Origin of the sequence: Paraburkholderia sp. J67 (assembly GCF_905220265.1) — a bacterium.
GTDB lineage: Bacteria > Pseudomonadota > Gammaproteobacteria > Burkholderiales > Burkholderiaceae > Paraburkholderia.
Window position 1 is genome coordinate 516,129 of record NZ_CAJMZK010000003.1, and the last position, 57,671, is coordinate 573,799.

43 protein-coding genes and 3 tRNA genes are annotated in these 57,671 nt (G+C 64.9%); 21 read left to right on the plus strand and 25 right to left on the minus strand.

What is annotated here, in order from left to right:
• The first annotated feature begins 87 nt into the window (after positions 1–87).
• Positions 88–501 (plus strand): hypothetical protein, encoded by a 414-nt coding sequence (locus U5782_RS09250; RefSeq protein ID WP_322043499.1) that lies wholly within the window; start codon positions 88–90, stop codon positions 499–501.
• A gap of 16 nt (positions 502–517) precedes the next feature.
• On the opposite strand, the gene U5782_RS09255 is transcribed toward U5782_RS09250, so the two are convergent.
• From U5782_RS09255 to U5782_RS09270, 4 genes are all read right to left on the minus strand, one after another.
• Positions 518–1,696 (minus strand): acetyl-CoA C-acyltransferase, encoded by a 1,179-nt coding sequence (locus U5782_RS09255; protein WP_322043500.1) that lies wholly within the window; start codon positions 1,694–1,696, stop codon positions 518–520.
• Positions 1,697–1,759: 63 nt separating this feature from the next.
• Positions 1,760–2,395 (minus strand): bifunctional nicotinamidase/pyrazinamidase, encoded by a 636-nt coding sequence (gene pncA, locus U5782_RS09260; protein WP_322043501.1) that lies wholly within the window; start codon positions 2,393–2,395, stop codon positions 1,760–1,762.
• 29 nt (positions 2,396–2,424) lie between these two features.
• A complete protein-coding gene (locus U5782_RS09265; protein WP_322043502.1) occupies positions 2,425–4,521 on the minus strand; it encodes a 3-hydroxyacyl-CoA dehydrogenase NAD-binding domain-containing protein in 2,097 nt (698 codons plus the stop codon).
• 217 nt (positions 4,522–4,738) lie between these two features.
• Entirely contained in the window at positions 4,739–6,487 is a 1,749-nt protein-coding gene (locus U5782_RS09270) for a 3-(methylthio)propionyl-CoA ligase (protein WP_322043503.1), read from the minus strand.
• A gap of 234 nt (positions 6,488–6,721) precedes the next feature.
• Here U5782_RS09270 and U5782_RS09275 point away from each other — a divergent pair, with 234 nt between their 5' ends.
• From U5782_RS09275 to U5782_RS09295, 5 genes are all read left to right on the plus strand, one after another.
• A complete protein-coding gene (locus U5782_RS09275) occupies positions 6,722–8,266 on the plus strand; it encodes a protein adenylyltransferase SelO (protein WP_322043584.1) in 1,545 nt (514 codons plus the stop codon).
• Positions 8,267–8,323: 57 nt separating this feature from the next.
• Positions 8,324–8,743, plus strand: coding sequence for a peptide-methionine (R)-S-oxide reductase MsrB (msrB, locus tag U5782_RS09280; protein ID WP_322043504.1), 420 nt, complete (start codon positions 8,324–8,326; stop codon positions 8,741–8,743).
• Positions 8,744–8,835: 92 nt separating this feature from the next.
• Positions 8,836–9,369, plus strand: a complete 534-nt coding sequence (locus U5782_RS09285) for a septation protein A (RefSeq protein ID WP_322043505.1) — start codon at positions 8,836–8,838, stop codon at positions 9,367–9,369.
• The gene (locus U5782_RS09290; protein WP_322043506.1) at positions 9,366–9,677 is read left to right on the plus strand and encodes a BolA family protein; all 312 of its coding nucleotides are present in this window, start codon (positions 9,366–9,368) and stop codon (positions 9,675–9,677) included. The genes U5782_RS09285 and U5782_RS09290 overlap by 4 nt, the downstream gene beginning before the upstream one ends.
• A 70-nt stretch (positions 9,678–9,747) precedes the next feature.
• On the plus strand, positions 9,748–10,530 hold the full coding sequence (locus U5782_RS09295; RefSeq protein ID WP_322043507.1) for a peptidylprolyl isomerase: 783 nt from the start codon (positions 9,748–9,750) through the stop codon (positions 10,528–10,530).
• Between the two features lie 70 nt (positions 10,531–10,600).
• Here U5782_RS09295 and U5782_RS09300 read toward each other — a convergent pair whose 3' ends face one another.
• Both U5782_RS09300 and purL read right to left on the minus strand, forming a co-directional pair.
• Positions 10,601–11,722 (minus strand): Fic family protein, encoded by a 1,122-nt coding sequence (locus U5782_RS09300; RefSeq protein WP_322043508.1) that lies wholly within the window; start codon positions 11,720–11,722, stop codon positions 10,601–10,603.
• A gap of 187 nt (positions 11,723–11,909) precedes the next feature.
• Entirely contained in the window at positions 11,910–15,986 is a 4,077-nt protein-coding gene (gene purL / locus U5782_RS09305; RefSeq protein WP_322043509.1) for a phosphoribosylformylglycinamidine synthase, read from the minus strand.
• Positions 15,987–16,455: 469 nt separating this feature from the next.
• Here purL and U5782_RS09310 point away from each other — a divergent pair, with 469 nt between their 5' ends.
• The 3 genes from U5782_RS09310 to pgi all read left to right on the plus strand — a co-directional run bounded on the left by U5782_RS09310 (position 16,456) and on the right by pgi (position 21,289).
• On the plus strand, positions 16,456–17,751 hold the full coding sequence (locus U5782_RS09310; RefSeq protein ID WP_322043510.1) for an FAD-dependent oxidoreductase: 1,296 nt from the start codon (positions 16,456–16,458) through the stop codon (positions 17,749–17,751).
• A 98-nt stretch (positions 17,752–17,849) separates the two neighbouring features.
• Entirely contained in the window at positions 17,850–19,433 is a 1,584-nt protein-coding gene (locus tag U5782_RS09315) for an NAD(P)H-hydrate dehydratase (RefSeq protein WP_322043511.1), read from the plus strand.
• A gap of 236 nt (positions 19,434–19,669) precedes the next feature.
• Positions 19,670–21,289: a glucose-6-phosphate isomerase gene (gene pgi / locus U5782_RS09320; RefSeq protein ID WP_322043512.1), complete on the plus strand. Its 1,620-nt coding sequence runs from the start codon at positions 19,670–19,672 to the stop codon at positions 21,287–21,289.
• 78 nt (positions 21,290–21,367) lie between these two features.
• Here the strand turns inward: pgi and U5782_RS09325 are convergent, their stop codons facing one another.
• Positions 21,368–22,108: an ABC transporter ATP-binding protein gene (locus tag U5782_RS09325; protein WP_322043513.1), complete on the minus strand. Its 741-nt coding sequence runs from the start codon at positions 22,106–22,108 to the stop codon at positions 21,368–21,370.
• 12 nt (positions 22,109–22,120) lie between these two features.
• Here U5782_RS09325 and U5782_RS09330 point away from each other — a divergent pair, with 12 nt between their 5' ends.
• Complete coding sequence (locus U5782_RS09330; protein WP_415914278.1) at positions 22,121–22,864, plus strand: arylesterase; 744 nt, start codon at positions 22,121–22,123, stop codon at positions 22,862–22,864.
• 166 nt (positions 22,865–23,030) lie between these two features.
• Positions 23,031–23,378, plus strand: a complete 348-nt coding sequence (locus tag U5782_RS09335; RefSeq protein WP_322043514.1) for a hypothetical protein — start codon at positions 23,031–23,033, stop codon at positions 23,376–23,378.
• A gap of 106 nt (positions 23,379–23,484) precedes the next feature.
• On the opposite strand, the gene U5782_RS09340 is transcribed toward U5782_RS09335, so the two are convergent.
• From U5782_RS09340 to tig, 8 genes are all read right to left on the minus strand, one after another.
• Complete coding sequence (locus tag U5782_RS09340) at positions 23,485–25,431, minus strand: SurA N-terminal domain-containing protein (RefSeq protein WP_322043515.1); 1,947 nt, start codon at positions 25,429–25,431, stop codon at positions 23,485–23,487.
• 112 nt (positions 25,432–25,543) lie between these two features.
• Positions 25,544–25,620: transfer RNA gene (locus U5782_RS09345), tRNA-Asp, on the minus strand.
• A 78-nt stretch (positions 25,621–25,698) separates the two neighbouring features.
• A tRNA-Val gene (locus tag U5782_RS09350) sits at positions 25,699–25,774 on the minus strand.
• A 43-nt stretch (positions 25,775–25,817) separates the two neighbouring features.
• A complete protein-coding gene (locus U5782_RS09355) occupies positions 25,818–26,144 on the minus strand; it encodes an HU family DNA-binding protein (protein ID WP_322043516.1) in 327 nt (108 codons plus the stop codon).
• A 323-nt stretch (positions 26,145–26,467) separates the two neighbouring features.
• The gene (gene lon, locus U5782_RS09360; RefSeq protein WP_322043517.1) at positions 26,468–28,894 is read right to left on the minus strand and encodes an endopeptidase La; all 2,427 of its coding nucleotides are present in this window, start codon (positions 28,892–28,894) and stop codon (positions 26,468–26,470) included.
• A 191-nt stretch (positions 28,895–29,085) separates the two neighbouring features.
• Complete coding sequence (gene clpX, locus U5782_RS09365) at positions 29,086–30,357, minus strand: ATP-dependent Clp protease ATP-binding subunit ClpX (RefSeq protein WP_035533250.1); 1,272 nt, start codon at positions 30,355–30,357, stop codon at positions 29,086–29,088.
• A 230-nt stretch (positions 30,358–30,587) separates the two neighbouring features.
• The gene (gene clpP / locus U5782_RS09370; protein WP_322043518.1) at positions 30,588–31,241 is read right to left on the minus strand and encodes an ATP-dependent Clp endopeptidase proteolytic subunit ClpP; all 654 of its coding nucleotides are present in this window, start codon (positions 31,239–31,241) and stop codon (positions 30,588–30,590) included.
• 188 nt (positions 31,242–31,429) lie between these two features.
• Positions 31,430–32,776: a trigger factor gene (gene tig, locus U5782_RS09375; protein ID WP_322043519.1), complete on the minus strand. Its 1,347-nt coding sequence runs from the start codon at positions 32,774–32,776 to the stop codon at positions 31,430–31,432.
• Positions 32,777–33,397: 621 nt separating this feature from the next.
• On the opposite strand from tig, the gene U5782_RS09380 reads away from it, so the two are divergent.
• Both U5782_RS09380 and U5782_RS09385 read left to right on the plus strand, forming a co-directional pair.
• Positions 33,398–34,555, plus strand: a complete 1,158-nt coding sequence (locus U5782_RS09380; RefSeq protein WP_322043520.1) for a glycerate kinase — start codon at positions 33,398–33,400, stop codon at positions 34,553–34,555.
• Between the two features lie 236 nt (positions 34,556–34,791).
• The gene (locus U5782_RS09385; protein ID WP_322043521.1) at positions 34,792–35,238 is read left to right on the plus strand and encodes a MarR family winged helix-turn-helix transcriptional regulator; all 447 of its coding nucleotides are present in this window, start codon (positions 34,792–34,794) and stop codon (positions 35,236–35,238) included.
• A 138-nt stretch (positions 35,239–35,376) separates the two neighbouring features.
• On the opposite strand, the gene U5782_RS09390 is transcribed toward U5782_RS09385, so the two are convergent.
• Positions 35,377–35,463 (minus strand) — tRNA-Leu (locus U5782_RS09390).
• Between the two features lie 244 nt (positions 35,464–35,707).
• Here U5782_RS09390 and U5782_RS09395 point away from each other — a divergent pair.
• Positions 35,708–36,550 carry a squalene/phytoene synthase family protein gene (locus U5782_RS09395; protein WP_322043522.1) on the plus strand — a complete coding sequence of 281 codons (843 nt, stop codon included), beginning with the start codon at positions 35,708–35,710 and terminating at the stop codon, positions 36,548–36,550.
• A 26-nt stretch (positions 36,551–36,576) separates the two neighbouring features.
• Here the strand turns inward: U5782_RS09395 and U5782_RS09400 are convergent, their stop codons facing one another.
• The 3 genes from U5782_RS09400 to U5782_RS09410 form a co-directional block, all read right to left on the minus strand.
• Entirely contained in the window at positions 36,577–37,815 is a 1,239-nt protein-coding gene (locus U5782_RS09400) for a DUF1501 domain-containing protein (RefSeq protein ID WP_322043523.1), read from the minus strand.
• Positions 37,816–37,898: 83 nt separating this feature from the next.
• On the minus strand, positions 37,899–39,518 hold the full coding sequence (locus U5782_RS09405) for a DUF1800 domain-containing protein (RefSeq protein WP_322043524.1): 1,620 nt from the start codon (positions 39,516–39,518) through the stop codon (positions 37,899–37,901).
• A gap of 292 nt (positions 39,519–39,810) precedes the next feature.
• Positions 39,811–40,113 carry a hypothetical protein gene (locus tag U5782_RS09410; RefSeq protein ID WP_322043525.1) on the minus strand — a complete coding sequence of 101 codons (303 nt, stop codon included), beginning with the start codon at positions 40,111–40,113 and terminating at the stop codon, positions 39,811–39,813.
• Positions 40,114–40,363: 250 nt separating this feature from the next.
• Here U5782_RS09410 and ompR point away from each other — a divergent pair, with 250 nt between their 5' ends.
• From ompR to U5782_RS09425, 3 genes are all read left to right on the plus strand, one after another.
• Positions 40,364–41,098 carry a two-component system response regulator OmpR gene (ompR, locus tag U5782_RS09415; RefSeq protein ID WP_027814652.1) on the plus strand — a complete coding sequence of 245 codons (735 nt, stop codon included), beginning with the start codon at positions 40,364–40,366 and terminating at the stop codon, positions 41,096–41,098.
• 79 nt (positions 41,099–41,177) lie between these two features.
• A complete protein-coding gene (locus U5782_RS09420; RefSeq protein WP_322043526.1) occupies positions 41,178–42,527 on the plus strand; it encodes an ATP-binding protein in 1,350 nt (449 codons plus the stop codon).
• A gap of 169 nt (positions 42,528–42,696) precedes the next feature.
• Entirely contained in the window at positions 42,697–43,245 is a 549-nt protein-coding gene (locus U5782_RS09425; protein WP_322043527.1) for a peroxiredoxin, read from the plus strand.
• 20 nt (positions 43,246–43,265) lie between these two features.
• Here the strand turns inward: U5782_RS09425 and U5782_RS09430 are convergent, their stop codons facing one another.
• The 3 genes from U5782_RS09430 to ispD form a co-directional block, all read right to left on the minus strand.
• The gene (locus U5782_RS09430; RefSeq protein WP_415914279.1) at positions 43,266–44,405 is read right to left on the minus strand and encodes an acyltransferase family protein; all 1,140 of its coding nucleotides are present in this window, start codon (positions 44,403–44,405) and stop codon (positions 43,266–43,268) included.
• Positions 44,406–44,636: 231 nt separating this feature from the next.
• Complete coding sequence (ispF, locus tag U5782_RS09435; protein ID WP_322043529.1) at positions 44,637–45,116, minus strand: 2-C-methyl-D-erythritol 2,4-cyclodiphosphate synthase; 480 nt, start codon at positions 45,114–45,116, stop codon at positions 44,637–44,639.
• Between the two features lie 36 nt (positions 45,117–45,152).
• Positions 45,153–45,893, minus strand: coding sequence for a 2-C-methyl-D-erythritol 4-phosphate cytidylyltransferase (gene ispD / locus U5782_RS09440; RefSeq protein WP_322043530.1), 741 nt, complete (start codon positions 45,891–45,893; stop codon positions 45,153–45,155).
• A 308-nt stretch (positions 45,894–46,201) separates the two neighbouring features.
• On the opposite strand from ispD, the gene mfd reads away from it, so the two are divergent.
• The 4 genes from mfd (at position 46,202) to mscL (ending at position 52,833) form a co-directional block, all read left to right on the plus strand.
• Positions 46,202–49,681 carry a transcription-repair coupling factor gene (gene mfd / locus U5782_RS09445; RefSeq protein WP_322043531.1) on the plus strand — a complete coding sequence of 1,160 codons (3,480 nt, stop codon included), beginning with the start codon at positions 46,202–46,204 and terminating at the stop codon, positions 49,679–49,681.
• A gap of 171 nt (positions 49,682–49,852) precedes the next feature.
• Positions 49,853–51,112, plus strand: coding sequence for an acetylornithine deacetylase (gene argE / locus U5782_RS09450; RefSeq protein ID WP_322043532.1), 1,260 nt, complete (start codon positions 49,853–49,855; stop codon positions 51,110–51,112).
• 31 nt (positions 51,113–51,143) lie between these two features.
• Positions 51,144–52,214 (plus strand): threonine/serine dehydratase, encoded by a 1,071-nt coding sequence (locus tag U5782_RS09455; protein ID WP_322043533.1) that lies wholly within the window; start codon positions 51,144–51,146, stop codon positions 52,212–52,214.
• 169 nt (positions 52,215–52,383) lie between these two features.
• The gene (gene mscL, locus U5782_RS09460) at positions 52,384–52,833 is read left to right on the plus strand and encodes a large conductance mechanosensitive channel protein MscL (protein ID WP_322043534.1); all 450 of its coding nucleotides are present in this window, start codon (positions 52,384–52,386) and stop codon (positions 52,831–52,833) included.
• A gap of 85 nt (positions 52,834–52,918) precedes the next feature.
• Here the strand turns inward: mscL and U5782_RS09465 are convergent, their stop codons facing one another.
• The 3 genes from U5782_RS09465 to U5782_RS09475 all read right to left on the minus strand — a co-directional run bounded on the left by U5782_RS09465 (position 52,919) and on the right by U5782_RS09475 (position 57,362).
• The gene (locus U5782_RS09465) at positions 52,919–54,907 is read right to left on the minus strand and encodes a response regulator (RefSeq protein WP_322043535.1); all 1,989 of its coding nucleotides are present in this window, start codon (positions 54,905–54,907) and stop codon (positions 52,919–52,921) included.
• A 142-nt stretch (positions 54,908–55,049) separates the two neighbouring features.
• Positions 55,050–55,604, minus strand: coding sequence for a response regulator (locus U5782_RS09470; protein WP_322043536.1), 555 nt, complete (start codon positions 55,602–55,604; stop codon positions 55,050–55,052).
• Between the two features lie 45 nt (positions 55,605–55,649).
• A complete protein-coding gene (locus tag U5782_RS09475; RefSeq protein WP_322043586.1) occupies positions 55,650–57,362 on the minus strand; it encodes a sensor histidine kinase in 1,713 nt (570 codons plus the stop codon).
• Between the last annotated feature and the right edge of the window lie 309 nt (positions 57,363–57,671).

Sequence of the window (57,671 nt, forward strand, 5' to 3'; positions counted from 1 at the left end):
CGATTGGCGCGCTCCTGCGGCTGTTACGGGCATGCGCGCCTCCGTAAGCTGGGAGCCTGACTTCGCCTCACCGACCGGATTTCGACCATGCACGACTCGTCACGCTCCGAAAATGGCGCCCTGCCCGTCTATGCGGACAGGGACAGAGAAACGATCGCGCTTGCGCGCGGCGCGCTCCACCTCGTCGAGTTGCGCCGTGGCGCGGCCATCGTCGCGGTGGAAGGCGACCTGCTCCTGAGATATCGCGACCCGGGGCTCGCCGCGCTCGGCCAGATCGCGCCCGAACAGACGCTCCATCTGCATGAAGGCGAGCGGCACATCGCCCGCGAACGCACCGGCTATGCCGTCAGCGCCGCGCATGCAGCCGGCGCACGCTTGCTGGTGCAGGCGAGCCAACCGCCCGGGTTGATCGCGTGGATCGCGTTTGCGGCGCGCAGGCTGTCACGGGCGGGCGCGTGGCTGCACGCCCGCCCGCAGCGAAGCGAGGCCCGCCGCTTCTAGCCTCGGCTAGCGTCGTTTAGACGACTTCGAACAGACCTGCCGCGCCCTGACCGCCGCCGATACACATCGTGACGACGACGAACTTCGCGCCGCGACGCTTGCCTTCGATGAGCGCATGGCCCGTGAGACGCGCACCCGACACACCGTACGGGTGGCCCACTGCGATCGCGCCGCCGTTCACGTTGAGGCGGTCGGCGGGAATGCCGAGCTTGTCGCGGCAATACAGCACCTGCACGGCGAACGCTTCGTTCAGCTCCCACAGGTCGATGTCCTGGACCTTGAGGCCCGCCTGCTTGAGCAGCTTCGGCACGGCGAACACCGGGCCGATGCCCATTTCGTCCGGCTCACAACCGGCCACCGCAAAGCCGCGGAAGATGCCCAGCGGTTGCAGGCCTTCGCGCTCCGCGACCTTCGCGTTCATCACGACGCAGGCGCTCGCGCCGTCCGAGAACTGGCTCGCGTTGCCCGCCGTAATGACGCCGCCCGGCAGCGCCGTGCGGATCTTCGACACGCCTTCGAGCGTGGTGTCACCGCGGATGCCTTCGTCGGCGGAAATCGTCACTTCCTTCGTGATGAGCTGGCCCGTTGCCTTGTCGCCGACACCGGCGAGCACCGTCATGGGCACGATTTCGTCGTTGAAGAGGCCTGCGGCCTGGGCTGCCGCCGCGCGCAGTTGCGACTGCACGCCGTACTCGTCCTGGCGCTCCCGCGAAATCTCATAGCGCTTCGCGACGGTCTCGGCGGTCTGGAGCATGCTCCAGTAGACTTCCGGCTTGTGCTGGCTGAGCCAGCCTTCGGCCATCATGTGGCGGTTCATCTCGTTCTGCACGCACGAGATGGATTCCACGCCGCCCGCCACGAACACCTCGCCTTCACCGGCGATCACGCGTTGCGCGGCCAGTGCGATCGTCTGCAGTCCCGACGAACAGAAACGGTTCACAGTCATGCCCGGCACCGAAACCGGCAGGCCCGCGCGCAGTGCGATCTGGCGCGCGATGTTGGCGCCCGTCGCGCCTTCGGGGTTCGCGCAGCCCATGATCACGTCCTCGACGCGCGCGGGGTCGATCTTCGCGCGTTCGACGGCGGCCTGCGTGACATGGCCGCCGAGCGTGGCGCCATGCGTCATGTTGAAGGCGCCCTTCCACGATTTGGCGAGGCCCGTGCGGGCGGTCGAAACGATTACGGCGTCAGTCATGCGTGTCTCCAGCGAAATATTGGATGCTGCGAATGTAGGCGTATCCGGGACATCAGGAGGGAATCAGACGCGGCCCGCGAGCACGTCGGCCGACTGCGCGCGCTTCACGCCCGCGGCCAGCAACTGCTCCCACGCGGCGGCGAGCGAACCGTTCAGGTCGATGGCGCGCGAGGCGTCTTCGATCAACACGGTCTCGAACCCGGCGGCGCGCGCATCGAGCGCGGACCACGCAACGCAATAGTCGGTCGCGAGCCCGCAGCAGTAGACGCGCTTCGCACCGATCTCGCGCAGATAACCCGCGAGGCCCGTAGGCGTCGTGCGGTCGGCTTCGAGAAACGCGGAGTAGCTGTCGACCTGGGCGTGATGGCCCTTGCGGATCAGCGCGCGCGCCTGCGGCACGTCGAGATCGCGATGCAGTTGCGCGCCCTGCGTGCCCTGCATGCAGTGAGTGGGCCACAGCACCTGCTCGCCATACGGCAGCGCGATCGTCTCGAAAGGCTTACGCCCTGCGTGATTAGCCGCAAACGAGACGTGCTCCGCCGGGTGCCAGTCCTGCGTGAGCACCACCTGCCGGAAGTCCTGCGCGAGCCGGTTGGCGACCGGCACGACTTCATCGCCCTGCGCGACCGCGAGGGCCCCGCCCGGCATGAAGTCGTATTGCAGGTCGATCAACAGGAGCACGTCGTCTGCACTTCTCATGATGTCCGTCCGGTATTGACTCAGTCGACTCAGTTGAACGTGCCGCCGTTTTCAGCTTTCCCGGCCAGCGACGCGGCGATTTCCCACGCGTCGCCGTTGGGCTGTGCGGCGTAGCGGCGGATCGCGCGCGCCACGTTGTACAAACCGACGGTATCCGCGTAGAGCATCGGGCCGCCGCGCCACAGCGGGAAGCCGTAGCCCGTCAGGTAGACCATGTCGATGTCCGACGCCTTCGAGGCGATGCCTTCTTCGAGAATCTTCGCGCCTTCGTTGACGAGTGCGAACACGAGACGCTCGACGATTTCCTCATCGCTGATCTTGCGGCGCTCGACGCCGGCTTCCTTCGAGTACGCGACGATCATGTCGTCGACGAGCTTCGAGGGCAGCGCGTTGCGCTCGCCGGCCTTGTAGTCGTACCAGCCCGCACCGGTCTTCTGGCCAAAGCGGCCCAGTTCGCAGAGGCGGTCGGCGATCTTCGAATACTTGATTTCCGGCTTTTCCTGATAGCGACGCTTGCGGATCGCCCAGCCGATGTCGTTGCCGGCGAGGTCGCCCATGCGGAACGGACCCATCGCGAAGCCGAACTTCTCGGCGGCACGATCGACCTGCGCGGGCAGCGCGCCTTCTTCGAGCATGTAGAGGCCCTGGCGCACGTACTGCTCGACCATGCGGTTGCCGATGAAACCGTCGCACACGCCCGACACCACTGCCGTCTTGCGGATCTTCTTCGCAACCTGCATGACCGTGGCCAGCACGTCCTTGGCCGTGTCCTTGCCGCGCACGACTTCGAGCAGCTTCATGACGTTGGCCGGGCTGAAGAAGTGCAGGCCGACCACATCCTGCGGACGCTTCGTGAAGGCTGCAATCTTGTCGACGTCGAGCGTCGACGTGTTCGAGGCGAGAATCGCGCCTTGTTTCGCGACTTCGTCGAGACGCTTGAACACCTGCTCCTTCACGCCGAGTTCTTCGAACACCGCTTCGATGATGAGATCGGCTTGCTTGAGGTCGTCGTAGGAAAGCGTCGGGCTGATCAGCGCCATGCGCGCTTCGAGCTTCTCCTGCGTGAGCTTGCCCTTCTTGACCTGCGCTTCGTAGTTCTTGCGGATCGTCGCGAGACCGCGATCGAGTGCTTCCTGCTTCGTTTCGAGCAGCGTGACCGGCAGGCCCGCGTTCAGGAAGTTCATCGTGATGCCGCCGCCCATCGTGCCCGCGCCGATCACCGCGATCTTCTGGATATCGCGCAGCGGCGTGGAGGACGGCACATCGGGAATCTTGCTCGCGGCGCGCTCGCCGAAGAAGGCGTGGCGCAGCGCGTGGGACTCCGGCGTTTGCACGAGTTCGATGAAGCACTCGCGCTCATAGGCGAGACCCTTGTCGAAGCCCTGCTTCACGCCTGCGGCGATCGCATCGACGCACTTCACCGGCGCCGGGTAGTTCTTCGACATCGCGCCCACGGTGTTGCGCGAGAACTGCAGGAAGCCTTCAGCGTTCGGATGCTCGATCTTGCGGTTGCGCACGAGCGGATGCGGGCCTTGCTTGTCGGCGGCCTTGCGGGCGAACGCGACAGCCTCGGTGAGCAGATCGCCTTCGATCATGGCGTCGAACAAGCCGGACTTCGCGAGCTTCTCCGAGAGCACCGGCGCGCCACTGACGATCATGTTGAGCGCGGGTTCGAGACCGATCGCGCGCGGCAGGCGTTGCGTGCCGCCCGCGCCCGGCAGGATGCCGAGCTTGACTTCGGGCAGCGCGATCTGCGCGCCCGGCGCGGCGACGCGGTAATGCGCGCCGAGCGCCAGTTCCAGACCGCCGCCCATCGCGACGCTGTGGATCGCGGCCACGACTGGCTTGGCGCTCTTCTCGACTTCCTTGATGACGGTGTGGAGCGTGGGCTCCTGGGTCGCGCGGGGCGTGTTGAATTCGGTGATGTCCGCGCCGCCCGAGAAGGCCTTGCCGGCGCCCGTGATGACGATGGCCGTCACAGCCGCATCGCTGTTGGCGCGCGCGAGGCCTTCGACGATGCCGGTGCGGGTCGACAGCCCGAGGCCATTGACGGGCGGATTGTTGAGCGTGATGACGGCGACGCCGTCGCGAGTCGTGTAATTCACTGCCGCGTTGTCCACTACCATTTGCCTGCCTCCATGCTTGCGGGCCGCGTTGTGCGTCGCCGGCTTCATTGTCCGACATTCCCGGTCAGCAGGCAGAATACCGAAAAAAGTACGCTCGTTCCATTTTTTTCGGTCGATGAGGCGTCGGGGTTTATACCGATCCCGAAAAAAGGGCAAAAAAAACGCAGCCCGAAGGCCGCGCCGGAGAAAAGTTTGCGCCTCCCGGGAGGCGCTCTATTCAGTCGCGCAAGGCCGCCGATCGGACCGGGTCCGCGCCGCCTGCGCCCTTGCCGGCGTTCGCGTCCCCATCCAGCGGCTCCAGCGGGCATTGTTCGCTCGCGGCAAGCGCACTCGGCAACACGTGGCTGCGGAACTGCTCGCGCAGCTTGAGCTTTTGCAGCTTGCCGGTGGCCGTATGCGGCAGTTCGTCGACGAACACCACGTCGTCGGGCAGCCACCACTTCACGACTTTGCCGTCGAAGAAGGCCAGCAGCGCTTCACGTGTCACCTCCGCGCCGGGCTTTTTCACCGCGACGATCAACGGCCGCTCGGTCCAGCGCGGATGCGCGCAGGCGATGCAGGCCGCCTCGGCGACAGCGGGATGCGCAACAGCGATGTTTTCGAGTTCGATCGAGCTGATCCACTCGCCGCCCGACTTGATCACGTCCTTGCTGCGATCGGTGATATGCAGGAAGCCATCCGGGTCGATGGTGGCGACGTCGCCGGTGGGGAACCAGCCGTCGACGAGCGGCGTGCCCGCTTCCTGACGGAAATACCGGTCGATGACCCACGGCCCACGCACATGCAGATCGCCGAACGCCACGCCGTCCCACGGCAGTTCGCGCCCATCGTCGCCGACGATCTTCATGTCCACGCCGAAGATCACACGGCCCTGTTTTTCGAGCAGCGCGCGCTGCGCTGCGAGCGGGCGCTGCGCCTGCTCCCAGTTGAGCTTCGCGAGCGTGCCGAGCGGCGACATTTCCGTCATGCCCCACGCGTGGATCACCTGCACGCCGTAATCGTCCTCATAGGTACGCAGCATCGCGGGCGGGCACGCCGAACCGCCAATCACGGTGCGATTGAGCGTCGAGAACTTCACGCCCGCCTCGCGCATGTAATTGAGCAGGCCGAGCCAGACGGTCGGCACGCCGGCCGAACAGGTCACACCTTCGCTTTCCATCAACTCGTAGAGCGACTTGCCGTCGAGATCCTTGCCGGGCAGCACGAGCTTGGTGCCGTTGAGCGGCGCCGCGTGCGGAATGCCCCAGGCGTTCACATGGAACATCGGCACGACGGGCAGCAACGCGTCGCGCGCGGACAGGCCGATCGAATCGGGTAGCGAGGCGGCATACGCATGCAGCACCGACGAGCGATGCGTGTAGAGCGCGCCCTTCGGATTGCCGGTCGTGCCTGAGGTGTAGCAGAGGTTCGAGGCGCTGCGCTCGTCGAGCAGCGGCCATTCGTACTGGCCGTCCTGCGCCGCGAGCAGCGTTTCGTAGCAGAGCACCGGCGTGCGCATGGCGGGCCGGTGCGCTTCGTCGCACAGCGCGATCCAGCCGCGCACCTGCGGGCATTGCGGGGCGAGCACATCGACCAGCGCGGCGAACGTCGTATCGAAGAGGACGTAACGGTCCTCGGCGTGATTGACGATCCAGGCGATCTGTTCGGGAAAGAGGCGCGGATTGATCGTGTGACACACGGCACCAAAACCCGTCACGCCGAAATACGCTTCCATGTGGCGGTAGCCGTTCCAGGCCAGCGTGCCGACGCGCTCGCCCGGCTCCACGCCCAGTGCGATCAGCGCCTGCGCGAGCTGCTTCGAGCGCGCTTCGCATTCACGATAGGTGTAACGATGCAGGTCGCCTTCGATGCGCCGTGAGACGATCTGGGCGTTACCGTGATGGCGCGCCGCATGCGCGATCAGCGACGACACGAGAAGCGGCACATCCATCATCTGGCCCAGCAACGGCGCGGTCGTCGCGGTCATGGTCGGCGGTCTCCTCGACTCTCATGTTTGAATCGGTCGTGTTGAGGTGCGGCGCGTGGCCCAGGCTCTCATCCTGGGCTGTAATACTTGTACGACTCGCTGCGAGCCGGTGTCCTGCACGCCAGCGGGCGCGGACTTACAATATCGGCTATTCAACAGGCGCTCAACATGTCGTTTTCACCAGGCCCGAATTCCTCTCCCAGCGATTCCCAAGGCGGCGCGACCGCCCCGCAGATGCCGGCCAGCGGCCCGCTCGCCGACTTCGAACGCGCGCTCACGACGCCACGCGACGATAACTTCGCGGCGCTCGGCGCGACCTTTTACACACGGCTGCCCGGCGCGCCGCTGCCCGCGCCTTACGTGGTCGGCTACTCGCCGCAGACCGCCGCACTGCTCGGACTCGACGCCACCGCCGTGAACGATCCCGCGTTCGCCGCATTTTTCAGCGGCAACTTCACGCGTGAGCGCTCGCCCTCGGCGATGTCGTACGCGACGGTGTATTCCGGGCATCAGTTCGGCGTGTGGGCCGGTCAGCTCGGCGACGGCCGCGCGCTGATGCTCGGCGAGGTCGAGCACGCCGGCCAGCGCCATGAAGTCCAGCTCAAGGGCGCGGGGCGCACGCCCTATTCGCGCATGGGCGACGGCCGCGCGGTGCTGCGTTCGTCGATCCGCGAGTATCTCTGCTCCGAAGCGATGCATCACCTCGGCATTCCGACCACGCGCGCACTCGCCGTGACGGGCTCCGATCAGGCGGTGCGGCGCGAGGAGCTGGAAACGGCGGCAGTCGTCGCGCGCGTGTCGCCAAGTTTCGTGCGCTTTGGCCACTTCGAGCACTTCTATTCGCAGGACAACGTCGAGGCGCTGCGCGCGCTGGCCGATCACGTGATCGACCGCTTCTACCCGCAACTGCGCGAAGCCGACGATCCGTATCTCGCGCTGCTCGACCAGGCGGTGCGCACCACGGCGGCGCTGATGGTCGACTGGCAGGCCGTGGGCTTCTGCCACGGCGTGATGAACACCGACAACATGTCGATCCTCGGCCTCACGATCGACTACGGCCCGTTCGGCTTCATCGACGGCTTCGACGCGAACCATATCTGCAATCATTCGGATTCGCAGGGCCGTTACGCGTACCGCATGCAGCCGCAGATCGGCTACTGGAACCTGTTCTGCCTCGCGCAAGCGCTGCTGCCCCTGTTCGGCGCGCAGTACGAGATCGCCGACGACAAGGCGCGCGGCGAGCGCTGCGTGGCCGATGCGCAAGGCGTGCTCGAACGCTTCAAGGGCCATTTCGCGCCCGCGCTCGAAGCGCGCATGCGTGCGAAGCTGGGCCTCGAACACGCGCAAGACGGCGATGACCAGCTCGCCAACCGCCTGTTCGAAATCATGAACGCCAACCGCGCCGACTTCACGCTGACGTTCCGCAACCTCGCACGCGTGTCGAAGCTCGATGCACAGGGCGACACCACGGTGCGCGACCTGTTCCTCGACCGTCCCGCGTTCGATGCCTGGGCCGCCGACTATCGCGCGCGCCTCGGTCAGGAAACGCGCGACGACGCCACGCGCGCCGCCGCCATGAACCGCGTGAATCCGAAGTTCGTGCTGCGCAACCACCTCGCCCAGACGGCGATCGAGCGCGCGGCGCAGAAGGACTTCAGCGAAGTCGAGCGCCTGGCGCAAGTGCTCCAGCGCCCGTTCGACGAGCAGCCCGAAAATGCGAGCTATGCGGCGTTGCCGCCCTCGTGGGCCAGCTCGCTCGAAGTCAGTTGCTCGTCGTGATTGTGCTTTTTGAGCGCGGCCCCATCTACGCAGTCTCCCATCCAGAGGAACCCCGATATGAGCCAGGACGACCATAACTCCGACGCCTACCCCGGCCACAAGAGCGACGCCGAATGGCGCGAGAAGCTCGATCCGATGCAGTACCAGGTCACGCGCCACGCAGCCACCGAGCGCGCCTTCACCGGCAAGTACTGGGATCACACCGAACGCGGCATCTACGACTGTGTGTGCTGCGGCACGCCGCTGTTCGAATCGGACACGAAATTCGACGCCGGCTGCGGCTGGCCGAGCTATTTCCGCCCGATCGACGGCGAGGTGATCGAGGAGCGCACGGATCGCACGCACGGCATGCTGCGCATCGAAGTGCGCTGCAAGAACTGCGGCGCGCACCTGGGCCATGTGTTCGAAGACGGTCCGGCCCCGACGGGCCTTCGGTATTGCATCAATTCGGCTGCGCTACAATTCGAGCCCAAGTGACGCGGGCAGGCACGCACCCCGATGCGGGGCGCGTGCCTTCCTGAAGCGTCGCGTCCCTTTTTGCGGCTCTTTTTGCGGACTCCAGGCCGATAATGAAATTTCTGTTTGATCTGTTCCCGATCATCCTGTTCTTCGTTGCCTTCAAGCTTTGGGGCATCTACACGGCCACGACCGTGGCCATCGTCGCAACGCTCGTGCAGATCGCCTGGGTGGCGTTCCGGCACCGCAAGGTCGATCCGATGCTGTGGCTGTCGCTCGGCATCGTCGTCGTATTCGGCGGCGCCACGCTGATCCTGCACGACGAAACCTTCATCAAGTGGAAGCCGACCGTCCTTTACTGGGCGTTCTCGGTCGTGCTGCTGGTCTCGCAGGTGGCGTTCGGCAAGAACCTCATCGAAGCGATGATGGGCAAGCAGATCACCCTGCCGCACCGCGTCTGGACGCAGCTGAACTTCGTGTGGGCGATTTTCTTCGCGCTGCTCGGCATGCTCAACCTGTTCGTCGCCTTCCACTTCTCCACGGATGCGTGGGTGGACTTCAAGCTCTTTGGCGCGACCGGCATCCTGGTCGTGTTCATCGTCGGCCAGAGCCTTTGGCTGTCGCGTCACATGAAGGAAGAAGAATGAGCGACGTGTTCCTCAACGCCAGCCCGGCCGAGCGCCTCGCGCTGATCGAAAAGCATCTGACCGAAGCGCTCGCGCCGGTCGATTCGATCGTCGTGCGCGACGACAGCGCGCTGCACGCGGGCCACGCAGGAGCGGCTGCCGGCGGTCATTTTCATGTCACGATCGTTGCGGCCGCATTCATGGGGAAAGCCCGCGTGGCAAGGCATCGCATGGTGTATGATGCGCTGGCCGAGGCCATGCAGCGCGGCATTCACGCTCTCGCGATCACGGCCCTCACGCCGGAAGAAGCCGCGGCGCTGCCCCGCTAACCCCCACGTTTTTGCTTCGCCCTTATTTGCCCTCTTTTGCCCTTTGGGTTCGCCCTGTTAGGACTTTTCGATGACCTTGAAGAAAACCCGTCTCTGGGTGTTGCTGGCTGCGTGCGCGGCGGCTCCCGCCTTTGCACAGAATGTCGCCGTCGTGAACGGCACGCCGATTCCGACGTCGCGCGCCAACGCGCTCGTCGCCCAGGTCGTGGCCCAAGGCCAGCAAGACACGCCGGACCTGCAAAAGGCCGTGCGTGAGGAACTGATCAACCGCGAAGTGCTCATGCAGGAAGCGGCTCGCCTCGGTATTCCGAATCGTCCGGACGTGAAGGCGCAACTGGCGATGGCGCAACAGCAGGTCATCCTGCATGCGTGGATCGAGGACTTCCTCAAGAACAACCAGCCGAGCGACGCCGAAGTCAAGGCGATGTACGACAAGGTCACGCAAGGCGCGGGTGGCGGCAAGGAATATCACCTGCACCACATCCTCGTCGCCGACGAGCAGCAGGCCAAGGACCTGATCGCGAAGATCAAGGGCGGCGCAAACTTCGAAGACCTCGCGAAGCAGTACTCGAAGGATCCGGGTTCGGCGAAGAACGGCGGCGACCTCGACTGGTCGGACCCGAAGGCTTACGTGCCTGAGTTCGCGGCTGCCGCGACCTCGCTCCAGAAAGGCCAGATCACCGATACGCCGGTCCACACGCAGTTCGGCTGGCACATCATCCGCGTCGACGACATCCGCGCAATCGCCCCGCCGCCGCTCGAGCAGGTACGCCCGCAGATCGTCCAGCAGCTCCAGCAGGAAAAGCTGCTCGCGTTCGAAAAGCAACTGCGCGCGCAAGCGAAGGTTCAGTAAGACCGCGCGGCGGCCTGACCGCTGCGACAAAAACCCCGCGACCTCTACCCCGTAGAGGCGCGGGGTTTTTTCATGGCAAGGGATTCAGCTCGTAGCTCGTGCTGCGCCCGCCGCCTTCGGCCTTGCGCAATACGCCCCGTGCGACGAGATCGTTGAGATCGCGCAAGGCGGTATCGGACGAACACTTGGCGATGGCCGCCCATTTGCCGCTCGTGAGCTTGCCGTCGAAACCATCGAGCAGTTTGTTGAGCAGTTTCGCCTGCCGCTCGTTGAACGGCGCGTCGGCCCAGTGATGCCAGTAACGCGCCTTCACGAGCACCGAGTTCAGCGTGATCTGCGCGTGATCGACGGCCCGATGAAGGGTGTCGAGAAACCAGCGCAACCACGGTGTCACGTCCATCGAACGCTTTTGCGTTTGTTCGAGGATCTCGTAGTACGCGCGGCGCTCGCGCTGGATCTGCGCGGACAGACTGTAGAAGCGTTGCGGGCTGCCATCTGCACGCGCCAGCAGCAGATCGCCGATCGCGCGTGCGACACGGCCGTTACCGTCATCGAACGGATGCAAGGTCACAAACCATAGATGGCCAAGGCCCGCCTTGATCAGCGGCGGCATTTGCGCGGGCGCGTTGACCCAGTCGAGAAAACGCGCCATCTCCGCTTCAAGGCGCTGTGCTGGCGGTGCTTCGAAATGCACCCGCTGCCGCCCGATCGCACCGGATACCACCTGCATCGGCCCCGTCGCGTCATCACGCCACGCGCCCACGGTGATCCGCGAGAGGCCCGCGTAGCCAGTTGGAAATAGCGCGGCGTGCCAGCCGAACAAGCGCTCCCGCGTGAGCGGAAAGCGGCTGTTGGCCGTCGCGTCGAGCACCATCTCCACCACGCCATCCACGTGCCGATCCACCGGCGCGAGCGCGCCAATATCCACGCCCAGACGACGCGCGATGGACGAGCGCACCGAAGCCACACTAAGCCGCTCGCCCTCGATTTCGCTCGTCTTGAGCACGTCCTCGGTCAGGGCCGCCAGACTCGCCTGATCGCGCAGGCGCATGCCGACATCCGCCAGACGCCCCATCAGCAAACCCTGGGCGTGGCTGGCTTGCGCCATAGGTTCGGCGAGCGCCGCCATGTCGAAGCGCCACGCCGGCCAATCGCCGGCTTCCCAGATATAAGTGTATTCGCCGCTATTCATGCGGTGATTATGACGCGCATTCACCGCGCGCACAAATTATTCGCTGCAAAAAATGCGGTGAATAGCCTGGCCATTCGCCGCACGTCAAGCAAAAGCCCCGGTCACCCCCGCCTTGGCGGGCATGACCGGGGCTTCCGGTATGCAAGACCTTGCCGCCTTTCAGGCGGCCGGCGGCATCAAACTACGCTTAACCCACCCACTTGCGCGCGTTCTGAAATACGCGCAGCCACGGGCTTGCCTCGCCCCAGCCTTCCGGGTGCCAGCTCATCGTCGCGGTGCGGTGCACGCGCTCCATGTGCGGCATCAGCACGCTAAAGCGGCCGTCGGCGGTCGTGACCGACGTAATGCCTTGCGGCGAGCCGTTCGGGTTGAACGGATAGCCTTCGGTCGCCTGACCACGGTGATCGACGTAGCGCATCGCCACTGCCGCCTTCGTGATGTCGCCCTGCTGCGAGAAGTCCGCGAAGCCTTCGCCGTGCGCGACCGCAACCGGAATGCGCGAGCCTTCCATGCCGCTGAAGAAGATCGACGGCGAGCTTTGCACTTCGACAAGCGAGAAGCGCGCTTCGAACTGCTCCGACTTGTTGCGTGTGAACTTCGGCCAGGCTTCGGCGCCCGGGATCATGGACGCCAGGCTCGACAGCATCTGGCAGCCGTTGCAGATACCCAGCGCGAAGGTGTCCTGGCGTGCGAAGAACGCCGCGAACATGTCCGCGAGTTGCGCGTTGAAGCGGATCGTCTTGGCCCAGCCTTCGCCCGCACCCAGCACGTCGCCGTACGAGAAGCCGCCGCAGGCCACTGCACCCGCGAAATCGGCGAGCGTGGCGCGGCCTTCCAGCAGGTCGCTCATATGCACGTCGTGCGCGTCGAAGCCCGCACGGTCGAACGCGTAAGCGGTTTCGAGGTGCGAGTTCACGCCCTGCTCGCGCAGGATCGCCACACGCGGACGCGCGCCCGTGCTGACGAACGGCGCGGCGATGTCCTCGGCCGCGTCGAACGTGAGCGTCGGCTGCATGCCCGGATCGGCGGCGTCGAGCAGCGCGTCGTATTCGGCGTCGGCGCAGGCGGGGTTGTCGCGCAGACGCGCAATGCGCCAGCTCACTTCGCTCCACACGCGGTGCAGTTCAGCGCGCGGCGCGCCGTAAATGCGCTTGGCGTCGCGGTAGATTTCGATCGAGTCGCGGTTGTTGAGCGTACCAATCACGTTCGAGCAGACCGACAGGTTGTGCTCGCGCAGCACGGCCATCACGGCGTCGCGTTGCGTTGCCGGCACCTGGATCACAGCGCCCAGTTCTTCCGAGAACAGCGCGCGCAGCGTGCGGTCGTCGCGGCGGCCGCTGGTCTGCTTCGCCCAGTCCTTGGCGTCGCCGAAGTCCGTGCCGTGCTCGCCGTCGAGCGTGAGCATGTCGACGTTCAGCGACACGCCGGTGTGGCCCGCGAAGGCCATTTCGCAAACCGTCGCCCACAGGCCGCCGTCCGAGCGGTCGTGGTACGCCAGCACCTGCTCGTTGGCGTTGAGCTTCTGGATTGCGTTGAAGAACTGCTTGAGGTCTTCGGCGCTATCGACATCAGGCGCGTCGTCGCCGACCTGCTGCGTCACCTGCGCGAAGATCGAGCCGCCCATGCGGTTCTTGCCACGGCCCAGGTCGATCGAGATCAGCACCGATTCGCCGACTTCGTCGATACGGCGCAATTGCGGCGTGAGGTGACGACGCACATCTTCGACCGGTGCGAACGCGGAAATGATCAGCGAAACCGGCGCGACCACTTCCTTCGCGACGCCTTCTTCGTTCCACTTCGTGCGCATCGAGAGCGAATCCTTGCCCACCGGAATGCCGATGCCCAGCGCCGGGCACAGTTCCATGCCGATCGCCTTGACGGTGTCGTAGAGCGCGGCGTCTTCGCCCGGTGCGCCGCATGCGGCCATCCAGTTCGCCGACAGCTTGAGCTTGTCGAGCGAGGCGATAGGCGCCGACGCGATATTGGTGATCGCCTCGCCCACGGCCATGCGACCCGATGCGGGTGCGTTGATCACGGCGAGCGGCGTGCGCTCGGCCATCGTCATCGCTTCGCCCTTGAAGCCGGCGTAGTCGAGTGCGGTGATCGCGCAGTCGGCGACCGGCACCTGCCACGGGCCGACCATCTGGTCGCGCACGTTCATGCCGCCCACCGAGCGGTCGCCGATGGTGATGAGGAAGGACTTGCTGCCGACCGTCGGATGACGCAGCACGCTCTTCGCGACTTCGTCGAGCGCGATGCCCGTGACGTCGACCGGCACGAGCGGCGTGCTCGCGTGCTCGACGTTACGGTGCATGCGCGGCGGCTTGCCGAGCAGGATGTCCATCGGCATGTCGACGGGCTGGTGGCCGCCATTGGCGGCGAGCGCCTTTTCGTCGGTGTCGATCAGCTTCAGTTCGCGCTCGTCGGTGGCGACGCCCACGACGGCGAACGGGCAGCGCTCGCGCGTGCAGATCGCTTCGAAGTTCGGCAGGTCGGCCGGTGCGATCGCCAGGACGTAACGCTCCTGCGATTCGTTCGACCAGATTTCGCGCGGCGACAGGCCCGACTCTTCGAGCTGAACCTTGCGCAGTTCGAAACGCGCGCCCTTGTCGGCGCCGTCGACGAGTTCCGGGAAAGCGTTGGACAGACCGCCCGCACCCACGTCGTGAATGCTCAGGATCGGATTGTTTTCACCCAGTTGCCAGCAGCCGTTAATGACTTCCTGCGCGCGACGCTCGATTTCCGGGTTGCCGCGCTGGACCGAGTCGAAGTCGAGTTCGGCGGTGTTGGTGCCGGTCGCCATCGAACTGGCCGCGCCGCCGCCCATGCCGATACGCATGCCGGGGCCGCCGATCTGGATCAGCAGCGTGCCTGCGGGCAGGTCGTGCTTATGCGTGTGCTGGGCGCTGATGTTGCCGAGACCGCCCGCGATCATGATCGGCTTGTGGTAGCCGCGCACGGTGCCCGCAACGTTCTGCTCGTAGACGCGGAAGTAGCCGCCCAGGTTCGAGCGGCCGAATTCGTTGTTGAACGCGGCGCCGCCGAGCGGGCCGTCGATCATGATTTGCAGCGGCGAGGCGATGCGATCCGGGCGGCCGTACGCGCCGTGCGCGTCGGCGGGATTGCGGTGCGCGAGCGGCACTGCAGCGTCGCGGGCGTTTTCCCACGTTTCGCGCGCGTCGGGCAGTTCGAGGTTCGAGACCGTGAAGCCCGTGAGGCCGGCCTTCGGACGCGCGCCGCGGCCCGTCGCGCCTTCGTCGCGGATTTCGCCGCCTGCACCCGTGGCCGCGCCTGCGAACGGCGAGATCGCCGTCGGGTGGTTGTGCGTCTCCACCTTCATCAGCGTGTGCGTGAGTTCGGTGTGGCGACCGTATTGCTCGCCCGGCTTGCCATCGGCGCCGGTCTTGCGTGGGAACCAGCGCTCGGCGACCGCGCCTTCCATGATCGACGAGTTGTCCGAATACGCGACGATGGTGCCCTGCGGGCTCATCTTTTCCGTATTGCGGATCATCGCGAACAACGACAGGTCCTGGTCCTGACCGTCGATCGTCCAGCTCGCGTTGAAGATCTTGTGGCGGCAGTGTTCGCTGTTGGCCTGCGCGAACATCATCAGTTCGACGTCGGTCGGGTTGCGGCCGAGCTTCGTGAAGTTGTCGACGAGGTAATCGATTTCGTCGTCGGCGAGCGCGAGGCCCAGTTCGCCGTTGGCCGTTTCCAGCGCCTGGCGACCGTGACCGAGCACGTCCACCGTCTGCATCGGGCGCGCCGGCAGTTCGTCGAACAGATGCAGCGCCGCGTCGCGCGAAGGCGCCACGCTTTCCGTCATGCGGTCGTGCAGCGCGGCGGCAACCTGCGCGTGCGCGTCGTCCGACAGCGTCTTCTTGCCGCCCAGCAGGCCGCTCTTGAGGATCACCGTGTATTCGACGCCACGCTCGATGCGGCGCACCTGATCGAGGCCGCAGTGAAGCGCGATGTCGGTGGCCTTCGAGGCCCACGGCGACACCGTGCCAAAACGCGGCACGACGAGGAAGCTCACCGCGCTGCCACGCTCCTGCGGGGCCGCGAACGGCGCGCCGTAGTGCATCAGCGCCTCGATCTTCGCGCTGTCGTCAGCGGAGAGCGGCGTGGCCGAGTTGACGAAGTGCAGATACTGGCCATGCACGCCGACGATATTGGCGTCGATACGCTGGAGCGTCTCGAGCAGGCGGGTCTGACGGAAGTCGGAAAGGGCCGAAGCACCGGGGAAACACGAGAAGTGGGCCATGGACTGGGGCGTTGCGTCGAAGTTACATCGCGGCTTCGCCTCGCGCGGTAGCGTCGCAAGGTGGCGATGCGTCGCGCGGGGCTGTGGCGACGGTCAGGCGAAGGGAGACCGCGATTATAACCCGGAAGCCCCCCTCCGACCGCCCTGGCGGCGCTTTGCTGGCGCCGTGCCACGCACGTCCGTGCTCATTTTCGGGATACGAGAAAATCGCGTGGCGCTCAACCGCGTTCCCTCACGGCTGTTTTCGTGATTTTTCGCGAGGCGTGGATGGCGCTCAGGCCGCTCTGGCCTTGCGCGAGCGGTGGCACCCGCGTGGCGGCGAGCCCCGATTGGCTGCTATGATTGCGCGTTTCACCCGATCGGCGCTTCGTTTGCGCGCCGCACGTCTTACTCTCTTCGGCAGGGTGCCCCGACCCCACTGCGCCAAACTGCGCCGTCGGCGCACCGCTTGCCAGCAGATCGAATCATCATGGATGTCATCGTCATTGGCGGCGGAATTGCCGGCGTCGCCACCGCCTACCAGTTGCGCGCGGCAGGCCATCGCGTCTGCGTGGTCGAGCGCCACGCCACCGTCGCGCAAGGCGCGACCTACGGCCATAGCGGCGTCGTGCTGCCCACGCCGCTCGACGTCTGGTTCGGCCCCACCTTCCTGCGCAACGGCCGGCATTCGTCGGGCGGGGTGATCTGCAAGACCGGTTTCACGGGCCAGGCGCGTGCGTTCGTCAAGCGACTCGCCACGCTGCACGGTTCGGAAGCCTTCGCGGCGCGCTATGCGCTGCTGCGCCCGCTGATCGAATCCGCGCAAGCCGTGCTCGACGACGCCGAAGGCCGCTTCCAGCTCGAATACGAGCAGCGCGAAGGTCTGCTCTATCTCGTGCGCGGCAACGACGAATGGTCGCTCAACCAGGCCGCGCTCGAACTGCTGCGACGTTTCGAAACGCCGCACCATGTGCTCACGCCGCACGAATGCGTGGCCGCCGAGCACACGATTCCCGCCGAACCGCCCTTCGCCGGCGCGGTGCGTTTCGACCACGCGCGCGTCGCCAACTGCCCGCTCTTCGTCAAGCAGCTTAAGCAAGTGCTCGATACGCTCGGCGGCGTGCAGTTCGAGACCGGGCGCACGGTGAGTGCGATTCGCGTCGAGAGCCAGCGCGCCGCCGTCGAACTCGTGCCGCGCCCCGACGAAACCGGCAAGCATCGCGACGTCGAGGTCATGTCGGCCGATGCCGTGGTGGTCGCGGCGGGAGCGCAAACGCCGAAACTGCTCGCGCCGCTCGGCATCAAGCTGCCCTTCTATCCGGTGCGGATGCACACGCTCAACGCGCCAGTCGCCCACGAAGAATGCGTGCCGGGCTCGACGCTGATCGACGCGGCGCGGCGCATCGTCGTCACGCGCACGAACCATCGCCTGCGCATTGCAGGCGGCGCCGTGCTGCAACGCGCGAAACAGCTCGACGAAGCCATGCCCGAGGCCTTGACCGAAGAAGCGCTCGCCTTGCTCGGCGAAGCTTCGCGCGACTGGGCGCCGGGCGCCGCGCGCATTTCGGCGGCGCTCGCGTGGGAAGGCATGAAGCTGCTTTCCGCCGACGGCTTACCTGCCGTCGGGAACGTCGGGCATCCGCGCCTGTTCGTCAACGCGGGCCACGGGCCGGCGGGCTGGGCGCTCTCGCTGGGCTCCGCGCGCCTGATTGCCGCCCAGGTTTCCGGTACGACGCCGGAACTGCCCGCGGAAACCGTCGAAGCGCTTTCGCCGGGACGCAGCTAGGCGTTCTCTTGCGCGAAGCCAGCACGGCCTCGCTCGGGTATCGTTGCACTGTCGAATTTACGCACGCGCCGCCGCCCCTCGCGGCGGCACTCGCCACCATGACAGACTCCACGCCCAACCATCCCACGCTCCTTAATCCGCACGACCGCGCCGTGCCGCTGCTCACCGTCGCGCAGTTGCGCGAGCGCGAGACCAGCGCGCAGGCCGTGCTGCCCGCCCATACGCTGATGGCGCGCGCCGGCGCCGCCGCCGCGCACTTCCTGCGTGAACAAATCCTTCATGCGCCTTCGGCAGCAAGCGCGAAGCCCGTCTGGTTCGCCGCCGGCCCCGGCAACAATGGCGGCGACGCGCTGATCGCCGCCGCGGCGCTCACCCGCGCGGGCGTTGCCTGCGAAGTCTGCATGCCCGTCGAAGTGAAGCCCGACGACGCCCGCTGGGCGCTCGCCGAAGCGCGCGCAGCCGGTGTGGCGATTACGCAGACGCCACCCTCATCGTTCGACGACTACGGCTGGCTCGTGGACGGCCTGTTCGGCATCGGCCTCGCCCGCGCGCTCGATGGCGTATTCGGCGCGCTGGCCGGGCGCATGTCGGCGCGCGCACGCAGCCACGGCCGCGTGCTTGCGCTCGACGTGCCGAGCGGCCTCGACAGCGACACCGGCAACGTCGTCGGCGGCGGGCCCGCCGTGCGCGCGAGCCACACCGTCACCTTCATCGGCGCGAAGCCAGGGCTCTATACGGGCGAGGGACGCGATTACGCGGGCGCGGTGAGCGTGGCACCCATCGGCATCGAAATCCGCGTCGCCATCGATAGCCCCGATCTCGCCCAGCTGAACGCACCCGTGCTATTCGCGCCGGTCATGCCTGCGCGCGACTTCGCGACCCACAAAGGCAGCTTCGGCACGCTGGCGGTGATCGGCGGCGACACCGGCATGTGCGGTGCGCCGATCCTGGCCGCGCGCGCCGCGCTGCTCGCGGGCGCGGGCAAGGTGCATGTGGGCTTTCTCGGCAACGATGCGCCACCCTATGACGCCCCGCATCCCGAACTGATGCTGCATCACGCGGGCAAGCTCGCACTCGACGCGATGAGCGCCATCGCGGCAGGCTGCGGCATGGGCGGCAGCGCCTCGGCGCGACAGTTGATCGAGCGCATCCTGCAACTCGACACCGCTGTGCTGCTCGATGCCGACGCCCTGAATCTGATCGCCCGCGACGACGCCCTCGCCGCGGGCGTAAGCGAACATGCGCGCACGCGCGGCGCACCGTGCGTGCTGACGCCGCATCCTCTCGAAGCGGCGCGCCTGCTTGGCGTCGATACGGCGTCCGTGCAGCGTGACCGGCTCGCGTCGGCACGCGCACTCGCCGCGCGCTATCAAGCGGTCGTGGTGCTCAAGGGCAGTGGCACGGTGATCGCCTCGCCGGATGGGCGCCTCGCGATCAACCCCACCGGCAACGCCGCGCTCGCCACGGGCGGCACGGGCGATGTGCTCGGCGGCCTGATCGGCGCCCTGCTTGCGCAGCGACTGCCGTCCTTCGAGGCGGCGCTGGCGGGCGTCTATCTGCACGGTCTCGCCGCCGATGCCCTCGTCGCCCAGGGCGACGGTCCCGCCGGCCTTGCCGCGGGCGAACTCGCTCCAATGGTGCGACGCCTCATGAACCGGCTCTTTTACGCTCCGAAAGATTAAAAGGCCGCCTGCGCGTGATGATGCACAACGCAAAGCGCGGCATGCCGTTTGCTAACGATGCCGTGCGTCGGTTAGCAACCACCGCCCGGGTGCGCAGCATCGCCCGGCCCCGCTATACTGATCCTTCGCGCGCCGCCCACCGGTGGCGTGCTTCCCCGCAGCGCGTGACGCGCGCGTCGGCCTGACCGGCCGGCGCCGTCCGCCGCCTTCCATTCGTTTTCCCTCGCTAGACGAACATGACGAATCCGCTCCCTGCCTGGTCCGCGCTACAGACGCATTACGAACAGATCCGCGACGAAAAGATGCGCGACTGGTTCGCACCCGCCAACGATCCCGCGCCGACCCGCGCCGAACGCTATACGTACGCGGGCGGCGGTCTTGCAGCCGACTTCTCGAAGAACCGCATCAACGACGCCACGCTGAAGCTGCTCGCGCAGCTCGCGCGCGAAGCCGGCGTCGAGCAGCGCCGCGACGCAATGTTCGCGGGCGAAATCGTCAACCCGACCGAAGGCCGCGCCGCGCTGCACACCGCACTGCGCGCGACCGAGCCGAACGCCCCGTTCCACGCCCAGATCCTCGCTGAGAAAGCGAAGATGGCGAAATTCGCCGACGCCGTGCGCAGCGGCGCCTGGACCGGCTATACCGGCAAGCGCATCCGCCATGTGGTCAATATCGGCATCGGCGGCTCGGACCTCGGCCCGAAGATGGTCGTGCATGCGCTCCAGCATCTGGAAACGCCCGAGCTCGACTCGCACTTCGTCTCGAACGTCGATGGCGCCGATCTCTGGCGTGTGATCGAAAACATCGATCCGGAAGAGACGCTGGCGATCATCGTCTCGAAGACCTTCACGACGCTCGAAACCATGACGAACGCGCGCTCGATGCGCGACTGGTTCGTCAAGCACGGCTGCCCCGAAAGCGCGCTCGCGAAGCACTTCGTGGGCGTGTCGGCGAACCCCGCCGAGGTCGTCAAGTTCGGCATCGCCGAAGAAAACGTGTTCGAGATGTGGGACTGGGTCGGTGGCCGTTATTCGCTGTGGTCGGCCGTGGGTCTGTCGATCATGATCGCGATCGGGCCGCAGCAGTTCGATGAACTGCTCGCTGGCGCGCACGACATGGACGAGCATTTCCGCACCGCGCCGCTCGAGAAGAACCTGCCGGTGCTGCTCGGCATGATCGGCATCTGGTATCGCAACTTCTTCGGCTCGCAGAGCTATCTGGTTGCGCCGTACTCCGAAGCATTGCACTACCTGCCGTCGTATCTGCAGCAGCTGGAGATGGAGAGCAACGGCAAGCAGGCGCGTCTGGACGGCAAGTTCGTCGATTACGCCACTTCGGCGATCACGTGGGGCGAACCCGGCACGAACGGCCAGCACGCGTTCTTCCAGATGCTGCACCAGGGCACGACGATCGTGCCGATCGACTTCATCGCCGTGCTCACGCCCGAGCATCCGCTGGCCGATCACCACCCGAAACTGCTCGCCAACTGCTTCGCGCAGAGCGAAGCGATGATGCTCGGCCGCACCGAGGAAGAAGCGAAGAAGATCGCCGGTCCGGACAAGCCCGAACTCGTGCCGCACATCATGTTCCCCGGCAATCGCCCGACCACGACGCTGCTCGTCGATGCGCTCACGGCGCGCTCGCTTGGCGCGCTGATCGCGCTCTACGAGCATAAGGTGCTGGTGCAGGCCTCGGTGTGGAACATCAACCCGTTCGACCAATGGGGCGTAGAGCTGGGCAAGATCCTCGGCAAGGTCGTGGAAGCCGACCTCACCGCGGCGAGCGGCGACGTGAAGGCGCACGATTCTTCCACGAGCGCGTTGATCGCACGGGCGCGCGCTGTGCTCAAGGGTTGATCGGGCGTTGACGTAAAAAAGGCGTGCGCGGTGCGAACCGGGCACGCCTTGGTTTTTTCTACGCTTTAGCCGATGCGGCTAGCGCCCCGCTTCGATCCGGTCGCGCGCGTCCTCGGGACCATCGGCGTGAAGCACGTTCGGCACGCGGTGCCCCGCTTCGATCGTGACCACCGTATCGCAACGGCGCGCAAGATCGATGTCGTGCGTAACCAGCACCAGCGTCGCACCGTTCGCGCGGTTGAGTTCGAACATCAGGTCGATGACAGCGTGGCCCGTGGCGGCGTCGAGGCTGCCCGTGGGTTCGTCGGCGAACAGGATGGACGGATGCGTGACGAAGGCGCGCGCGAGCGCCACGCGTTGCTGTTCACCGCCCGACAGCAGCTTCGGATAGTGTCCGGTACGCTGCCCCAGGCCGACACGCTCCAGCAGCGCACGGGCGCGCGCGAAGGCTTCGCGCGTGCTCAGACCGCCCTGCAATTCGAGCGGTAGCGCGACGTTCTCCAGTGCGGTGAGATGCGGCATCAGCTGGAACGACTGGAACACGAAGCCGACCGCGCCGTTGCGCAACGCGGCGCGACGATCCTCGGCCATGCCGGTGAGTTCATGGCCGAGCAGACGAACCGAGCCGGCGCTGGCGCTGTCCAATCCGGCCAGAAGACCTAGCAAGGTGGATTTGCCCGAACCCGAAGCGCCGACGATCGCCACGCTGCTGCCCGCGTGCACGGTCATGTCGATGCCGTCGAGGATCGTCAGTTCGCCGGTCGCGTCGGTGACGCGCTTGCTCAAACCCCGCACTTCGATGACTGGATCGCTATTCATTCGCACATGCACATGATGAAGCCAGGATTAGCTGTCAGGAAACGCCCTCTTACCCGCCTCGCGCCGCGTGTGGCGACGCTTGCGCTATCGGCCACGCTTTCGGCCGCATTGACGGCAGGTTTGGCTCTGTCCGTCGTCGGGACGAATGCTGCGCTTGCCGCCACACCGCCCGCCGCACAGCACGTTGCCGCCAGGCCGGTGATCACGGTGCTCGGCGACAGTCTTTCCGCCGAATACGGTCTGCCGCGCGATACGGGCTGGGTCGCCTTGCTGCGTCAGCGACTCGCAAACCAGCGAATCGATTATAGCGTCGCTAATGCGAGCATCAGCGGCGACACGACGAGCGGCGGACTCGCGCGCCTGCCGCTCGTGATGCAGCGCATGAAGCCCTCGGTCGTGATCGTCGAGCTTGGGGCCAACGACGCACTGCGCGGCGTGCCGCTCGCTACTACGGAGAGCAATCTGCGCGCCATCGTCGCGCAGATCCGCAAGGGCAATGCGCAGCCCATTTTGGTGGGCATGTACGTGCCGCCCAACTACGGCCCCGATTACACCGAGAAATTCCACGGCCTCTACGGCCAGCTCTCGAAGGAACTGCATGTGCCGCTCGTGCCGTTTCTACTCGCCGGGCTAGAGAACAAGCCCGATCTCTTCCAGTCCGACCAGATGCACCCCACCCAGCAGGCACAGCCTTTGCTGCTGGACAACGTGTGGCCGACGCTCAAGCCGCTCCTTGGCGGCAGCACGCAACGCTAATGGACACGCGGCCGACGCGTCGACGCGGCGCCGCGTATCCTGCGGATCTCAGGCGTGCCTTCCAGCCGGTGTGGTGGGCGTCGCGCATCAGGTCACATTTTTGCGCCGGACGAATGCGAACAGCTTTCGTCCAATCTCAGATTGACCCTGACTGGAGGGATAAAACGTGAAATATTTACCTCTTATTGTCGTCACGGCAGCGCTCGCTGCCTGCGCCAATCAGCCGATGCCAAGCGGCACCCAATCGGTCGGCACGAGCCAGCAACCGCCGACAGCCGTTGCCCAGTGCATCGCCCAGAAATGGGCCGACAAGTCACAGCAGCAGGTCGTCTCGCAAAGCGTGCTCGCGAACAACCAGGCTGTGGATGTCTACGTGCCGGGGCAGCAGCCGCCGAATGGCGCGGCCGCGACAGTTCGCCCGGCCTGGAACGCCAATGCCAAGACCTGGGTGGGCTTCCGCTCCGGCGGAGGCGCGGGTGCCGACGCCACGAGCGACATCAGCGCCTGCCTCTGAGTCAGATTGCCCATGCGCCGCAGACCGGTACTGCGGCGCACAAAAGCAAAACGCCCCGCAACTTGCGGGGCGTTTTCATTTGAGGCTTCAGGAAGGCTCGGTCGGCTTATTGACCGTCGGCATCGCTCGCCTGTTGATTCGAAGCGCCGAGCGAGCCGTAGAACTTGACCTTCGAACGCTCGCGCAGGGCATCCAGATACGCCTGGGTCTGCGACTGGCCGCTCACACCGGCGAGTTGCTGCTGCGCCGCTGCGAGACGCTGGCCTTCGGCCGCCGGACCATTCGTCACGCTGTTCACGCGATAGATCGCGTAGCCATCGTTACCCAGATCGACGCCAACGTAGGCGGGCAGTTTCTGCGCATCGGCCTTGAAGACTGCAGACAGCGCGCTCGGCGGCAGGCCTTGTGCGTCGCTGCGCGAGACCTTGAGCGCCGACGAGAAACCATCGGTCGACTTCGACTTTTGCAGATCGGCCAGCTTCGCTTCGCCATCCTTGAGCGCCATCTCTGCGGCTTGCTGTGCCACCACCTTCTGGCGCACCGCATCCTTGATCGTCGCAAATGCAGGCACCGCGGCAGGCTGGAAGCTCGTGACGTGCGCCGAAATCAGCGTGCCATTGCCCACGTCGATCGCCTGCGTATTGTTGTGCTGGTTCACCGAGTCGCTCGCAAACACGGCGTCGAGGAACTTCTTGTTGTTCAACGGGCTATCCGCCGGCAGCGCGGCGTTAGGCTTCGGCGTGACCGTCGCCGTCTGGAGCGACAGCTTGTACTTGTCGGCAGCCGGTTGCAGGCTCTTCGCCTGCTCGTACACCGTCGAAGTGAAGCCTTCCGTCGTGTCGGCGAGAAGCTTCGCAGCCTGCTGCGTCTTCACGTCGTTGAGGATTTGCCCCTTCACGTCGTCGAACGGCTTCGTTACCGACGGCTTGATGTCCGTGACCTTGACGATGTGATAGCCGAAGTCCGACTGAATCACGTCGCTGATCTCATCCTTCTTGAGCTTGAAGACGGCGTCGTCGAAAGCCTGACCACCCGCGATCATGCCCGGGCCGAAGTAGCCGAGATCGCCACCCTTGGCCGCCGAACCCGGATCCTGCGAATCCTTTTGCGCGAGTTGTGCGAACTGGTCGGGATGCGCCTTCACGTCAGCGAGAATCTGCTCGGCCTTCTGCTTCGCCGCGGCGCGGTCAGCGGCGCTCGCGTCCTTCGCGACCGTGATCAGGATGTGGCTCGCGCGCACTTCTTCCTGCGACTTGTAGTGCGCGATGTTGTCGTCGTAGTACTTCTTGAGATCGGCGTCGCTCGGGTTGACCGTGGCCGCGACCGTCGCGGCCGACAGCACCAGATACTGGATCTGTGCCGTGGCGGGCGTCGCGAACTCGTTCTTGTGCGCGTCGTAATAAGCCTGCATTTGCGCGTCGGTCGGCTGGACCTTGGGCGCATAGTCGCTTGCGTGGAACGCAAGGCCCTGCACTTCACGCTGCTGCTCCGACAGGCCGGTCAGTTGCTGTGCGAGCGCCTTCGGCGTGAACGCACTGTTCACGAGCGCAGCGGGCAACTGCTGCATGGCCATGCTGTAACGCACACGCTCGTCATACTGTTCGGGCGTCATGCCCTGCATGGCGAGCAGTTGCTTGTACTTGTCGAGATCGATGGAACCGTCGGGGTTCTTGAGCGACGAGATGATCGGGTCGGCGAGCAGCGTGCGGCGCACGGCGTCGTCTGAAGCCGTCAGGTGCAGGCGTTGCACCTCGTCGGCCAGCACGCGCTGCTGGATCAGACCGTCGAGAATGTCCTGGCGATGCTGGGGCGTATCGAACAGGCTGGCATCGAACTGCGCGCCCATCATCTGACGCGCCTGGTCCATCTGCTGGCGCGCGGCGCCGTCGTAATCGACGCGCGTGATCTTGTGACCGTTGACGCTGGCGACGTTTGCGCTTTCGTCAAAGAAGCCGCGGAAACCTTGAATGCCGACGAAGCCGAGACCTGGCACGATGACCAGGAGCAGCATGAACATCATCAGCCGTTTGTGATTGCGGAAAAAGTCGAGCATGCGTGACCAAGCGTTGGTGGGCGCCAAAAAACAGAACGCCCGATCTTACATCAGCAGACAACAAAAAAGGCGAACCGGAGTTCGCCTTCTTGCGGTACTGCTGGAGTATTCCTGGCGGAGCGGACGGGACTCGAACCCGCGACCCCCGGCGTGACAGGCCGGTATTCTAACCAACTGAACTACCGCTCCGTGCGGTGTGCTGCTTCTTTACTGCCTGATATGCCAGCGCTGCGTACATGCATCGCGCGACAGGCATGCCTGAAACTGTGGTGGGTGCTGAGGGGCTCGAACCCCCGACCTACGCCTTGTAAGGGCGCCGCTCTACCAACTGAGCTAAGCACCCAGCTTCAGATTTTCTGCGCTGCCATCTTCAAGCAGCGAGCCCGCTAGTTTAGCGCATCTTTTAGCGCTTTGCCAGGCCTGAATTTGGGAATTTTTGCAGCCTTGATCTTGATCGCGTCTCCGGTGCGCGGATTGCGGCCCGTGCGCGCGGCGCGCTTGCCCACCGCGAAGGTGCCAAAGCCGACCAGCGTGACCGAACCGCCCTTCTTCAGCGTGCCTTTGACGCCATTGATCACCGCATCGAGCGCGCGGCCCGCGGCCGCTTTTGAGATATCAGCTTGCAGTGCGATGTGATCGATCAAATCCGTTTTATTCATTCCAGCCCCCGAGAATATGTTTTGGGCAAACGTGTTGGCGCAACTTGTTGTCATGCGCCAGGAAGGATCGCTATGGAATTGCTCTTATTGCGTTGCTGGTGTCGCGGCCACGGCCAGTGGCCGGAGCCCGCTCATTTAACGAGGCCGAATTAGACGTGTCAAGCCGGGTTCAGCCTGATGTGACGGGGCTTTCGAGGAAGTCTTCAGATTCGCTGAGCGCATGGGCTCAGCGAGCAACGCAACATCAACACGGCACCTGCGAAACGTCAGCGAATCTCACGCTGGCAAGCGCACAAAACAAAAAACCCGCGGACCAGGCCGCGGGTTTTCGGGGACTACATCAACGTGGTGAACCGCAACGCGATTCACACACCGCTTCAGTGCTTCACGACTTCGGTTGAACCGGGTTCCTTCGATTCGACCACGGGCGCTTTCGCTTCCTCGGTCTTCACTTCCTCTTCAGGCAACGGCTGCGGCACACGTTCGAGCGCGAGTTCGAGCACCTTGTCGATCCAGCGGACCGGCACGATTTCGATCGCGTTCTTCACGTTGTCCGGAATCTCCGTCAGATCCTTGACGTTTTCTTCCGGGATCAGCACGAGCTTGATACCGCCGCGATGCGCTGCCAGCAGCTTTTCCTTCAGCCCGCCGATCGGCAGCACTTCGCCGCGCAGCGTGATCTCGCCCGTCATGGCCACGTCGGCGCGCACCGGAATGCCCGTGAGCACGGACACCAGCGCGGTCGTCATCGCGCCACCGGCGGACGGACCGTCCTTCGGCGTTGCGCCTTCCGGCACGTGGATGTGGATGTCCTGCTTCTCGAACGCCTCATCCTTGATGCCGAGACGACGCGAACGCGAACGTACCACCGAGCGTGCCGCTTCGACCGATTCCTTCATGACGTCGCCGAGCGAACCCGTGCGGATCACGTTGCCCTTACCAGGCATGACCGCCGCTTCGATCGTCAGCAGATCGCCGCCGACTTCCGTCCACGCGAGGCCTGTGACCTGACCGACCTGATTTTCCTTCGCAGCCAGACCGAAGTCGTACTTGCGCACGCCAAGGAACGTGTCCAGATTCGCGCTGTCCACCGTGACGGCCTTGTCGGCCTTCTTCAGCAGCAGCATCTTCACGACCTTGCGGCAGATCTTCGACACTTCGCGCTCGAGCGAACGCACGCCCGCTTCACGCGTGTAGTAGCGAATGATGTCGCGGATCGCGCCTTCGGTCACTTCGATCTCGGTCGGCTTCAGCCCGTTGTTCTTCTTCTGCTTCGGCAGGAGATAACGCTGGGCGATGCTGACCTTCTCGTCTTCCGTGTAACCCGACAGACGGATGACTTCCATCCGGTCGAGCAGCGGCGGCGGGATGTTCAGCGAGTTCGACGTAGCGACGAACATCACATCGGAGAGATCGAAATCGACTTCGATGTAGTGGTCGGCGAACGTGTGGTTCTGTTCCGGATCGAGCACTTCGAGCAGCGCCGACGACGGATCGCCGCGGAAATCCATGCCCATCTTGTCGACTTCGTCGAGCAGGAAGAGCGGATTGCGCACGCCGACCTTGGTCAGGCTTTGCAGGATCTTGCCCGGCATCGAACCGATGTACGTACGACGGTGGCCGCGAATTTCGGCTTCGTCACGCACACCACCCAACGCCATACGCACGAACTTGCGGTTCGTTGCGCGCGCAATCGACTGACCGAGCGAGGTCTTGCCGACGCCCGGAGGGCCGACGAGACACAGGATCGGCGCCTTCACCTTGTCCACGCGCTGTTGGACCGCGAGATACTCGAGAATGCGTTCCTTCACTTTCTCGAGACCGAAGTGGTCTTCGTCGAGCACGGATTCGGCGTTCGAGAGGTCGTTGTTGACCTTGCTCTTCTTGCGCCACGGCAGGCCGATCAGCGTGTCGATGTAGTTGCGCACGACGGTGGCTTCCGCCGACATCGGCGACATCAGCTTGAGCTTCTTGAGCTCGGCGTCAGCCTTCTTCTTGGCTTCCTTCGGCATGCGCGCGGCAGTGATGCGCTTCTCGAGTTCTTCGAGATCGGCACCCTCTTCGCCTTCGCCCAGTTCCTTCTGGATTGCCTTGACCTGCTCGTTCAGGTAGTACTCGCGCTGGCTCTTCTCCATCTGGCGCTTGACGCGGCCACGGATGCGCTTCTCCACCTGGAGAATGTCGATTTCGGCTTCGAGCTGGGCGAGCAGATGCTCCAGACGCTCCACGACCGGGAACATCTCGAGGATATGCTGCTTCTGGTCGAGCTTGAGCGGCAGATGCGCGGCGATGGTATCGGCAAGACGACCGGCCTCGTCGATGCCCGACAGCGACGTCAGGATCTCCGGCGGGATCTTCTTGTTGAGCTTCACGTACTGGTCGAACTGCGAGACGATCGCGCGGCGCAGCGCTTCGGTTTCAGCGCCGTCGGCGTGGTCCGGTTCGAGCGGCATCACTTCGCACGAGAACTGCGTTTCCTGCTCTTCGATCGAGAGCGTCTTCGCACGCTGCAAGCCTTCCACGAGCACCTTCACGGTGCCGTCGGGCAGCTTGAGCATTTGCAGGATGTTGGCGATACATCCTACTTCGTACATGTCCTTTTCGGTCGGCTCGTCCTTTGCGGCAGTCTTCTGCGCGACGAGCATGATGTGCTTGCCGCCTTCCATTGCCGCTTCGAGGGCCTTGATCGATTTCGGCCGGCCCACGAAAAGGGGAATCACCATATGCGGGAAAACTACAACGTCTCGCAGCGGCAGCAGCGGGAGCGTGGTGCGTTCCGGCGGGAGGAGTTGGGTTCCTGACATTTCATTTCCCCATGAGTGGAATCAATTGTTCGGTAAGTGAGGCCTGAAAAACCGATTACAAGCCTCGCGCGTGTGGGAAAAGTTCAGTGACTCCAAAAAAGGTGCGCCATCGACCACAAGATAAACGAAAAAGCCGTTCATCTCAGTGTATGAACGGCCTTTTTCCGGAACTCTTTAGCCGATCACCATCTTTAGTTCGACCCAGACACCTTGGGAGCGTCTTCGTAGATCAGCAGCGGTTTGCCGTCGCCGTCGATCACGTTGTCGTCGATGATGACCTTGCTCACGCCCTTCATGGCCGGCAGCTCGTACATCACGTCGAGCAACGCCTGTTCCAGGATGGAGCGCAAGCCCCGCGCACCGGTCTTGCGGCGAATCGCCTTGCGGGCGACGGCCTGCAACGCAGCCGGGCGAATCTCCAGTTCCACGCGCTCCATGTTGAAGAGCTTGTGATACTGCTTGACGAGCGCATTCTTCGGCTCGACCAGAATCTTCATGAGCGCGGCTTCGTCGAGCTTGCCGAGCGTGGCGACCACCGGCAGACGGCCGATCAGTTCCGGAATCAAACCGAACTTGATCAGATCTTCCGGTTCCGTCTCGCGCAGCACTTCACCCGTGTCGCGCTCCTGCTTGCTCTTCACGCTCGCGCCAAAGCCAATGCCGGTCTTTTCGGTACGGTCGGTAATGACCTTCTCCAGACCATCGAACGCGCCGCCGCAAATGAACAGGATGTTGGTCGTATCGACCTGGATGAAATCCTGGTTCGGATGCTTGCGGCCGCCCTGCGGAGGCACCGACGCCATCGTGCCTTCGACGAGCTTGAGCAGCGCCTGCTGCACGCCTTCGCCCGACACGTCGCGCGTAATCGACGGGTTGTCTGACTTGCGGCTGATCTTGTCGATTTCGTCGATGTAGACAATGCCGCGCTGGGCCTTGTCGACTTCGTAATTGCAGTTCTGCAGCAGCTTCTGGATGATGTTCTCGACGTCCTCACCCACGTAGCCGGCTTCGGTCAACGTGGTGGCGTCCGCGATCACGAACGGCACATTCAGAAGGCGTGCGAGCGTCTGCGCAAGCAGCGTCTTGCCCGAGCCCGTGGGCCCGATCAGCAGGATGTTGCTCTTCGAGAGTTCGACGTCGTCCTTCTTGTCGAGATGCTTCAGGCGCTTGTAGTGGTTGTACACCGCTACCGCGAGGATCTTCTTCGCGCGCTCCTGCCCGATCACGTACTGATCGAGGATGTCGCGGATCTCCTGCGGGCTCGGCAGGTCCGAGCGCGACAGCGCCGCGTCGATACCCGCACCGGCGGCTTCGTCGCGAATGATCTCGTTGCACAGGTCGATACATTCATCGCAGATGAACACCGACGGACCAGCGATCAGTTTCTTGACCTCATGCTGGCTTTTGCCGCAAAACGAGCAATACAACAGCTTCTCGCTGTTAGAACCTTTTTTGTCCGCCATGGATAGATGAGCCTCCGGACACTCTGTTACACATGATACGCCGTTTCCCCCAGCCCAGCCGGGAGGCGTGAACCGCTTGCTGTGACGGCGTTGGGGCCGCAGGCCGCGAAGCGCGTTTGCCGATTATTTCACATGGTCCGCACGAGCGTGCCTATCCCTTTTTTCTCTGGGTTAAGCACGCCGCATACGCGCGTCCGGCGCCTTTTTTGACGCCGGAAACGCGTGCCGGATCAGGGGCGCTTGTGGAGCACCTGATCGACGAGGCCATAGGCCTGTGCGTCGTCGCCGGACATGAAGTTGTCGCGGTCGGTATCGCGCGCGAGGCGCTCGACCGGCTGGCCAGTATGGTGCGAGAGCAACTGGTTCAGGCGTTCCTTCAGGTACAGGATTTCGCGCGCCTGAATTTCGATGTCCGACGCCTGGCCGCGTGCGCCGCCGAGCGGCTGGTGAATCATCACTCGCGAGTTCGGCAGCGCGAAGCGCTTGCCCTTCGCACCCGACGCCAGCAGGAACGCACCCATCGAGGCCGCGAGGCCCATGCAAAGGGTCGAAACGTCAGGCTTGATGAACTGCATCGTGTCGTAGATCGCCATACCGGCCGAAACCGAACCGCCCGGGCTGTTGATGTACAGGCTGATGTCCTTGTCCGGGTTTTCGCTTTCGAGGAACAGGAGCTGGGCGACGACGAGGTTCGCGGTCTGGTCGTTCACTTCGCCGACCAGGAACACCACGCGCTCCTTGAGGAGCCGCGAGTAGATGTCATACGAACGCTCGCCGCGGCCGCTCGTCTCCACGACGATCGGCACGAGACCGAGCGCCTGCGGATCGAGGTCACGCGAGGCGTGGGAAGTCAACGTGTCCAGCGATTGAGCGCGAAAAGTCATGCGGTGCATCCTTGTCTGGAAGAGTTGTTCTGGTTACGCAGGTAAAACGGATTAGACCTGATATACCGGAATGGCGACGGACCCCGCAGAAATCAACCCTGACGACAATATGGCCAAATTCTGCGGATACAAAAACGGCGTGCTGACCGTCGGTTGCTCCGACAGCCGGCACGCCGTAGCGGGCAGATTTAAGCCTGCGCCGTTGCGCTTGCCAGTTCTTCGAAGCTCACTTGCTTGTCCGTCACCTTGGCCTTGCCGAGCACGAAGTCAACGACGTTCGATTCGACGACGTACGCTTCCATTTCGGCCAGACGCTGCTGGTTCGAATAATACCAGCGCACGACTTCCTTCGGGTCTTCGTAGCTTTTCGCGAATTCGTCGACTTCAGCGCGGATCTGTTCCGGCTTCGCTTCGAGGTTGTTCGCCTTCACGAGCTCGGCCAGCACGAGGCCCAGCTTGACGCGACGCTCGGCTTGTTCCTTGAACATTTCAGCCGGGATCGGTGCGTCCTTGGCATTGGGCACGCCGCGTTGCGCGAGGTCCGCACGCGCCATTTCGACGAGGCGTTCCTGGTCCTGACCGATCAGTGCGTTCGGCACGTCGAGTTCAGCGATCTTCAGGAGGGCATCCATCACCTGGTTCTTGACGATCGACTGCGTGCGGCGCTTCGCTTCACGCTCGAGGTTGTCCTTGATTTCAGCGCGCATCTTCACGAGATCGCCGTCGGCGATGCCGAGCGACTTCGCGAATTCCGCGTCGATTTCCGGCAGGTGCGCCCACTCGATCTTTTGCATCGTGATCGTGAACTTCGCGGTCTTGCCCGCGACTTCCTTGCCGTGGTAGTCCTCAGGGAAGGTCAGGTCGAATTCGCGCTGCTCGCCTTGCTTCAGGCCGAGCGATGCCTTTTCGAATTCCGGCAGCATGCGGCCTTCGCCGAGCACGAACGCGAAACCTTCTGCGCTGCCGCCCGGGAATGCGACGTCGTCGATCTTGCCGACGAAGTCGACCGTCACGCGGTCGCCGTCCTTGGCTGCCGTGTCCGCACCGCCGTCACCGTGCTCGCCGGCTTCGCCGCGTGCGTGGTAGTGGACGCGCTGCTTGCGCAGGATGTCCAGCGTGCGGTCGATTTCGGCTTCGGTGATGGTCGTGGTCGTGCGCTCGATTTCGGCGCTGGCGACGTCGCCCAGCTTCACTTCCGGATAGACCTCGAAGGTCGCGTCGAATGCGTAGTCGCTTTCAGCGGCTTCGGCCTTCGGGGCGAAGCTCGGCTGACCCGCGACGCGCAGGTTTTCCGCGCGGCTGATGTCGAAGAATTCCTTGCCAACCTTGTCGCTCAGGACTTCGGCTTCCACCTGACCCGAGTACTGTTGCGTGACCATCTTGAGCGGCACCTTGCCCGGGCGGAAACCCGGCATGCGCACGTTCTTCGCGAGTTGGCGGATGCGCGAGTCGACTTCTTTCTGCACCGCGTCTTTCGGCAGGGAAATCGTCACACGGCGTTCGAGCTTGCCGAGGTTTTCAACAACGTTAGCCATGGCTTCAATCGTCCTAAAATTGTTCGAGCGTATCAGTAATCTTTGCTGCCGCAGTCCGATGGGAAAATCCGCATCGCTTGCGTCTCGCTTGTGCCTCGTCGGCGCCGCTTGCCGGCCATACGGCCTGCAAGCGCTCACCCAGGCGCCTTTCGCGGCATGTTGCCCGCGCTGTCCGCGCGACACACCCAAAGGCGTTGAAGCGGACTTTCGCGGACGCTGCCCGCCAGGCGGCGCCCTTTCCGGGAGCCGCGAGACCCGGCCCGTTCCGGATCGGCCCGTGGAGTTCACAGGAGCCGAAATGGACGGTTTGCGGTGCGGTTCCGTCAAAAGAGCCGAGTATTTTAGCAAACTATTGCCCGACCCAAATGGAATTGCCGTTCGGACGCGTAATAGATGCCTAAAAGGTGTGCGAACTGGCCCGTTTTGGGCCTAAAACCACCCCGTTTCGGCCGATGTGGGACCCCGGGGCGGCCCGGCGAAACCTGCGCGTTGCACTGCGTGCGCGATGCGCGCTATCGCGCTGCGGGTATCCAGTGCGCCCCTCGCGACTGGTAAGCTAACGCTCGCGCCGGACGCCCCGCCGGATGCAGCCGCCATCACAACTCTTCCAGTCGAGACACCATGCCTAACCAGACGTTTGCTGACGCACCCGTCGTCGTCATCGCTCCCGATTCGTTCAAAGGTTCGCTCAGCGCGGATGGGGTCGCCGCCGCGATCGCCGAGGGCATCCGCCGCGCGCGTGCCGACGCTGAAATTCGCATCCGCCCGATGGCCGATGGCGGCGAAGGCACGCTCGACGCCATGTTGAGCGTCGGCGGCGAGCGCCGCACGCTCAATGTCGAAGGCGCTGCCGGCGCACGCCGCGACGCCCTCGTCGGCCTGCTGCACGACGGCAGCGCGATCATCGAAACCGCCGAGATCGTCGGCATTACCGACCCGGTCGGCATGGGCGTGCCGGTTGCCTCGCGCAGCACGCGCGGCATGGGCGAAGCCGTGCGAGCGTTGCTCGACGAAGGCGTGCGACGCTTTTATGTGGCGCTCGGCGGCAGCAGCACCAACGACGGCGGCGCGGGTCTGCTCGCGGGCCTCGGGCTGCAACTGTTCGACGCCGCGGGCAATCCGCTCGCCCCCACGCCCGAAGCGCTCGCGCGCGTGACGCGCGTGGATGTGTCCGGTCTCGACGCACGACTGGCAGAAGCCACCTTCATCGCCATGTCGGACGTCGACAATCCGCTCACGGGCGATCACGGCGCAACCGCCGTATTCGGCCCGCAAAAAGGCGTGACGCCAGGCGAAGTCGCGCCGATCGACGCCGCGCTCGGCCGCTTTGCCGATCTGCTCGAAGCCGCGCTGAACCGCCGCGCGCGCGACGAAGCGGGCGCTGGCGCGGCCGGCGGCCTCGGTTTCGCCCTGCGCATGCTCGGCGCGAGTTTCGAGGCGGGCGCCGAAGTCGTTGCGCGCACCATCGGTCTGGACGCGGCGCTCGCGGGCGCGCACTGGCTCATTACCGGCGAAGGCCGCTCGGATGTGCAGACGCTGCACGGCAAGGCGCCCTTCATCGCGTGCCGCCACGCACAGGCCGCAGGCGTGCCGGCCACCCTGCTCTCGGGCGCCGTCGATTCCACCGCACTCGCGCGTCTTGGCGAGCACTTCAGCGGCTGCTTCTCGCCAGCGCCTGGTCCTATCACGCTCGAGACTGCGATCCGCGACGCAGCCGTGTTGCTGGCCAACGAGGCCGAACAGCTGACGCGTCTGCGCTACGGCACGCGCACGGCCTGACGCCGGAACCGGTAAATCCTTCCACGTCGTTTCGCGCACGCAAATCGTCAGACTTTTTTGCGTGCGCGCACAACGGATTCCGCAGTAAGCGATTAATAGATTCGTATGCCCCGCAAGGCGCGCGCGAGCGTGCATTTTGAGGGTTCATGCGCGTTGACCCGCGCGCTGGTTGCGGCAACAATTACGCAGAGCGCGACACGATCGCGCATACCTTACGCGACCAGACCAGGACGACCATGAAGGAAAGCAAAGCCGGACTTGAACAATTTCTGACCTATCGGCTCCATGTCCTGAACAAACTCTCCGAACGTGGCGCCAGCGAGCGCTATCAGGCGAAGCTCGGCATCACGCTGCCGGAGGCGCGCCTCATCGCCGCCGTCGGCGCGTTCGGCCCGTTTTCGGTGATGGAGCTCGCGCGCCACGCGAATCTCGACAAGAGCCAGGCCAGCCGCGCCGCGGAAGCGCTCATGCGCCGCGGCCTCATGCAACGCAACGCCAGCGAGGAAGACGGACGCCTCGTGCTCGTCTCGCTCACGGTCGACGGACGTGCCCTCTATCGCAAGGTTATGCCTGTCGCGCGCAAGTGGAACGTGGACCTGTTCGCCATCCTCGACGACAAGGAGCGCGAGCTGCTCAACCGTGCGCTGGAGAAGGTCATCGCGGCGGCCCAGGAAGACCTTTGAAGCCGCGCATGCGATAAGCAAAACCGATGGACTGACCGCGCCGATGTCCGGGCGCGCGTCACCCGCGGGATGCCGTGCGGCGATGAAAAACAAAAAGGCCACGTACCGTTGGGTACGTGGCCTTTGTCTTTACTAGCCTGGTGCGTGAGGCCGGACTCGAACCGGCACACCCTTGCGGGCGTCAGGACCTAAACCTGGTGCGTCTACCAATTTCGCCACTCACGCGAATCTTTCTGGCCGGCAACACGGTAGCGCGATCACGTGGGTCGCGAAGACCAACCGGTGAGACACGTCGCGTGCGATAGAGCCCTTGCGCGCCCTGATTGTGCACCCCGATGGGGCGGCCTCAAAGCGCCAAGCGCGAGATTCTAACCGATTGCCTCACGCTTGTCTGCATCTCGCAAAGCTCCGAAACCCGTAAGCAGCGCCGGTGCTAGAATCGCGGCGCTTCCCCACGCCCCCGAACCCCGTGAATTTCGACGAATACTGCCTGCAAAAGGCGGCCCCGCCCGGATCGAGCACCTACTATGCGCTGCGCCAGGCAAGCGCCGCACAACAGCCGCTGCTCGCCGCCCTCTTCGCGCTGCGTCGCGAACTCGAGGAAACCGCCAAGGAAACGAGCGACCCGACCGTCGGTCGCACCAAGCTCGCCTGGTGGCAAAAGGAACTCGCCGCGTTCGGCGCAGGCAATCCCGCCCATCCGGTCACGAAAGCGCTCGCGCAGCATGCGGGCGATCCGGCCAGTCTGTATCCGCTGCTGCAACAGTTGCTCGCTGGTTTCGAGATGGACTTCGAGCAGGCCCGCTACCTCGATCTGCCGAATCTGCGCCGCTACATGGATGGTGTGGGCGGCACGTTCGCGACGCTCGTCGCCCAGGTTGGCGCGCGTACGGATGAAGAGCGTGCCGCCGTCGCCCAATGGGCCGCGCCGCTCGGCAATGCGCTCATGCTCGCGCAGTTCGTGCCCGAGATAGGCAACGATGCGCGCCACGGCCGCATCTACATTCCGATCGACGAATTGCAGCGCTACAACGTCACCGCCGCCGATCTGATCAACCGCCGCTACAGCGCGGAATTCACCGAGCTCATGCAGTTCCAGACCGCGCGCGCCCGCGAGGCCGTGAGCACGGCGCTCGCCGCGATGCCTGCAAACGAGCGCCGCCGTCAACGCACGCTGCGCGCGCTGGCAGCGCTCGAACTCGCACTGCTCGACGAAGTCGAGCGCGAGCAATTCCAGGTGCTGCATCAGCAGATCGTCCTCACGCCGATCCGCAAGCTCTGGATCGCGTGGCGCGCCGCACGGCGCGGCTGATTCGCGCGCCGCACCCCACCGCTTCGTCAGACGCGCAGCAGCGGCAATGGCTCGAAACGCTGTTGCAGCACCGCTTGTGCGTCGAGCCCCCACCAGTCGCCCAGCACCGTCGCGTAGATCTGCCGGAAGTCGACGGCGACCGGCAGATTGCCGTTGCCGTCGAGGCGCGCGAGTTGCGGGGCCGCACCGTACAGCCCCCCTGCCACGCGTCCACCCGCGACGAAATGCGCGCTCGCCGTGCCGTGATCGGTGCCGCGACTCTGGTTCTCGCGCACGCGACGCCCGAACTCCGCATAGGTGACGATCATCGTACGATCCCAACGCCCCATCTCGACGAGCGCCGAGCGCATCGCCACCATGCCCGCCGCGAACTGGCGCAGCAGATCGGCATGACGTTCGGGCTGATTCTGATGCGTATCGAAACCGTTGAGCGTGAGACGGATCACAGCGACGCCTTGCTGCGCCACGGGCGCGCCCTGCGCCGTGTCGCCCGAGGCCAGCGCCTGCATCGCGGTCTTCACCGAGACACCGAACGCACCGCCGGGGAACGCCGTCTTCAGGACATACTGCCCAGGACGCGGACGTAGCTGATCGGCGGCATGGACGATGTCGTTCTCGACATCGAGAATGTGCGCGAGCGCCGGATTGCGTTCCTTGAGCGAGACCGGCGTAACGAGCCTGGAAGCTCGCGCGAACTGCGCCGGATTGACGAGCGCGATGGCGCGTGCGCCGTTCGCGAGCGGCCCCATCTCGGCGCTACCTAGCACGAGGCCATCGGCGGCAAAACCCTTCGGCACCGGCGCGTTCGCGAACGCACGCGTGAGCCAGCCTTCGCGCAGATACTGATCCGGGCGCGAGGCCGTGTCCCAGATCTCGATCGAGCGGAAATGCGACAGGTTCGGCTGCGCGTAACTCACGCCCTGCACGATCGCGAGTTCGTGTGCGCGCCACATCGGCATCAGCGGTGCGAGCGCGGGATGCAGCGCCGTGTGTTCGTCGAGCGGGATCACGTCGCCGCGTCGCACGCCGATGGTCGGCCGATAGCTCGCGTAGAGCGGATCCGCATAGGGCACAACGGTGTTCAAGCCATCGTTGCCGCCCTTGAGTTCGACGAGGATCAGCAGGTTCTCATAGCCGCTCGCGCGGGGCTGCGCAGGCGCCGCGCCCGCTGCCGCGTTGCCCTGCGCCCAGGCCGTTTCGGGCAGCCAGGTGGAGCCCGCCGCCGTCATCGCGGCAGCGGCGGCGAGGAAGTCGCGTCGCTTCATGCCATGCCTCGTTCAGTCCATGCGGCGCACTGCCGCTCGTGTCGTGGATGGGGTGATCGTCGCATTTTGGCTTAGTCTTTGCCTCATTTCAGCTGATACACGGGATCCATCAGGAGTGCCTGGAGATAAGCCTCGGCGCTGCTGCCCACCGCGATCGCATCGACTGGCGCGAGCGGCAAGACCGCGTGCTGCATCTGCAATTGCGCCGACAGGCCGGGCACCGCGTCGGCCGTCAAACCATATCGGCCGAGCCAGCCGTCCAGATCGAATCGCATGCCGCCCGGCATCGGCCGTGCGGGTGCCGGCGATGCTTTCGGCGCAGCGCCCGTCGCAAGGCTTGTAGTCGTCTTCGTCATCGCACCATCCATGTGCGGACGGCCCGCCTCGGTTGCGCGAAACAACTGCTCGACGAACTGCTTGCGTGCGAGCAGCGTCGAGCTGTTGATCCACATGGACCCGCCCGGCCAACCCTTCACATTCGGCGGATAGAACAGATTTTGACCGAGCGAAGCCGAGGTGCGCGCAAACTGCGCCGTGTTCGAATAACTCACATCGAAGCGCCGCACCGTGCCCACGATGAATTCCACCGGCGAGCTGACCAGCACGCCGCGATTGCGTTCGTCCCAGAACGCGGGCGTGACCAGCAGCGCGCCGAGCGCCGCCTTGATGTCGTAGCCACTCGAGCGAAAGCGCACCGCCACGTTATCGAGCTGCGCCGGTTCCGGCGTGTCCGAGACGAACTCGCGCCAAAGCTTCGCCGATACGAAATGCGCGGTGTTCGGCTCACCGAGCAGGATATCGAGCACGGCGTCGCCATCGACCGAACCGCTATGGCCGAGCACGATCTTCACACCATCGTCGTGCTGCTGGGCACGCCAGTCGAAGCGCCCGGTATCGGGATCGACGCCCCAGCCGGTGTACGCGCGCGCGGCCTCGGCAACGTCCTGCTGTGTGTACTGCCCTTCGCCGAGCGTAAAGAGCTCCATCACCTCGCGCGCGAAGTTCTCGTTAGGTTTGCCCTTGCGGTTGCTCGCGCCATCGAGATAGAGCAGCATGGCCGGGTCTTTCGCGACCTCGTGAAGCAAGGTCGCGAAACTGCCGAGCGCATGACGCCTCAGGAGCGCATTTTGCTGAGCCATCATTTGCGGCTCGGCAACCTTGTCCTGCCCTGAGGTGAAGTGGTTGTGCCAGAAGAGCGTCATGCGCTCCGTCAGCGGCGACGGTGTCACGAGGAACTCGCGCATCCACCAGGCGCGCAGTTCGTCGTAGTGCTGGCCGCGCGTGCGCTGTTCGTCGCGTCGCTGATCGGGCGTGAGGGCATTGCGTTGCGCGCGGGTCAAGGGCGTGTCGCCGACCCAGGCCGGCAACGGCGTGAGCGCGTCGGTACGCGTCATGCCTAGCAGTTGCTCGACGGCCGCCGCGCGCGTGAGGCCGACGTAGGGCGCGACATCGGCGGGCGTCGGGGCGAAGCCCGTACGGATCAGCAAATGGGTGGCGTCGTCGGCATCGAGCAGGTCGGCGTCCTCGGGCGAGATGGATGCATTCGCCGCGACAGTGCGATGCGTATGCCGAAGCGCGGATGCGGATGGCGATGCGGATTGCGCGGCGGCACGTAACGGCCGCGCAGCGAGCGCCGAAGCAAGCGTTGAACAAGCGGCACCCAGCGCCGCGCGGCGGGGTGACGAGACCGGCATGAACCGCATGAACCGTTGCATGGCAGACATGGGTGCGAGGAGCGCATGAGCCGACCGCGCATCCGTAGAGGATGAATGTAGCGGCTTAACGGACCGCATGGCGCCATTGTTGACGGCAAATTGCTACGGAATTTTTCAGCGCCGTTGCGCGTGACATGTATTGCGCAACATTCGGAGCGAAACGCAAAGAGGATAAAGCAAAGGGAATGAAAGACAGGCGGGGAATCCAGAACCGGTGCATCGGGCGACACACCTTGAAGCTGAAACGCAGAGGATGCAACAGACAGCGGGAACCCGGGAATCAGCGCTTGTAGAGTTCGCGCACCGCGTCTTCGATATGCTGACGCAGCAGGCGCCGCTCGTCCGGTGTCATGTGACCGTCGCGGCGACGCTCGTCGAGGTCGGGCGGAACGGCGGGACGTTGATTGATGTCGGAAGCAGGACGCGGCGGCTGATCGTTGCGCACGCGCCGGATCGGCGGCCTGCCCGTGTAGCGGCTGCCCGCATGAAGGCCGTCGGCGAAGGTCTGGGCATGGGCAGGCGCCGCTTCCAATGCCACCGCGACGCCGCTGGCCAACGCCAGTGCGATCACGGTGTGGCGCATTGTCGGGCCGACCCCTCCCATCGTTTTGTTCCCTTCTTGACGCGGCAAACGGCTACCTCGAATACATGTGGACCCGGCTCTCACACGGGCACTGGTTCGAAAATCGAATGAAGTATCTACCGAATGGCCGCTAAACGTAAAGAAGTCTATCTGTCAGTGCTTGATGCCGTAGCACAGCACGGGTAAATTTTGTAACTGACTGTAACCTGCTAATCGGTGCAATCTCGCACCGTAACCCAATCGCGCTAAGATGCCAGGCATGGAAACCAAGAACCCGTCCAAAATTCTCGTTGTCGACGACGACCCGCGACTGCGCGACCTGCTGCGCCGCTACCTCGGCGAGCAGGGCTTCAACGTCTACGTCGCGGAAAACGCGCCCGCCATGAACAAGCTGTGGGTGCGTGAACGTTTCGACCTGCTGGTGCTCGACCTGATGCTGCCTGGCGAAGACGGCCTGTCGATCTGCCGCCGCCTGCGCGGCAGCAACGACCGCACGCCCATCATCATGCTCACCGCCAAGGGCGAAGATGTGGATCGCATCGTCGGCCTCGAAATGGGCGCCGACGACTACCTCCCGAAACCCTTCAATCCGCGCGAGCTGGTGGCGCGTATTCACGCCGTGCTGCGCCGTCAGGCGCCGTCCGAGCTGCCGGGCGCGCCCTCGGAAACCACCGAGGTGTTCGAGTTCGGCGAATTCGCGCTGAATCTCGCTACCCGCACGCTCACCAAGGCTGGCCAGGAAATTCCGCTCACCACGGGCGAATTTTCGGTGCTCAAGGTGTTCGCGCGCCATCCGCGTCAGCCGCTCTCACGTGAAAAGCTCATGGAGCTTGCGCGTGGGCGTGAATACGAAGTGTTCGACCGCAGCCTCGACGTGCAGATCTCGCGTCTGCGCAAGCTGATCGAACCCGATCCGGGCAGCCCGCGTTTCATCCAGACGGTCTGGGGCCTCGGCTACGTGTTCATTCCCGACGGCGCCGCCTGAGCCCAGGTGGTATCGATGGTGTCGAAGCTGTCTCTGGGTGTCTGTTTGCCAGCACTGCCTTTGTTGATGGGAAGGGTTCATGCGCATTGACCGGCGTCTGCTAACGCTCGCGTTTGGCGACCTGTTCTGGCGCACCTTCCTGTTGATCGCGCTGCTCATCGCGGTCAGCCTCGCAGCATGGTTCCAGAGCTTTCGCGTGATCGAACGTGAGCCGCGCGCACAACGCGTGGCGCTACAGCTCGTCGCCGTCGTCAAGCTCACACGCACGGCCCTGCTCTATTCCGATCCCGACCTGCGCCGCGCGCTGCTCCAGGATCTGGAAAGCAACGAGGGCGTGCGCGTCTATCCGCGCGAAACCACCGACAAATACAAGCTGCAACCCGACGAATCGCTCAATCGCCTGATCGAGCATGACATTCGCGGGCGCCTGGGCGACGACACCGTGATCGCGCAGTCCGTGAACGATATTCCGGGCGTGTGGATCAGCTTCAAGATCGACGACGACGATTACTGGGTCGCGCTCGACCGCGACCAGCTCGACAACGTCACCGGCCTGCAGTGGGTCGGCTGGGGTATTTCCGCGCTTGCGCTGTCGCTGTTCGGCGCCGCCTTCATCACAAGCCTTGTGAACCGGCCGTTCGCGCGTCTGGCCATGTCCGCGCGCATGGTGGGCTCCGGGCAGTCGCCCGCCGCGCTGCCCGAGAGCGGCATGGGTGTGGCCGCCGAAACCAACCGCTCGTTCAACCAGATGGTGCGCGACCTCGAACAACTGGAGGCCGACCGCGCGCTGATGCTCGCGGGCATCTCGCACGACCTGCGCACGCCGCTCGCGCGGCTGCGGCTGGAAACGGAGATGAGTCCGTCCGACCAGGCGACCAAGGACGCGATGGTCGACGACATCGAGCAGATGGACATGATCATCGGCCGCTTCCTCGACTATGCGCGGCCCGTGCAGCGCATGCCCGAGCGCGTCGACCTGTCGGTGATCGCGAGCGAAATGGCCGCGCGCATGGCGACCGAAGACGGGGTGCGCCTCATCACGCGCCTCGCGCCGACGGCCGTGATCGAAGCCGACGATACCGACGTGCGCCGCATTGTCGGCAACCTGATCGAGAACGCGCGCAAATATGGTGCGAGCGATACCGACGGCATTCCTCACATCATGCTGGAAACGCGCGTCTCGCATTCGCGCGTGGAGCTGTCCGTGGTCGACGAAGGGCCCGGGATTCCCGAAGACCAGCTTTCGCTCGTCACACGGCCCTTCTACCGCGTCGATAGCGCCCGCACCCAGGCCAACGGCACTGGCCTTGGCATGGCTATCGTGCAGCGCCTGGTGGGCCGTTATCGCGGCGCGCTGCGCCTGCGCAACCGCGCGCCCGGCCCCGGCCTCGAAGTGACCATCGAGTTTCCGCTCGCCAAGGGCGCCTGAGCGGCCTTCCTCTCCCTCCTGTTGATGTTCCACGCCGCAGCGCAGGCTCGCGGCGTGCGTCGCGATCCCCTGCCACAATCGGCATACAGTCGAATGCAGTCGAAGTACAGTTGGCACGAAAGACGCGCGCACGGGGCGTGCGTTTGTCACGACTTCAAGGAGCGACGCCATGAAAACCGTGGGCGACAAACTGGCAGCCTTCACCGTCTCGGCCGCGAAGCCCGGCTTCAATCATCCCGAAGAAAACGGCGAATCGGCCTTCCTCGAAATCACCGAGCAGACCTTCTCCGACAAGTGGAAAGTGATCTACTTCTATCCGAAGGATTTCACGGTGGTCTGCCCGACCGAGATCGTCGCGTTCGCGCTGTTGCAGAAGGAGTTCGCCGACCGCGACACCGTGCTGATGGGCGGCAGTTGCGACAACGAGTATGTGAAGCTCGCGTGGCGGCGCGAGAACAAGGAGCTCGACCGCCTGAACCACTATTCGTTCGGCGATGTGAAGGGCGAACTGATCGATCAGCTCGGCATCCGCGACAAGGAAGCGGGCGTAGCCTTGCGCGCGACCTTCATCGTCGATCCGGACAACACCATCCAGCACGTCTCCGTGAACAGCCTCAACGTCGGGCGCAGCGCCATCGAGGTGCTGCGCGTGCTCGACGGGCTGCAGACCGGCGAGCTCTGTCCGGGCGGGCGGGAAATCGGCGGCGCAACGTTCTAGCGTTCACGTCGACGCACAACTCACGTCTGCTCAGCGGCACTATGCGCGGGCAGACGATTGCGAATCGTGGCGCTCAGCGGCGCCTTCCACTCCAGCACGCGCTTTTCCAGCAGTTGCCACGAGAGATGCGCCAGTAACACGGCCAGTGCGAATTGCAAGCCGAGCGGCAGCCAATCCTGCACGTGCACCGGCAAATGCAGCCGCGTATAGAGCACCGGCGCGTCGCCCAACCGCGATGGCACCAGGTTGTGGAACAGGTAGAAGCCGTAACTGATGGTGCCGAGATACGCGAGCGGCCGCGCCTCCAGCGCCATCACCAGCGCGCTGTCCTGACGACGCACGATCCACAGAAACACGGCACCTAGCGAGAGCGCAAGACCGATATCGAGCAAGCCGGGGATCAACGCACGCTGCGCCGCTTCACAGGTCAGGCAATCGGCGCGCGCGAAAGCGAAGACGCCAAGACACACAAACGCAAGTCCACACCACAGCGCGGCAGGCAAATGCCCTGCCACGTGCACGCGCTCGCCGCCGATCGCCAGCGCCCCACCGAGCGCGAGCAAAGCGAAATTCCACGGCGAAAAGGCATACACGAGCGGTTCGATTGCACCACTCGCATAGAGCGCGAGATGCGCAAGCGCCGCCGCGCCGATCATGCCGATGCACATCCCCAGATGGCGCGAGGCGCGCGCAAATATCAATGCGAATGGCGCAACCAGATAGAACTGCTGCTCGACCGCGAGGCTCCAGAAATGCGAAACCGTCCCCGGCCAGCCGTCGTGCACCATGCCAATCCAGAAATTAGACAGGAATGCAAAATGCCACGCGAGCCCGAGATCGACATCACGTTGATAGAACCACGCATGCGCAATCGTCAGCGCGATCAGCAACAGGTAATAGACCGGAAAGATCCTTAACGCGCGCTTGACGAAGAATATGTAGAGCACCGCATCGCGCCGCTCGGCGCGTTGCTCGATGCGCAGGCGATTGCGATGCAACTCGCCGATGATCAGATAGCCGCTGATGAGGAAGAACAGCCACACGCCGATCTTGCCCGCGTCGATGGCTTCGACATGTGCCTTGTGCGCGAGGAACACCAGCATCACGGCCAGCGCCCTCAGACCATCGAGGCCTTTCACGCGTCTTTCGAGTCCCGTCATTGCCTTTTATGCTTGCGGTTACCGCTTCAGCATACGGCGATAAAAACGGAAATAAATCGCAAGAAAAACAAGGGCGATGATTGCAGATGCAACCATCGCCCTTCTTCGTCGAGCGGGCATGCGCCCTGCTCACGCAAACTCACGCTTTCAGGGAATGCCGCTTGCGCGCGGCTTCGATCGGCAGAACAAAAGCCTTTGTTTCAAGGCCTGAAATGCGTGATCAAGCGAGCGTCAGGCGCGCGTAAGCAGCACCGCCGCCTGCGCTTCAATCCCTTCGCTGCGGCCCAGGTAACCGAGCTTTTCGTTGGTCTTCGCCTTCACGTTGACGCGATCGAGCGGCAACTTCAGGTCTTCCGCGATGCACGCGCGCATGGCGTCGATATGCGGCGAGAGCTTGGGCGCCTGGGCGATCACGGTGCTGTCGACATTGATCAGCGTGAAGCCAGCCTCTTCCACGCGGCGCAGGCATTCGCGCAGCAGCACGCGGCTGTTCGCGCCGTAGAACTGCTTGTCGGTGTCGGGAAAGTGACGACCGATGTCGCCGAGCGCGGCCGCGCCAAAGAGTGCATCGGTGATCGCGTGCAGCAGCACGTCGGCGTCCGAATGGCCGAGCAGGCCGCGGTCGTAAGGCACCGTCACGCCGCCGATGACGAGCGGGCGTCCCGGCACGAGCGCGTGCACGTCGTAGCCTTGTCCGATTCTGAGGTCCATGTTTGGGATTTCCGTGTGGTGTTGTGCGTGGCGCGTCTAGTGACTGCCGTTACCGGCAGGCCGGCCTGGGTTGGCGCTGAGAATGGCTTCGGCGAGCGCGAAATCTTCGGGGTACGTCACCTTGAAGTTGCGCAGGCTGCCTTGCACGAGTCGCGGCGAATGGCCGAGCCATTCGATCGCGCTCGCTTCGTCTGTCAGATCGTGGCCCTCCTGCTGGGCGCGCTCGATCGCGCCGCGCAGCATGCCGATGCGGAACATCTGCGGCGTCTGGGCCTGCCAGAGGCCGTCGCGCGACTCGGTGCGCTCGATGCGCGGGCCGCCCGGCACGTTATGGGGCGCGACGCGCTTGAGCGTGTCGGCCACCGGCAGCGCCATGATGCCACCGACCGGATCGTCCTTGAGCGCATCGACGAGCGAGCGGATCAGCGCGGGCGTGATGCCGGGGCGCGCCGCGTCGTGCACGAGCACCCAGTCGTCGTCGGTGGCGCCGAACTCGGTGAGCGCGACGAGGCCGTTATAGACCGACGCCTGGCGCGAGGCCCCGCCGTTGCGGCGCACCGCGAAGCGCAGACCGCTGAAACGGCGCGCGTCGAAGTGGCTATCGTCGGGAGAAATGACGACGAGGGTCTGGGTGAATTCGCTGCAGGCGTCGAACGCCGCGAGCGTATAGTGCAGGAGGTCGCGCCCGGCGACCGTGCGGTATTGCTTGGGCAGAGTCGATCCCGAACGGCTGCCGGTGCCGGCGCAAGGGATCAGGGCAAATAGGCGTGAAGTCACGGTGTCGCAAGCCGCATGAGTCAAAGTAAAGGACGGATTTTATAATAGGTCCTTTGCCCGCACGCACGACGCCCGCAAGCCGTACCGGCCGGCGCGCGCAATGGGCACGCCGGCAGCCCTTCGCAAGGCCGCGCGAAAGCCGTGCCAACGCTGTGCCAGAGCGGTATTCAGGCGTCCAGCAGCGCGCAGGCGCGCCTTTCGAATGGCTGTCTTCAGTCCGGATCGCATGCACCCAGGCGGTGCGCGCGTGGCCTCGCATCTCTCGATGCAAGCCGCCTGCGCCACGTCAGGGCCAACCTGTTGCCTCTATGTCCGAAATCGCCGCATCCTCGAAGTCCCCGTCCGCTTCACCGGTCGCCGTCGTCAAGCCGGGGCAGCGCTATGCGTTCGACGGCACGCACGGCTCGTCCGACGCGCTCCTGATCGCCCGTTACCGCGAGGCCGCGCGCGACACCGCGCCGCTGCTCGCGGTGATCTGCGCGAGCGCCGTGGACGCCCAGCGTCTTGCCCAGGAAATCCCGTTTTTCGCGCCCGAAGCGCGCGTGCGCCTGCTGCCCGACTGGGAAACGCTGCCCTACGACACGTTCTCGCCGCACCAGGATCTCGTCTCCGAGCGCCTTGCGACCCTGCACGACCTCGGCGAAGGCCGTTGCGACATCCTGATCGTGCCGGCCACCACGGCGCTCTACCGCATGCCGCCGGCCTCGTTCCTCGCGGCCTACACGTTCTCGTTCAGCCAGGGCCAACGCCTCGACGAAGCGAAGCTCAAGTCCCAGCTCACGCTGGCCGGCTACGAGCACGTGAGCCAGGTCATGCGGCCGGGCGAATACTGCGTGCGCGGCTCGCTGATCGACCTGTTCCCGATGGGCTCGCCGCTGCCCTACCGCCTCGACCTGTTCGACGATCAGGTCGACTCGATCCGCGCCTTCGATCCGGACAGCCAGCGCAGCCTCTATCCGGTCAAGGACGTGCGCCTCTTGCCGGGGCGCGAATTTCCGTTCGACGAGGCGTCGCGCACGGCGTTTCGCAGCCGCTGGCGCGAAGTGTTCGAGGGCGACCCGAGCCGCGCGACGATCTACAAGGACATCGGCAACGGCGTGCCCTCGGCGGGCATCGAGTACTACCTGCCGCTCTTCTTCGAAGAGACCGCCACGCTGTTCCACTACCTGCCGCAAAACGCGCAACTGGTGTTCTCGGGCGATCTGGACACCTCGATCCGCCGCTTCACCGCCGATACGAAGCAACGCCACAACTTCCTCGCGCACGACCGCGAGCGGCCGATCCTCGAGCCCGAACGCCTCTTCCTGACCGACGAGGACTTCTTCACGCTCGCCAAGCCCTTCGCGCGCCTCGTGCTGCCCGCGGCGAGCGCGGGCGGCTGGGCCACGCCGCTGCCGACGCTCGCCATCGACCGTCACGCCGACGACCCGCTCGCGGCGCTGCGCGGCTATCTCGACACCACGAAGAACCGCGTGCTGTTCGCGGTGGAATCGGCGGGCCGGCGCGAGACCATCGCGCAACTGCTCGCGGACAACCATCTGCGTCCCACCACGGCGGACAGTTTCGAGGACTGGCTCACCGGCGACGAACGCTTCGTGCTGGGCGTCGCGCCGCTGTCGACAGGCTTCGCGCTGCCCGGCGAGACGCTCTCGATCATCACCGAGTCCGAGCTGTACGGCCCGCTCGCGCGTCGTGCTGGGCGCCGCCGCCAGGAGCAAGCAAGCAACGTCGATTCGATGGTGCGCGACCTCTCCGAGCTCAAGGTGGGCGATCCGGTCGTGCACGCGCAGCACGGCATCGGCCGCTATCACGGCCTCGTGACGATGGATCTCGGCGAAGGCGACACCGAATTCCTGCACCTCGAGTACGCAAGCGCGAGCAAGCTCTACGTACCGGTTTCGCAACTGCACGTGATTTCGCGCTATAGCGGCGCCGATCCGGACAGCGCGCCGCTGCACGCACTCGGTTCGGGCCAGTGGGAAAAGGCGCGCCGCAAGGCTGCGCAACAGATCCGCGATACGGCCGCCGAGCTTTTGAATCTCTACGCGCGCCGTGCGGCACGCGAAGGCCATGCATTCGCGCTCGAGCCGAAGGACTACGTGAAGTTCGCGGAGAGCTTCGGCTTCGAGGAAACGCCCGACCAGGCCGCGGCGATCGCCGCCGTGATCGGCGACATGACGAGCGGCAAGCCGATGGACCGTCTCGTGTGCGGCGACGTCGGCTTCGGCAAGACCGAAGTGGCGCTGCGCGCGGCCTTCATCGCCGTGATGGGCGGCAAGCAGGTGGCGATCCTCTCGCCCACCACGCTGCTGGCCGAACAACACACGCAGACCTTCACCGACCGTTTCGCGGACTGGCCCGTGCGGATCGCCGAGCTGTCGCGCTTCAAGAGCGCGAAGGAAGTCAGCACGGCGATCCAGCAGATCAACGAAGGCAGCGTCGATATCGTGATCGGCACGCACAAGCTGCTGTCATCGGATGTGCAGTTCAAGCGCCTCGGCCTCGTGATCATCGACGAGGAACACCGCTTTGGCGTGCGCCAGAAAGAAGCGCTCAAGGCGCTGCGCGCCGAGGTGGACGTGCTCACGCTCACCGCCACGCCGATTCCGCGCACGCTCGGCATGGCGCTCGAAGGCCTGCGCGACTTCTCCGTGATCGCGACCGCGCCGCAAAAGCGCCTCGCCATCAAGACCTTCGTGCGCCGCGAGGAAGACAGCGTGATTCGCGAGGCGATGCTGCGCGAACTCAAGCGCGGCGGCCAGGTGTACTTCCTGCACAACGAAGTCGAGACCATCGAAAACCGCCGCGCGATGCTCGAGGCGCTCGTGCCGGAGGCGCGCATCGCCGTGGCCCACGGCCAGATGCACGAGCGCGAGCTCGAAGCCGTGATGCGCGATTTCGTGGCGCAGCGCGCGAACGTGCTGCTCTGTACCACGATTATCGAAACCGGCATCGACGTGCCGACCGCGAACACCATCCTCATCCACCGCTCCGACAAGTTCGGTCTCGCGCAGCTGCACCAGTTGCGCGGCCGGGTCGGGCGCTCGCATCACCAGGCCTACGCGTATCTGCTCGTGCACGATCCGCAGGGCCTCACGAAGCAGGCGCAGCGCCGTCTGGAAGCGATCCAGCAGATGGAGGAACTGGGCGCGGGCTTCTATCTGGCGATGCACGACCTCGAAATCCGCGGCACCGGCGAAGTGCTGGGCGACAAGCAGTCGGGCGAGATTCACGAGATCGGCTTCCAGCTCTACACGGACATGCTCAACGACGCCGTGAAGGCGCTCAAGGACGGCCGCGAGCCGGACCTGAACGCGCCACTCGCCGCGACGACCGAGATCAATCTGCACGCGCCCGCGATCCTGCCCGCCGACTATTGCGGCGACGTGCAGGAACGGCTGTCGCTCTACAAGCGTCTGGCCAATTGCGAGCACGACGATTCGATCGACGGCATCCAGGAAGAGCTGATCGACCGTTTCGGCAAGATGCCGCCGCAGGCGCACGCGCTGATCGAAACGCACCGCCTGCGACTCGCCGCGAAGCCGCTCGGCATCACCAAGATCGATGCCGGCGAAGCCGTGATCGGCCTGCAGTTCGTGCCGAATCCGCCGGTCGACGCCATGCGCATCATCGAGATGGTGCAGAAGCACAAGCACGTCAAGCTCGCGGGCCAGGACAAGCTGCGCATCGAAACGCGCAGCCCCGATTTCGCGGTGCGCGTGGCAACAGTCAAGGAAACGCTGCGTGCACTCGGCGCGCCCGTGCGTGCCCAGGCGCCGCGTGCGTGAGCGGCAGCAGCACGCTTGAGCGGATGATCTGACGCCTCAACTGGCAGATCATCCGCCCACACGGCATGTTGCAGCGCGCCACATCCACGCGCGCTGCAACCTCTGCCAAGGCTTTGGCGAGCCTGATTCTTTTTGGGTAATATGGATCAGACAAGCAAGCCGGAGTCCACCATGAGCATGGCCGCTGAAACAGCGCAGTCTTCCACGCAGTCCCCCGCCGCACCTTCGTCGAACCTCCCCGCTTCACTTCCCTGGGTCACCCGCCTCGTGTCGATGGACACGGTCAGCCGTCATCCGAATCTCGGCCTGATCGAGACCGTGCGCGACGATCTGCGCGCACGCGGAATCGAATCGACGCTCACCTATGGGCGCGATGGCAAATGGGCGAATCTGTTCGCCACGCTGCCCGCGCACGACGGCACGACGAACGGCGGCATCGTGCTGTCGGGTCACACGGACGTCGTGCCGGTCGATGGCCAGAAGTGGGATAGCGATCCCTTCAAGCCCGAGATTCGCGACGGCCTTCTGTATGGGCGCGGCACATGCGACATGAAGGGGTTCATCGGCGCGGCGCTCACGCTCGTGCCGGAAATCCAGCAAATGAAGCTCGCGAAGCCGCTGCATTTCGCCCTCTCGTTCGACGAGGAAGTGGGCTGCGTCGGCGCGCCGCTCATGATCGAAGAACTCGTGAAACGCGGCGTGAAGCCGGATGGCTGCATCGTCGGCGAACCCACGAGCATGCGGCCGATCGTGGCGCACAAGGGCATCAACGCCTACCAGTGTTGCGTGCGCGGCCATGCGGCGCATTCGTCGCTCACGCCGCGCGGCCTCAATGCAATCGAATACGCCGCGCGCCTGATCTGCTACATCCGCGACATGGCCGACGAGTTCCGCGCGCAAGGCCCGTTCGACGAGCTGTACGACGTGCCGTTCACCACGGCGCAGACCAGCACGATCGACGGCGGCAACGCCATCAACACGGTGCCCGCCGAATGCCGCTTCGCGTTCGAATTCCGCAATCTGCCGACGCTCGATCCGGAAGCGATTTTCGCGCGCATCGAACACTACGCGCGCGAAACCCTGCTGCCGAAGATGCAACGCGAAGGCGTGGCGGGCGCCGTGCCCGCGATCGAGTTCAGCAAGATCGCCGCGGCGCCTGGCCTCGACGACAGCGAACAGGCTGCGATCACGCAGCTCGTGCGCGCACTCACCGCGGACCAGTCGCGCCGCAAGGTCGCTTACGGCACCGAGGCGGGACTGTTCGCGCGCGCGGGCATTCCGAGCGTGGTGTGCGGTCCCGGCGATATCCAGCAGGCCCACAAGCCGAACGAGTTCGTCTCGCTCGAACAACTTTCGGCCTGCGAAGGATTCCTGCGCAAGCTCGTGCGCGGGATGTCGGTGGACGCGCAGGCGCACTTCCAGCCGTCCTGACACCACTGCGCGCCTGCGAGAGCCGAACCCCATGTCCACCGGCACGCCGCTGCCCACCGATCACACGATCGACGGCGAAGCGATTCCCACGCTCGACGAAATCGCTTCGCAACATTTCACGCTCGCGCCGTGGGTGCTGCGCACGCCGGTGTTCGACCGTCACGATCTGCCCTCGCTCGGCGACACGCTCGTCAATTTCAAATTCGAACTGTTGCAGGCAAGCGGCAGCTTCAAGGTGCGGGGCGCGTTCACACACCTGCTCGCGCTCGACGCCGCGCAGCGCAGCGCGGGCGTGACCTGTGTGTCGGGCGGCAATCATGCGATTGCCGTTGCGTATGCAGCGATGCGGCTTGGCCTCGCCGCGAAGGTCGTGCTGTTTCACACCGCGAGCGAAGCGCGCGTGGATCAATGCCGGCGGCTGGGCGCGGAAATCGTGCGCGCGAGCGACAGCCACGAGGCCTTCGAGATCGTGCGCCGCATCGAAGCCGAGGAAGGCCGCTATTTCGTGCATCCCTTCAACGGCTATCGCACGGTGCTCGGCACGGCGACGCTCGGCTATGAATGGGCAACCCAGTCGCCCGACCTCGACGCCGTAATCGTGCCGATCGGTGGCGGCGGCCTGGCGGCGGGCGTGGCCACGGCGCTGCGCCTCGCGAATCCGCGCGTGCGCGTCTACGGCGTGGAGCCCGAAGGCGCGGACGTGATGAGCCGCAGCTTCGCCGCCAATCACACGCTGCGCCTGCCCCATATGCACACGATCGCCGATTCGCTCGCGTCGCCGCACACCGAGGAGTACAGCTATACGCTGTGCCGTCGACATCTCGAAGCCGTCGTCACGGTGAGCGACGACGCGCTGCGCGCCGCCATGCGCGTGTTGTTCGACGAACTGAAGCTGGCCGTCGAACCGGCCTGCGCGGCGGCAACGGCAGCGCTCTACGGGCCGCTGCGCGATACCTTGCAGGGCAAGCGCGTAGGTGTCCTGCTGTGCGGCACCAACACCGATCCTCAACGTTTCAGCGAACAGATTGCGTTCGCGCGCAACGAACGTGACGAACGCAGCGATCACGACACGCACGACGCCCAGGCACGCGACGTGCAGTAATACGCTGCGCTTTTGCCCTGCGATTGCCCGGTAAGGAGCGAAACCGCAATCGGCGAAATGTCAGGCAATGTCAAATCGCTACCGCGTTGCGAGTGCGTTCGCTATCATTGCGCCAATGCGTCGTTATGTCCCCAGGCCCGTGCCGCCGCCCCTCAAGGAGAGCCCGCTCATGAGCATAGTCAAGGAATTCAAGGAATTCGCCGTCAAAGGCAATGTGATGGATCTCGCCGTCGGTGTGATCATCGGCGGCGCCTTCTCGAGCATCGTCAACTCGGTCGTGAAAGACCTGATCATGCCGGTGATCGGCGTGGTCACAGGCGGCCTCGACTTCTCGAACATGTTCGTGCGCCTCGGACATATTCCGGCCACCTACAAAGGCAATCCCGATTCGTACAAGGATCTGCAAACTGCGGGCGTTGCCGTGTTCGGCTATGGCTCGTTCATCACGGTGCTGATCAACTTCATCATCCTCGCGTTCATCATCTTTCTGATGGTGAAGTTCATCAACAAGCTGCGCAATCCGGAAGAGGCGCCCGCCCCCGCCGAGCCGCCGCCCACGCCCGAAGATGTCGTGCTGCTGCGTGAGATCCGCGATTCGCTGAAGAACAATCCGCGCTGATCGCCGGTTTTTAAGGCCCGAATCGAAAAAAAGCCCGCGTCGCCTTCGAGGCACGCGGGCTTTTTTGCGTCGATGCGGCAATCGCTCAGGACGTAGCCGGGTTCGGCGCGTCATGCGTGCGCAAGGCTGCGGCCTCTTCGATCAGTCGCTCCAGTTGTTCGAAGTTGACTGGCTTCGTGAGATGCGCAGTGAAGCCCGCGTCGAGACTGCGGCGCACATCGTCGTCGGTGCCGAAGCCCGTGAGCGCGATCGCAGGCGCCGAGGACTCCTTGCGGAAAGCCCGAATGAAGTCGATCCCCGAGCCGTCCGGCAGGCCAATGTCGCTCACCACCAGATCGAAGTGCCGGGTAGCCGTGAGCGCGAGCGCGCCCGCCACGCTCGCCGCCACCGCCACCTCGTGGCCCAGCGCGCGAATCAGTTGCGACATCACCTCGGCCGTGTCTTCGTGATCCTCGATCAGCAGGATATCGAGCGTGCAGGCTTGATGCGGCCCGCAGCGATCCTCTGGCTGCTCAATACCCGCGCCCGGCGTGGCCGTCGGCAACACAATCGTAAAAGTCGCGCCGCAATGCGCGCCGGGGCTCTTCGCGCTGACCGTGCCGCCGTGCGCCTCGGTCAGCGCCTTCGTGACCGCAAGGCCGAGCCCGAGACCGCCGAACTGGCGCGTCATGTTGTGGCTGCCCTGCTCAAAGGCGTGAAAGAGCTTGCCGATCTGTTCGGGCGCGATGCCAATCCCCGTGTCTTCCACTTCGATCACCACGTGCATGCGCTCGTCACGTGTGCGCACGAAAATATGGCCGCCGTCGGGCGTGAATTTCGCCGCGTTGCGCACGAGATTCCAGAACATCTGCTGCATGCGGGCGCGATCGCCGCGCACGTAGTGATGTTGCGCGTGGCGCTCGACGTGCACGTCCTGTTGCTTGATCTGGATTTCGCTGTGAAAGAGTTCGAGCACGGCGTCGATGACCTCGTGCACGTCGACGGTGTCGAGCGTGAGGCTGAGTTTGCCGTTGGCGACACGCGTGAGATCCAGTAGATCGTCGATCAGACGCGCTTCGAGTTCGATGTTACGGCGAATCATCAGCACGCCCGCGCGCGCGGCCTCCGGCAAGCCCGGAATCTGTTCGAGCAGGCGCGTGCCGGCCAGCACGGGTGTGAGCGGCGTACGCAATTCATGCGACAGCATGGCGAGAAAGCGGTCTTTCGCGCGGTTGGCTTCTTCAGCCGTCTGGCGCGCGGTTTGTTCCGAGGCCAGCAGCAATTCACGCTCTTCGCTCGATTCGCGCTGCGCGTGGATGTCCGTGCAACTGCCGAACCACTTGTTGATGCCGCCGCGCGGATCGCGCATCGCCGCGATTCGGACGTCGAACCATCGATACGTGCCGTCGTGGCGGCGAATACGCAATTCGTGGCGATAGTCGTTGTTATCGCTGCGCACGGCCTTGAGCCAGGTGCGGCGAATCTCTTCGCGGTCGTCGGCGTGCACGGCGTCGAGCCACGCGAGACCGTGCGACGCGCTGGCGTCGAGGCCCGTGTAATCGCGCCATTGCTTCGAGAGGAAATCGCAGTCGCCATCCGCGCCGCAGGTGAAAACGAGGTGCGGCAAGGCCTCGGAAAGCGTGCGGTAGTGCTCCTCACGGTCGCGCAACAGGAGCGCCTGGTCGGAGGCGCGCTGCAACGACACCTGGGCGAGCACGCGCGCCACGGCCTCGGGCAGATAGTCGAGGTAATCGCCCGATTTCGGCACGACGTCGGAGACGCCCGCGCGCAGCGCGGCGATCACGCGCGATTCGTCGGTGAAACCCGTAACGAGGATTGCCGGCACGCGCACGTTGTCCGAGCGCAGGCGGCGGAAGAAGTCGAGCCCGGTTTCCGCACCGTCGAGCTGATAGTCGAGCACGAGCACGTCCGGCGTGCGCGCGGCCAGCACCGCGCTCGCCTCGGCCACGCTGCCGCAGGTGTCCACGCGCGCGCCGGCGCGCACGAGCGATTTGCGTGCGAGCCGCAGGATGCCTTCGTCGTCGTCGACGACGAGCACATGCGCGCCCGCCAACAGGGTTGCTTCTTCGTTCATGCGCGTCGCATCCCTCGGGGCTGGCTCCAGGTGCGGAGCTTGCGCAGTCTGGTCATGATGGTCATGCGTGAATCAGTCTCTCTCGCGAAATGGATGCGCACCGTCGGCACGCCGCATTGCCGAGTTGCCGCCGGGTCGTCGTTCAGGGGCGCGTGAAGCGGTGGCCTGCCGGCAGTTTGACGACTTGCAGGAAAAAGCCGAGCCGCCGCACCGCCTCGATGAACGCGTCATATTCGACGGGCTTCGTGATATAGACGTTGCAGCCCAGCTCATAGCAGCGCTCGATCTCGCGCGGGTCGTCGGTCGTCGTGAGCACGATCACCGGCACCGATGCCGTCGCCGGCTCCGCCTTCAACCGGCGCAGCACTTCGAAACCGTCCACGCGCGGCATGCGCAGGTCGAGCAGCACGACGAAGTTCGCCAGGTCCTCGCGCGACGGATAAGTCGCGGGGGTGCCCGCGACGCCGAAGAAATAATCGAGCGCCTCCTGGCCGTCGCGAAAGCGCAAAAAACCGTTCGACACGCCCGAGCGGCGCAGGTTGCGCTCGACCAGCGTGGCATGCCCGTCATCGTCTTCGATCAGGACGATGCTCACGCGTTCACTCGCGAGCGCCGCGCGGTAGTCGCCGGGCGACGGCGCATCGTCAGCCTCGCGCGCCTCTCCCGCGTGTTCGCCCGTGTTTTCCCCGTGCGTCATATGCCGCTCCCCGACGTGTCCTGAAACGATTCGATGTTGTTGTCGCTATGCTGTGCGCAGCGGCGCGTCGGGCAAGGCGACAAAGAACGTCGAGCCCGTCCCTTCCGTCGATTCGACCCACACACGCCCGCCGTGGCGTTCAGCGATCCGGCGCGCAAGCGCGAGCCCCGTGCCCTGCCCGTCCGACGGGCCGCCGTGCAGACGCTGAAAGGCGCGAAACAGCTTGGGTAAATACGCGGCGGGAATCCCGACGCCATTGTCGCGCACATAATACGTCCGCGTGCGGGCACCCGACATGCGCAACGCATCGCGAGGGCTTTCTTGCGCTTTTTCCCACGTTTTTTTGCTGAAATTTTCGGGCTCAACGGCTTTTTCGTCCGTTACCGCCGCTTCATCGGGTTCGCTGTTCTCACCGGCCTCACCCGCCGCGATCGCGCCGATTTCCACCTGCCCCGGCCGGCACGGGTCGAGGTGGCGCAGAGCGTTATCGATCAGGTTGCCGAAAATCTGCTCGAGCGCCGCCGGGTCGCCCCAGGCGGGCGGCAGATCCCCGACTTCGATGCGCGCACGCTGCGCGAGGCCCGCGGCGAGCCCCCCCAACGCGCGCTCGACGATGCGCCCCACGTTCACGCGCTGCCAGCGGTATTCGAGGCGGCCCGCGCGCGACATACGCAGTAGCGCGTCGATGATCGCCGCCGAGCGCGCCACCGCCTGGCGCAGGAATTGCAGCGATTCGGCCACGTCGCCGTCGAGCACCTCGGCCATGCGGCGGTGCTCGTCGGCGGGCAGCCCTGCCGTGTCGATCTGCGCGCGCAGGTCCTCGCAGGAGACCTGCAATTCCTTCGAAAAACCCTGAAGATTCACCAGCGGCGAGCGCAGGTCGTGCGAGACGCTGTACATGAACATCTCGTTGTCCTGGCTTTCCTGGCGCAGGCTGTCGTTGGCGGCAGCCAGGTCGGCGGCGCGCGCCTGCAATTGCAGCTTGAGCGCGGCCTGTTCGCGCTCGGCTTCGCGCAAACGCCGGCTCGTCTGATTGAGCACCGTATCGAGCGCGGCGATTTCATCGTCGCCGGCCAGTGGCTGCGCGAGCGCCACGCCTTCGCTCAAGCGCTGCGCATTGGCGCCGAGCGCCGCAAGCCGCTGCCCCACGTTGCGCGAAAAGAGGAAAGCCGTCATGGCCCAGATCAGCATCGAGCCGACCACGGCGAAAATCAGCGCATCCTGCTGGCGTTCGCGCGACTCGCGCAACGAGGCGCTGCGCGCGACGTCAAGGCGCGTCTGTTCCGCGATGAAGGCGTCGAGCTCGCTGCGCACGGCATCGATCTCGGGCGGCAGGTCGTCGCCGCTCGCGTGTGCGAGGGCATCGGTACGGCCCTCGCGTAGCGCGTCGGCCACTTCGGCGCAGCGTGCGCGCCATGCCCGGGCGTCGTTGTTGATGCGTTGCACGCGTGCGAGCTGCGCGGGATTGTCGCCCACCATGTGCGAGAGCAACGCGATGCGATCCGAGAATTCGGCCCACACGGCGCGCCGGTCGATGAACGAGGGATCTTCGAGCACGACCGCGGTGCGCACACGTGCGGCTTCGCGCAGTAACGGTTGGGCGAGGCTCGAGGCCTGCCAGAGAATCTGCTTGCTGGTTTCGGCGCGCTTCGCGGCCTGGGCCGCCTCGCCCTGCGTATCGAAGACGACGCCGAGCAACGCCAGCTCGACGACGCTTGGAATCGCGATCAGCAACAGGCCCTTGGCGAACAGTTTCATGTCGGTCTGGTTTTCGGTGGCGCTCGTGGCAGTCCAGGTGGCGCTCGCGCACCCATCCGCAGTCATCTGCACGACAGGATTCCCCGCACGCCGCATCACGCGCCGCTGGCACCAGAGCCCAAACATTATCGGCGCGAAATAATGAGATGACAACGTATGTGGCCATGCCCACCGCGCCACACGAAAAGCCGGTTTTTTCCCGAGAAATCGTCACACTGCACGCGCGCGCAGGACTATTATTGAGACCGGAGACAAAACAAAGAGAAGCGAAGGAGCGCCGGGATACACACATGAGCGCGACGTGCGGTC

What these genes read in the sequence shown, in the direction of transcription:
- U5782_RS09385 (WP_322043521.1), top strand. Translation starts at nt 34,792, where the DNA reads ATGAAGGAAAGCAAAGCCGGACTTGAACAATTTCTGACCTATCGGCTC.
- U5782_RS09340 (WP_322043515.1), bottom strand. Translation starts at nt 25,431, where the DNA reads ATGCTCGACTTTTTCCGCAATCACAAACGGCTGATGATGTTCATGCTG.
- ompR (WP_027814652.1), top strand. Translation starts at nt 40,364, where the DNA reads ATGCCAGGCATGGAAACCAAGAACCCGTCCAAAATTCTCGTTGTCGAC.
- U5782_RS09250 (WP_322043499.1), top strand. Translation starts at nt 88, where the DNA reads ATGCACGACTCGTCACGCTCCGAAAATGGCGCCCTGCCCGTCTATGCG.
- lon (WP_322043517.1), bottom strand. Translation starts at nt 28,894, where the DNA reads ATGTCAGGAACCCAACTCCTCCCGCCGGAACGCACCACGCTCCCGCTG.
- U5782_RS09475 (WP_322043586.1), bottom strand. Translation starts at nt 57,362, where the DNA reads ATGAAACTGTTCGCCAAGGGCCTGTTGCTGATCGCGATTCCAAGCGTC.
- U5782_RS09295 (WP_322043507.1), top strand. Translation starts at nt 9,748, where the DNA reads ATGACCTTGAAGAAAACCCGTCTCTGGGTGTTGCTGGCTGCGTGCGCG.
- U5782_RS09290 (WP_322043506.1), top strand. Translation starts at nt 9,366, where the DNA reads ATGAGCGACGTGTTCCTCAACGCCAGCCCGGCCGAGCGCCTCGCGCTG.
- msrB (WP_322043504.1), top strand. Translation starts at nt 8,324, where the DNA reads ATGAGCCAGGACGACCATAACTCCGACGCCTACCCCGGCCACAAGAGC.
- U5782_RS09400 (WP_322043523.1), bottom strand. Translation starts at nt 37,815, where the DNA reads ATGAAGCGACGCGACTTCCTCGCCGCCGCTGCCGCGATGACGGCGGCG.
- U5782_RS09310 (WP_322043510.1), top strand. Translation starts at nt 16,456, where the DNA reads ATGGATGTCATCGTCATTGGCGGCGGAATTGCCGGCGTCGCCACCGCC.
- clpX (WP_035533250.1), bottom strand. Translation starts at nt 30,357, where the DNA reads ATGGCGGACAAAAAAGGTTCTAACAGCGAGAAGCTGTTGTATTGCTCG.
- clpP (WP_322043518.1), bottom strand. Translation starts at nt 31,241, where the DNA reads ATGACTTTTCGCGCTCAATCGCTGGACACGTTGACTTCCCACGCCTCG.
- ispF (WP_322043529.1), bottom strand. Translation starts at nt 45,116, where the DNA reads ATGGACCTCAGAATCGGACAAGGCTACGACGTGCACGCGCTCGTGCCG.
- pncA (WP_322043501.1), bottom strand. Translation starts at nt 2,395, where the DNA reads ATGAGAAGTGCAGACGACGTGCTCCTGTTGATCGACCTGCAATACGAC.
- pgi (WP_322043512.1), top strand. Translation starts at nt 19,670, where the DNA reads ATGACGAATCCGCTCCCTGCCTGGTCCGCGCTACAGACGCATTACGAA.
- U5782_RS09355 (WP_322043516.1), bottom strand. Translation starts at nt 26,144, where the DNA reads ATGACAACAAGTTGCGCCAACACGTTTGCCCAAAACATATTCTCGGGG.
- argE (WP_322043532.1), top strand. Translation starts at nt 49,853, where the DNA reads ATGAGCATGGCCGCTGAAACAGCGCAGTCTTCCACGCAGTCCCCCGCC.
- U5782_RS09405 (WP_322043524.1), bottom strand. Translation starts at nt 39,518, where the DNA reads ATGCGGTTCATGCCGGTCTCGTCACCCCGCCGCGCGGCGCTGGGTGCC.
- U5782_RS09270 (WP_322043503.1), bottom strand. Translation starts at nt 6,487, where the DNA reads ATGACCGCGACGACCGCGCCGTTGCTGGGCCAGATGATGGATGTGCCG.
- U5782_RS09430 (WP_415914279.1), bottom strand. Translation starts at nt 44,405, where the DNA reads ATGACGGGACTCGAAAGACGCGTGAAAGGCCTCGATGGTCTGAGGGCG.
- U5782_RS09275 (WP_322043584.1), top strand. Translation starts at nt 6,722, where the DNA reads ATGCCGGCCAGCGGCCCGCTCGCCGACTTCGAACGCGCGCTCACGACG.
- U5782_RS09325 (WP_322043513.1), bottom strand. Translation starts at nt 22,108, where the DNA reads ATGAATAGCGATCCAGTCATCGAAGTGCGGGGTTTGAGCAAGCGCGTC.
- mscL (WP_322043534.1), top strand. Translation starts at nt 52,384, where the DNA reads ATGAGCATAGTCAAGGAATTCAAGGAATTCGCCGTCAAAGGCAATGTG.
- U5782_RS09380 (WP_322043520.1), top strand. Translation starts at nt 33,398, where the DNA reads ATGCCTAACCAGACGTTTGCTGACGCACCCGTCGTCGTCATCGCTCCC.
- U5782_RS09255 (WP_322043500.1), bottom strand. Translation starts at nt 1,696, where the DNA reads ATGACTGACGCCGTAATCGTTTCGACCGCCCGCACGGGCCTCGCCAAA.
- U5782_RS09265 (WP_322043502.1), bottom strand. Translation starts at nt 4,521, where the DNA reads ATGGTAGTGGACAACGCGGCAGTGAATTACACGACTCGCGACGGCGTC.
- U5782_RS09330 (WP_415914278.1), top strand. Translation starts at nt 22,121, where the DNA reads ATGATGAAGCCAGGATTAGCTGTCAGGAAACGCCCTCTTACCCGCCTC.
- U5782_RS09425 (WP_322043527.1), top strand. Translation starts at nt 42,697, where the DNA reads ATGAAAACCGTGGGCGACAAACTGGCAGCCTTCACCGTCTCGGCCGCG.
- U5782_RS09285 (WP_322043505.1), top strand. Translation starts at nt 8,836, where the DNA reads ATGAAATTTCTGTTTGATCTGTTCCCGATCATCCTGTTCTTCGTTGCC.
- U5782_RS09410 (WP_322043525.1), bottom strand. Translation starts at nt 40,113, where the DNA reads ATGCGCCACACCGTGATCGCACTGGCGTTGGCCAGCGGCGTCGCGGTG.
- purL (WP_322043509.1), bottom strand. Translation starts at nt 15,986, where the DNA reads ATGGCCCACTTCTCGTGTTTCCCCGGTGCTTCGGCCCTTTCCGACTTC.
- U5782_RS09420 (WP_322043526.1), top strand. Translation starts at nt 41,178, where the DNA reads ATGCGCATTGACCGGCGTCTGCTAACGCTCGCGTTTGGCGACCTGTTC.
- tig (WP_322043519.1), bottom strand. Translation starts at nt 32,776, where the DNA reads ATGGCTAACGTTGTTGAAAACCTCGGCAAGCTCGAACGCCGTGTGACG.
- U5782_RS09455 (WP_322043533.1), top strand. Translation starts at nt 51,144, where the DNA reads ATGTCCACCGGCACGCCGCTGCCCACCGATCACACGATCGACGGCGAA.
- U5782_RS09300 (WP_322043508.1), bottom strand. Translation starts at nt 11,722, where the DNA reads ATGAATAGCGGCGAATACACTTATATCTGGGAAGCCGGCGATTGGCCG.
- U5782_RS09470 (WP_322043536.1), bottom strand. Translation starts at nt 55,604, where the DNA reads ATGACGCACGGGGAAAACACGGGCGAACACGCGGGAGAGGCGCGCGAG.
- U5782_RS09315 (WP_322043511.1), top strand. Translation starts at nt 17,850, where the DNA reads ATGACAGACTCCACGCCCAACCATCCCACGCTCCTTAATCCGCACGAC.
- mfd (WP_322043531.1), top strand. Translation starts at nt 46,202, where the DNA reads ATGTCCGAAATCGCCGCATCCTCGAAGTCCCCGTCCGCTTCACCGGTC.
- U5782_RS09465 (WP_322043535.1), bottom strand. Translation starts at nt 54,907, where the DNA reads ATGAACGAAGAAGCAACCCTGTTGGCGGGCGCGCATGTGCTCGTCGTC.